At 67.8% G+C, this 48,473-nt stretch carries 48 protein-coding genes and 3 tRNA genes (1 of these 51 only partly in view); 21 read left to right on the top strand and 30 right to left on the bottom strand.

Annotated elements, in window-relative coordinates:
• Positions 1-134: 134 nt before the first annotated feature.
• The 5 genes from ACVOME_RS08170 to efp all read right to left on the bottom strand — a co-directional run bounded on the left by ACVOME_RS08170 (position 135) and on the right by efp (position 4,356).
• Positions 135-839 carry a squalene/phytoene synthase family protein gene (locus ACVOME_RS08170; protein WP_111186434.1) on the bottom strand — a complete coding sequence of 235 codons (705 nt, stop codon included), beginning with the start codon at positions 837-839 and terminating at the stop codon, positions 135-137.
• An 11-nt stretch (positions 840-850) separates the two neighbouring features.
• The gene (locus ACVOME_RS08165; RefSeq protein WP_481504964.1) at positions 851-1,546 is read right to left on the bottom strand and encodes a phosphoglycolate phosphatase; all 696 of its coding nucleotides are present in this window, start codon (positions 1,544-1,546) and stop codon (positions 851-853) included.
• A complete protein-coding gene (gene ubiG / locus ACVOME_RS08160) occupies positions 1,543-2,259 on the bottom strand; it encodes a bifunctional 2-polyprenyl-6-hydroxyphenol methylase/3-demethylubiquinol 3-O-methyltransferase UbiG (protein WP_065175506.1) in 717 nt (238 codons plus the stop codon). The genes ACVOME_RS08165 and ubiG overlap by 4 nt, the downstream gene beginning before the upstream one ends.
• Before the next feature lie 24 nt (positions 2,260-2,283).
• Positions 2,284-3,627, bottom strand: coding sequence for a TRZ/ATZ family hydrolase (locus ACVOME_RS08155; protein ID WP_164150577.1), 1,344 nt, complete (start codon positions 3,625-3,627; stop codon positions 2,284-2,286).
• A gap of 162 nt (positions 3,628-3,789) precedes the next feature.
• The gene (efp, locus tag ACVOME_RS08150; protein WP_053520087.1) at positions 3,790-4,356 is read right to left on the bottom strand and encodes an elongation factor P; all 567 of its coding nucleotides are present in this window, start codon (positions 4,354-4,356) and stop codon (positions 3,790-3,792) included.
• Between the two features lie 121 nt (positions 4,357-4,477).
• Here efp and epmB point away from each other — a divergent pair, with 121 nt between their 5' ends.
• Positions 4,478-5,494: an EF-P beta-lysylation protein EpmB gene (gene epmB, locus ACVOME_RS08145; protein WP_065175508.1), complete on the top strand. Its 1,017-nt coding sequence runs from the start codon at positions 4,478-4,480 to the stop codon at positions 5,492-5,494.
• Positions 5,495-5,554: 60 nt separating this feature from the next.
• Here the strand turns inward: epmB and ACVOME_RS08140 are convergent, their stop codons facing one another.
• The 3 genes from ACVOME_RS08140 to ACVOME_RS08130 are packed head-to-tail and all read right to left on the bottom strand — an operon-like array spanning position 5,555 to position 9,428.
• Positions 5,555-7,681 carry a putative bifunctional diguanylate cyclase/phosphodiesterase gene (locus tag ACVOME_RS08140; RefSeq protein ID WP_053520089.1) on the bottom strand — a complete coding sequence of 709 codons (2,127 nt, stop codon included), beginning with the start codon at positions 7,679-7,681 and terminating at the stop codon, positions 5,555-5,557.
• Complete coding sequence (locus tag ACVOME_RS08135; protein WP_111186437.1) at positions 7,678-8,610, bottom strand: phosphate/phosphite/phosphonate ABC transporter substrate-binding protein; 933 nt, start codon at positions 8,608-8,610, stop codon at positions 7,678-7,680. Before ACVOME_RS08135 ends, ACVOME_RS08140 begins: the two co-directional genes overlap by 4 nt.
• 47 nt (positions 8,611-8,657) lie before the next feature.
• Entirely contained in the window at positions 8,658-9,428 is a 771-nt protein-coding gene (locus ACVOME_RS08130) for an RNA methyltransferase (RefSeq protein ID WP_053520091.1), read from the bottom strand.
• A gap of 120 nt (positions 9,429-9,548) precedes the next feature.
• Between ACVOME_RS08130 and ACVOME_RS08125 the strand changes: the two genes are divergently transcribed.
• The gene (locus tag ACVOME_RS08125) at positions 9,549-10,376 is read left to right on the top strand and encodes an inositol monophosphatase family protein (protein WP_053520092.1); all 828 of its coding nucleotides are present in this window, start codon (positions 9,549-9,551) and stop codon (positions 10,374-10,376) included.
• A 479-nt stretch (positions 10,377-10,855) separates the two neighbouring features.
• On the opposite strand, the gene htpX is transcribed toward ACVOME_RS08125, so the two are convergent.
• The gene (htpX, locus tag ACVOME_RS08120) at positions 10,856-11,722 is read right to left on the bottom strand and encodes a protease HtpX (protein ID WP_053520093.1); all 867 of its coding nucleotides are present in this window, start codon (positions 11,720-11,722) and stop codon (positions 10,856-10,858) included.
• Between the two features lie 93 nt (positions 11,723-11,815).
• Here htpX and gluQRS point away from each other — a divergent pair, with 93 nt between their 5' ends.
• The 3 genes from gluQRS to phaR all read left to right on the top strand — a co-directional run bounded on the left by gluQRS (position 11,816) and on the right by phaR (position 14,211).
• Positions 11,816-12,736 (top strand): tRNA glutamyl-Q(34) synthetase GluQRS, encoded by a 921-nt coding sequence (gene gluQRS / locus ACVOME_RS08115; protein ID WP_461289176.1) that lies wholly within the window; start codon positions 11,816-11,818, stop codon positions 12,734-12,736.
• Positions 12,737-12,753: 17 nt separating this feature from the next.
• Positions 12,754-13,494: an acetoacetyl-CoA reductase gene (gene phbB, locus ACVOME_RS08110; RefSeq protein WP_053520095.1), complete on the top strand. Its 741-nt coding sequence runs from the start codon at positions 12,754-12,756 to the stop codon at positions 13,492-13,494.
• Positions 13,495-13,677: 183 nt separating this feature from the next.
• On the top strand, positions 13,678-14,211 hold the full coding sequence (gene phaR / locus ACVOME_RS08105) for a polyhydroxyalkanoate synthesis repressor PhaR (RefSeq protein WP_065175511.1): 534 nt from the start codon (positions 13,678-13,680) through the stop codon (positions 14,209-14,211).
• 77 nt (positions 14,212-14,288) lie between these two features.
• Here phaR and ACVOME_RS08100 read toward each other — a convergent pair whose 3' ends face one another.
• From ACVOME_RS08100 to ACVOME_RS08075, 6 genes are all read right to left on the bottom strand, one after another.
• Complete coding sequence (locus ACVOME_RS08100) at positions 14,289-15,236, bottom strand: TraB/GumN family protein (RefSeq protein ID WP_193396134.1); 948 nt, start codon at positions 15,234-15,236, stop codon at positions 14,289-14,291.
• Between the two features lies 1 nt (position 15,237).
• The gene (locus ACVOME_RS08095; RefSeq protein ID WP_164150587.1) at positions 15,238-16,167 is read right to left on the bottom strand and encodes a DUF1684 domain-containing protein; all 930 of its coding nucleotides are present in this window, start codon (positions 16,165-16,167) and stop codon (positions 15,238-15,240) included.
• 11 nt (positions 16,168-16,178) lie between these two features.
• The gene (mutL, locus tag ACVOME_RS08090; protein WP_481504963.1) at positions 16,179-18,074 is read right to left on the bottom strand and encodes a DNA mismatch repair endonuclease MutL; all 1,896 of its coding nucleotides are present in this window, start codon (positions 18,072-18,074) and stop codon (positions 16,179-16,181) included.
• Between the two features lie 131 nt (positions 18,075-18,205).
• Positions 18,206-19,756 carry an N-acetylmuramoyl-L-alanine amidase gene (locus tag ACVOME_RS08085; RefSeq protein WP_164150591.1) on the bottom strand — a complete coding sequence of 517 codons (1,551 nt, stop codon included), beginning with the start codon at positions 19,754-19,756 and terminating at the stop codon, positions 18,206-18,208.
• An 82-nt stretch (positions 19,757-19,838) separates the two neighbouring features.
• Positions 19,839-20,321 carry a tRNA (adenosine(37)-N6)-threonylcarbamoyltransferase complex ATPase subunit type 1 TsaE gene (tsaE, locus tag ACVOME_RS08080; protein ID WP_065181918.1) on the bottom strand — a complete coding sequence of 161 codons (483 nt, stop codon included), beginning with the start codon at positions 20,319-20,321 and terminating at the stop codon, positions 19,839-19,841.
• Positions 20,318-21,802, bottom strand: coding sequence for an NAD(P)H-hydrate dehydratase (locus tag ACVOME_RS08075; protein ID WP_481504962.1), 1,485 nt, complete (start codon positions 21,800-21,802; stop codon positions 20,318-20,320). Before ACVOME_RS08075 ends, tsaE begins: the two co-directional genes overlap by 4 nt.
• A 23-nt stretch (positions 21,803-21,825) precedes the next feature.
• On the opposite strand from ACVOME_RS08075, the gene queG reads away from it, so the two are divergent.
• Positions 21,826-22,902 (top strand): tRNA epoxyqueuosine(34) reductase QueG, encoded by a 1,077-nt coding sequence (gene queG / locus ACVOME_RS08070; protein ID WP_111186445.1) that lies wholly within the window; start codon positions 21,826-21,828, stop codon positions 22,900-22,902.
• A 69-nt stretch (positions 22,903-22,971) separates the two neighbouring features.
• The gene (gene xseA, locus ACVOME_RS08065) at positions 22,972-24,312 is read left to right on the top strand and encodes an exodeoxyribonuclease VII large subunit (protein ID WP_053520217.1); all 1,341 of its coding nucleotides are present in this window, start codon (positions 22,972-22,974) and stop codon (positions 24,310-24,312) included.
• A 34-nt stretch (positions 24,313-24,346) separates the two neighbouring features.
• On the opposite strand, the gene ACVOME_RS08060 is transcribed toward xseA, so the two are convergent.
• Positions 24,347-25,243, bottom strand: coding sequence for a M48 family metallopeptidase (locus tag ACVOME_RS08060; protein ID WP_053520218.1), 897 nt, complete (start codon positions 25,241-25,243; stop codon positions 24,347-24,349).
• Between the two features lie 86 nt (positions 25,244-25,329).
• Positions 25,330-27,213: an SUMF1/EgtB/PvdO family nonheme iron enzyme gene (locus tag ACVOME_RS08055; RefSeq protein ID WP_481504961.1), complete on the bottom strand. Its 1,884-nt coding sequence runs from the start codon at positions 27,211-27,213 to the stop codon at positions 25,330-25,332.
• 84 nt (positions 27,214-27,297) lie between these two features.
• Between ACVOME_RS08055 and rnd the strand changes: the two genes are divergently transcribed.
• Positions 27,298-28,377 (top strand): ribonuclease D, encoded by a 1,080-nt coding sequence (rnd, locus tag ACVOME_RS08050; protein ID WP_053520336.1) that lies wholly within the window; start codon positions 27,298-27,300, stop codon positions 28,375-28,377.
• A 67-nt stretch (positions 28,378-28,444) separates the two neighbouring features.
• On the opposite strand, the gene ACVOME_RS08045 is transcribed toward rnd, so the two are convergent.
• Positions 28,445-30,775, bottom strand: coding sequence for a TonB-dependent receptor (locus ACVOME_RS08045; protein ID WP_481504960.1), 2,331 nt, complete (start codon positions 30,773-30,775; stop codon positions 28,445-28,447).
• Between the two features lie 216 nt (positions 30,776-30,991).
• On the opposite strand from ACVOME_RS08045, the gene ACVOME_RS08040 reads away from it, so the two are divergent.
• Positions 30,992-31,067 (top strand) — tRNA-Ala (locus ACVOME_RS08040).
• Between the two features lie 188 nt (positions 31,068-31,255).
• Here the strand turns inward: ACVOME_RS08040 and ACVOME_RS08035 are convergent.
• Together ACVOME_RS08035 and ACVOME_RS08030 are read right to left on the bottom strand one after the other, a co-directional pair.
• Positions 31,256-31,429: a hypothetical protein gene (locus ACVOME_RS08035; RefSeq protein WP_481504959.1), complete on the bottom strand. Its 174-nt coding sequence runs from the start codon at positions 31,427-31,429 to the stop codon at positions 31,256-31,258.
• A 109-nt stretch (positions 31,430-31,538) separates the two neighbouring features.
• The gene (locus tag ACVOME_RS08030; RefSeq protein ID WP_065181912.1) at positions 31,539-32,300 is read right to left on the bottom strand and encodes an SDR family oxidoreductase; all 762 of its coding nucleotides are present in this window, start codon (positions 32,298-32,300) and stop codon (positions 31,539-31,541) included.
• A 132-nt stretch (positions 32,301-32,432) separates the two neighbouring features.
• Between ACVOME_RS08030 and ACVOME_RS08025 the strand changes: the two genes are divergently transcribed.
• On the top strand, positions 32,433-33,272 hold the full coding sequence (locus ACVOME_RS08025; protein ID WP_065175524.1) for a bifunctional transcriptional activator/DNA repair enzyme AdaA: 840 nt from the start codon (positions 32,433-32,435) through the stop codon (positions 33,270-33,272).
• 91 nt (positions 33,273-33,363) lie between these two features.
• Here ACVOME_RS08025 and ACVOME_RS08020 read toward each other — a convergent pair whose 3' ends face one another.
• Entirely contained in the window at positions 33,364-34,389 is a 1,026-nt protein-coding gene (locus tag ACVOME_RS08020; RefSeq protein ID WP_481504958.1) for an NADP-dependent oxidoreductase, read from the bottom strand.
• 371 nt (positions 34,390-34,760) lie between these two features.
• On the opposite strand from ACVOME_RS08020, the gene ACVOME_RS08015 reads away from it, so the two are divergent.
• From ACVOME_RS08015 to dxs, 7 genes are all read left to right on the top strand, one after another.
• A tRNA-Phe gene (locus ACVOME_RS08015) sits at positions 34,761-34,836 on the top strand.
• A 74-nt stretch (positions 34,837-34,910) separates the two neighbouring features.
• A tRNA-Phe gene (locus ACVOME_RS08010) sits at positions 34,911-34,986 on the top strand.
• A gap of 126 nt (positions 34,987-35,112) precedes the next feature.
• Positions 35,113-35,664: a lipocalin family protein gene (locus tag ACVOME_RS08005; protein ID WP_053518705.1), complete on the top strand. Its 552-nt coding sequence runs from the start codon at positions 35,113-35,115 to the stop codon at positions 35,662-35,664.
• Between the two features lie 161 nt (positions 35,665-35,825).
• Positions 35,826-36,302 carry an LEA/WHy family protein gene (locus ACVOME_RS08000; RefSeq protein WP_065181910.1) on the top strand — a complete coding sequence of 159 codons (477 nt, stop codon included), beginning with the start codon at positions 35,826-35,828 and terminating at the stop codon, positions 36,300-36,302.
• A gap of 61 nt (positions 36,303-36,363) precedes the next feature.
• Positions 36,364-38,154, top strand: a complete 1,791-nt coding sequence (locus ACVOME_RS07995; protein WP_053518703.1) for an acyl-CoA dehydrogenase C-terminal domain-containing protein — start codon at positions 36,364-36,366, stop codon at positions 38,152-38,154.
• Positions 38,155-38,400: 246 nt separating this feature from the next.
• Complete coding sequence (locus ACVOME_RS07990; RefSeq protein ID WP_053518701.1) at positions 38,401-39,066, top strand: HNH endonuclease; 666 nt, start codon at positions 38,401-38,403, stop codon at positions 39,064-39,066.
• 105 nt (positions 39,067-39,171) lie between these two features.
• Positions 39,172-41,079: a 1-deoxy-D-xylulose-5-phosphate synthase gene (gene dxs, locus ACVOME_RS07985; RefSeq protein ID WP_065181991.1), complete on the top strand. Its 1,908-nt coding sequence runs from the start codon at positions 39,172-39,174 to the stop codon at positions 41,077-41,079.
• A gap of 69 nt (positions 41,080-41,148) precedes the next feature.
• Here dxs and ACVOME_RS07980 read toward each other — a convergent pair whose 3' ends face one another.
• From ACVOME_RS07980 to ACVOME_RS07970, 3 genes are all read right to left on the bottom strand, one after another.
• The gene (locus ACVOME_RS07980; protein WP_053518700.1) at positions 41,149-41,352 is read right to left on the bottom strand and encodes a hypothetical protein; all 204 of its coding nucleotides are present in this window, start codon (positions 41,350-41,352) and stop codon (positions 41,149-41,151) included.
• 169 nt (positions 41,353-41,521) lie between these two features.
• Positions 41,522-42,061, bottom strand: a complete 540-nt coding sequence (locus ACVOME_RS07975; RefSeq protein ID WP_053518699.1) for a DUF3011 domain-containing protein — start codon at positions 42,059-42,061, stop codon at positions 41,522-41,524.
• A 132-nt stretch (positions 42,062-42,193) separates the two neighbouring features.
• Positions 42,194-42,400 carry a hypothetical protein gene (locus tag ACVOME_RS07970; protein WP_279942246.1) on the bottom strand — a complete coding sequence of 69 codons (207 nt, stop codon included), beginning with the start codon at positions 42,398-42,400 and terminating at the stop codon, positions 42,194-42,196.
• Positions 42,401-42,804: 404 nt separating this feature from the next.
• Between ACVOME_RS07970 and ACVOME_RS07965 the strand changes: the two genes are divergently transcribed.
• Positions 42,805-43,080, top strand: coding sequence for a hypothetical protein (locus tag ACVOME_RS07965; protein ID WP_053518696.1), 276 nt, complete (start codon positions 42,805-42,807; stop codon positions 43,078-43,080).
• A gap of 11 nt (positions 43,081-43,091) precedes the next feature.
• A complete protein-coding gene (locus tag ACVOME_RS07960) occupies positions 43,092-43,325 on the top strand; it encodes a DUF1653 domain-containing protein (protein WP_053518695.1) in 234 nt (77 codons plus the stop codon).
• 57 nt (positions 43,326-43,382) lie between these two features.
• On the opposite strand, the gene ACVOME_RS07955 is transcribed toward ACVOME_RS07960, so the two are convergent.
• From ACVOME_RS07955 to ACVOME_RS07945, 3 genes are all read right to left on the bottom strand, one after another.
• Positions 43,383-43,556 (bottom strand): DUF1328 domain-containing protein, encoded by a 174-nt coding sequence (locus ACVOME_RS07955; protein WP_006380555.1) that lies wholly within the window; start codon positions 43,554-43,556, stop codon positions 43,383-43,385.
• A 106-nt stretch (positions 43,557-43,662) separates the two neighbouring features.
• The gene (locus ACVOME_RS07950; RefSeq protein ID WP_065175529.1) at positions 43,663-44,304 is read right to left on the bottom strand and encodes a LysE family translocator; all 642 of its coding nucleotides are present in this window, start codon (positions 44,302-44,304) and stop codon (positions 43,663-43,665) included.
• Positions 44,305-44,401: 97 nt separating this feature from the next.
• Positions 44,402-45,034 carry a cation efflux transmembrane domain-containing protein gene (locus ACVOME_RS07945; protein WP_080375309.1) on the bottom strand — a complete coding sequence of 211 codons (633 nt, stop codon included), beginning with the start codon at positions 45,032-45,034 and terminating at the stop codon, positions 44,402-44,404.
• A 107-nt stretch (positions 45,035-45,141) separates the two neighbouring features.
• On the opposite strand from ACVOME_RS07945, the gene ACVOME_RS07940 reads away from it, so the two are divergent.
• Positions 45,142-45,837 (top strand): aspartate/glutamate racemase family protein, encoded by a 696-nt coding sequence (locus ACVOME_RS07940; protein WP_262100381.1) that lies wholly within the window; start codon positions 45,142-45,144, stop codon positions 45,835-45,837.
• Positions 45,838-45,856: 19 nt separating this feature from the next.
• Here ACVOME_RS07940 and ACVOME_RS07935 read toward each other — a convergent pair whose 3' ends face one another.
• A complete protein-coding gene (locus tag ACVOME_RS07935) occupies positions 45,857-46,252 on the bottom strand; it encodes a hypothetical protein (protein ID WP_481504957.1) in 396 nt (131 codons plus the stop codon).
• 654 nt (positions 46,253-46,906) lie between these two features.
• Here ACVOME_RS07935 and ACVOME_RS07930 point away from each other — a divergent pair.
• Positions 46,907-47,368: a carboxymuconolactone decarboxylase family protein gene (locus tag ACVOME_RS07930; protein ID WP_019660562.1), complete on the top strand. Its 462-nt coding sequence runs from the start codon at positions 46,907-46,909 to the stop codon at positions 47,366-47,368.
• 115 nt (positions 47,369-47,483) lie between these two features.
• Here ACVOME_RS07930 and ACVOME_RS07925 read toward each other — a convergent pair whose 3' ends face one another.
• The gene (locus ACVOME_RS07925; protein ID WP_322523004.1) at positions 47,484-47,927 is read right to left on the bottom strand and encodes a RidA family protein; all 444 of its coding nucleotides are present in this window, start codon (positions 47,925-47,927) and stop codon (positions 47,484-47,486) included.
• Between the two features lie 70 nt (positions 47,928-47,997).
• On the bottom strand, positions 47,998-48,473 hold the 3' portion of the coding sequence (locus ACVOME_RS07920) for a hypothetical protein (RefSeq protein WP_481504956.1). Its footprint extends 61 nt past the window's final position; the window shows 476 of its 537 coding nt (coding positions 62-537); its start codon lies beyond the right edge, outside the window; its stop codon occupies positions 47,998-48,000.

Below are 48,473 nucleotides of genomic sequence, written 5' to 3'. Positions count from 1 at the left end.
CCCACCGCCACGCTAATCACCCACCCGCACCCCGGTCGCGCCGGGCCACGCCGGGCGAGCGCAGCGGCAACGGAATCAACAACCTGCAACGCGGTAGCGCCGGGCCATGCCCGGCGAGCGCAGCGGCAACGGAATCAGCCGCGTGCGGCCCACCACACCCGCAGCAGGGTGCGCAGCGGGGTCGCCTCGATCGGCTTGCCGGCCGCCTGGGCCGTCAGGCGTGCACGGGCCAGGCTGGACCACACGCGGCGCGGGCGCGGGCCTGGCACGCGCGTGCCCCACCCCTTCAACAGGTGCTGCGCCCAGCGCTGCGCGGCGGAGCGGGTGTCCTCGTCCAGCAGGCTGCGCGGCACGCCGGCCACGCCTGCGTCCTGCAGGCGCTGGGCCAGCGTCTGCAACTGCACGGCCCGGCCCGCACCGGTCCGCGGCCTGTCATCGAACAACACCACTTCCACGGCCGCGACCGCTTCAGCGTAGCGGGCCAGCGCGGCTTCGGCACTGGCCGCATCCGGCGCGACGGTGCGTGCCTCCACCAGATCCGGCAGCGTTTCCGCCAACCGCGCCCACGGCGCACGCACCGGTTCCAGCACACGACCCAACGGATGGCGCGAACGCTGTCCTTCCCAGCTGCGCAGCTCCTCGCCCCACCATGCCAGCTTGGCATCGGCCGGCAACGGATCGCCGCTGGTATTGAGCATGTCGTCGAATTCCTGCAGCAGCGCGAACCACGCTACGGCCAACTCACGGTGCGATTCGGCCACGAACGGCGCGGCCACCGACCATTCCGGCCAACGGCTGCGCCATTTGTCGAGGAAGCTTTCCAGCGCGGTGCTGCTCACTACGATCGTCCTTACGGGTGGGCCGGGCGTGCCGGCTGGGTTGGCCACAGGCTGGCCAGTTGCAGAAGTGCGGCGTTCTCGACCAGTACATCGGCCTGCCAGGCCAACGGGTCGTCGCTGTGCAGGCGGTAGCCCCACAGCGCTGCCACCGATGGCATGGCCGCGGCGCGCGCCGCGATGATGTCGCGCTCGTCGTCGCCGACATACACGCAGTCGCTTGCCGCGACACCGATCGCCTGCGCAGCGTGCAGCAGCGGCAGCGGGTGCGGCTTGCGCTCGGCCAGGCTGTCGCCGCCGACCAGCACGGCGCAGCGCTGCTGCCAACCGTGCTGCGGCAGGATCAACCGCGCCAGGTACTCGGGCTTGTTGGTAACGATGCCCCATATCGTTCCAGCAGCATCGAGCGCGGCGAGCATGCCGGCGACGCCATCGAACAGCACCGCGTGCTGGCCGATCAACGCTTCATAGCGCTGCAGGAACTCCGGGATCAGCGCGTCGCGCGCATGCGCATCCAGGTCCGGGAAGGCCGCCGCGATCATCGCCCGCGAGCCCTTGGACACCACCGGGCGCAGCTGCGCCGGATCGATCGGCGCGCGTCCACGCTCGGCCAGCATGGCGTCGCAGGTGGCAACGAAGTCCGGCGCACTGTCCAGCAGGGTGCCGTCCAGGTCGAACAGCACCGCGCGCGGGAAGTGCGTGGCGGTCATGCCGGCTTGACCGCGTAGGCCAGGTAGTTGATGTCGGTGCGGGTGCTGAGGCGGGCACGGTTGCGCCACGGCTCGTATGCCATGCCGCTGACATCGGCCAGCTGCAGATCAGCCTCGCGCAACCAGCGTGCCAGTTCGGCCGGCCTGATGAATTCCTGGTAGTGGTGGGTGCCCTTCGGCAACAGGCGCGCCACGTATTCGGCACCGACAATGGCCACCGCGAATGCGGCGGCCGTGCGGTTGATGGTCGACAGGAACAGGTGCCCCCCCGGCTTCAGCAGCCGCCTGCAGGCCTCGATGATCGCGCCGGGGTCCGGCACGTGCTCGAGCATCTCCATGCACGTCACCACATCGAAGCTGCCCGGCTGTTCAGCGGCCAGGTCCTCGGCGGCCTGCACCCGGTAGTCGACCTTGGCACCACTTTCCAGTGCGTGCAGCCGCGCGACCTTGACCAGCTCCGGGGCCAGATCGATGGCGGTGACATCGGCGCCGGCCTGGGCCAGTGCTTCGCTCAGCAGGCCGCCACCGCAGCCGATGTCGAGCACGCGTGCGCCGCGCAGCGGCACGCGGTCGGCCACGTACTTCAGGCGCACCGGGTTCAGTGCATGCAGCGGCTTCTGCGGACCATCGGCGTCCCACCAGCGGTTGGCCAGTGCGGCGAACTTGTCCAGCTCGGCCTGATCGAAATTGGAGGAAGCATGGGGGGCAGTCATGGGGAATCCTTGCAGCGCCGGGGTTCAGGCGCGGATATGGCGGATGCGCTCGCGCCACTGGCGCGCGTTGGCGATGATGCCCGGCAGGTCCATGCCGACCAGCTCGCGCTGCACCAGCTTGGGCTTGCCGGCAATCCAGACGTCGCTCACCTGCTGCCGGCCGGTGGCGTACACCAGCTGCGAAAGCACGTTGTGCAGCGGCTGGGTTTCCAGCGCGGACAGGTCCACGCAGACCAGATCGGCCTGCTTGCCCACCTCGATCGAGCCGATCCGCTCGCCGAAGCCCAGCGCACGGGCACCGCCGAGCGTGGAAGCGCGCAACGTGGTGGCCGCGTCCAGCGCAGTGGCGTCGTTGGCGACAGCCTTGGCCAGGATCGCCGCGGTGCGGTTCTCGCTGAACATGTCCAGGTCGTTGTTGCTGGCACAGCCATCGGTACCGATGGCCAGGTTCACGCCTGCGCGCTGCAGGGCGCAGGCGGGGCAGAAGCCGGAGGCCAGTTTCAGGTTCGATTCCGGGCAGTGCACCACGCTGACGCCACGCTCGGCGCACAGGTGGATCTCCGCGTCGGTCAGCTGGGTCATGTGCACCGCGATCAACCGGTCATTGACCAGGCCGAGGCGATCGAGTCGCGCCAGCGGACGCTGGCCATGCAGCCTGATCGAGTCGCTGACTTCCTGCGCGGTCTCATGGGTATGCAGGTGCACCTGCATGTCGAGCTGGTCGGACAGCATCCGCACCCGCTCGAAATTGGCATCGCTGACCGTGTAAGGCGCATGTGGTGCGAACGCGACGCCGATCAGACTGTCGTTGCGCCACTGGTCGTGCAGTTCACCGGCCTTGGCGAAGTACTCGTCGTCGCTCTTCGCCCAGGCAGTCGGGAAATCGATGATGACCGCCGCCACCAGCGCGCGGAAACCATGCTTCTTGTAGACCGCCGCCTGCACGTCGCCGAAGAAGTAGTTCTCGTTGGCGCAGGTGGTGCCGCCGCGCAGCATCTCGGCAATGGCCAGCGTGGTGCCGTCGGCGACGAACTCGGGGCCGATCACCGCCGCTTCCACCGGCCAGATGTGCTCCTGCAGCCAGGTCATCAGCGGCAGGTCATCCGCAACGCCGCGCAGCAGGGTCATCGGGTTGTGCGTGTGCGCGTTGACCAGGCCCGGCATCAGCGCGGCGTCCGGACGGCTGACCACCTGCGCGGCACGGAAGCGCGCCCGCGCTTCGGCACGCGGCAGCACGGCCACGATCTCGCCGCCACGCACGGCTACGGCATGGTCTTCCAGCACCACGGCATGCGGTTCGATCGGAACGACGTAGCCGGCTTCGATGAGCAGGTCGCAGGCTTCGGGGAGGTGCGGGCTGTCGCTCATGCAGGCTCACTTGGCTGGGGGGAGAACCTCACGGGAGGCGGTAGCGCCGGGCCATGCCCGGCGGCTGTCCGTTGCGGCGCCGTGGACGCCGGCAACGGGTTCCGGGCGATGCCCGGAAAGCCGGGCCTGGGCCCGGCTCACAGGTCATCCGGCTGCGCCGGATTACTTCACGCGCGAGGAGTACTCGCCCGAACGGGTGTCGACCCGGATGACTTCATCCTGGTTGACGAACAGCGGCACGCGGACCACGGCACCGGTTTCCAGCGTGGCCGGCTTGCCGCCACCGCCGGAGGTGTCACCGCGGACGCCCGGATCGGTTTCGGTGATCTTCAGCTCGACGAAGTTCGGCGGCTGCACGAAGATCGGCGCACCGTTGAACAGGGTCACGATGCAGGCTTCCTCGCCCTTCAGCCACTTTTCGGCGCCGCCCATGCCGGCCTTGTCGGCCTGGACCTGCTCGAAGGTCTCCGGATCCATGAAGTGCCAGTACTCGCCATCGCTGTACATGTAGTTCATGTCGGTGTCGACCACGTCGGCCACTTCCAGGTCGTCGGTCGCCTTCATGGTCAGTTCGACCACGCGGCCCGAACGGATGAAGCGGTACTTGACGCGGGTGAACGCCTGGCCCTTGCCCGGCTTGACGTATTCGGTATCGGTGATGACCGCCGGTTCATTGTTGACCAGGATCTTCATCCCGTTCTTGACGTCATTCATGCCCACAGTGGCCATGCTCAAGCTCCTCAAATGGCAAAACCGCCGCGGGTGCGGCGAGCCGGTAGAATGGAAAGCCCACCGGATGCCGGTGGGCGACTGTTTTTCTGCCCCCATGATAACCGCAGGCCCCCTCTCCATGCAGCTTTCCGCCTTTCCCCGCCCGTCGTCGCCGGGTGCACCCGCACGCTGGCAGGAACTCTGGCGCCAGGCGCTGCGCGACCCGCACGCACTGCTGGCGCGGCTGGAGCTGGATCCGGTCGCACTGGGCGTGTCCGAGGCGGCCATGGCCCAGTTCGCGCTGCGCGTACCGGACGGGTTCGTGGCCCGCATGCGCAAGGGCGATGCGGCCGACCCGCTGCTGCGCCAGGTGCTGCCGGTCAATGACGAGATGCAGGTCGTTCCCGGGTTCAGCTTCGACGCGGTGGGCGATGGTGCGGCCAGGAAGGCGACCGGGGTCATCCAGAAGTACCGGGGCCGGGCGCTGCTGATCGCCACCGGCAGCTGTGCAATCAATTGCCGCTACTGTTTCCGCCGGCACTTCGACTACGCCGCTGAGAATGCCGCCAAGGGCGGCTGGTGGGAAGCGGTGGACGCCATCGCCGCCGATCCGGATATCGACGAAGTGATCCTGTCCGGGGGGGATCCGCTGTCGCTGGCCACCCACAAGCTGGTCGAACTGACCGACGCGCTGCGGCGGATTCCGCACATCCGTCGCCTGCGCATCCACACCCGGCTGCCGATCGTGCTGCCGGAACGGGTCGACGACGAGCTGCTGGCCTGGCTGGGCAGCCTGCCGTGGCCGCTGGCGATCGTGGTCCATGCCAACCATCGCAATGAGTTCGATGCCAGCGTGGACGCGGCAATGGCGCGCCTGCGTGGCACCGGCGCCCAGCTCCTGAACCAGGCAGTGCTGCTGCGTGGCGTCAACGACAGCGTGCAGGCGCTGCAGGAACTGAGCGAACGCAGCTTTGCCGCCGGCGTGCTGCCCTATTACCTGCACCAGCTGGACCGGGTCGAGGGCGTGGCCCACTTCGAGGTGGATGACACCCGCGCCAGGGAGCTGATCGCCGGCCTGACCGCGCGCCTGTCCGGCTACCTGGTTCCCAAGCTGGTGCGGGAACTCCCCGGCGACCCGAGCAAGCGCCCGCTGTAGCGATCCCGCCGGGGTCAGAGCCGTTTCCTGCAGAAAGGGATCTGACCCCTGAACCAGGATTCAGACGCCGGACTCGATCATCCGCACCACTTCGGTCGCGGTGACCGGGTGGCTCAGCCAGTAGCCCTGGCCAAGATCGCAGCCGCGCTGGGCCAGCAGCTCGAATTGCGCCTGCTGCTCGATGCCCTCGGCAACCACCGTGATGCCCAGCGCGTGGGCCATGGCGATGATCGCCGTGGTCAGCGCCAGGTCGTCCGGATCACGCTGCATGTCGGCAATGAAACTCTTGTCGATCTTCACTCCGTCCACGGGCACCTGGCGCAGGTGGCTCAAGCCCGAGAAGCCGGTGCCGAAGTCGTCCAGCCACACCTTGACGCCGGTGCGATGCAGCTTGTCCAGCAACTGCGCGGCCACCATCTCATCACCGATCACGGCGGTCTCGGTCAGTTCCAGATGCAGGCGCGAAGCCGGCAGCCCCGACTCATGCAGGCACTGTGCGACCAGTGACGGCAGCTCGCCGCCACGCAGCTGCCGGGGCGACACGTTCACCGACACGAACAGATCATCGCCGCCCGCACTGCGCGGCCACTGCGACGCTTCCATGCAGGCCGCGCGCAGCACCTTCGGCCCGATCACCTCGATCAGCCCGCTCTGCTCGGCCACTTCGATGAACACCGACGGCGGGATCGTGCCCAGAGTGGGGTGCTGCCAGCGCAGCAGCACCTCGACGCCGACCATCCGCCGGTCGCGGGTGCGGAAGATCGGCTGGTAGGCCAGGCGCAGCTCGCCGCGCTCCCAGGCGCCGCGCAGTTCCTGTTCCATGTGCACGCGGCGCTCGACAGCATGGTCCATCGCCCGGCTGTAATACCGGTAGCAATTCTTGCCGGCCATCTTCGCCTGGTACATGGCGATGTCGCCGTTCTTCAGCAGTGTGGTCGCGTCTGCGGCATCGTCCGGGAACAGGGTCACGCCGATGGAGGTGCCCAGGAACAGCTCCCTGCCCTGCACCACCAGCGGCTTGCCCAGTTCGCGCACCAGCACCTCGGCCAGCAGCCGCGCATTGGCAGCGACATCGCCGTCGCCGACCAGGATCACGAACTCGTCGCCGCCAAAACGGGCCAGCAGCGCCTCATCGCCCCCGGCCTCGGCGACGGCGCGGCCGATCCGCTGGGCAAACTGCAGCAGTGCTTCGTCGCCCGCTTCATGCCCGAGGGTATCGTTGACCCGCTTGAAATCGTCGATGTCCGCAAACAACAGGCCCAACCGCTGCTTGGACGCACGCGCGGCCATCAGCCGGTGGTCCAGAGCTTCGCGGAACGCCAAGCGGTTGGTCAGGCCGGTCAGTGCGTCGGTGTAGGCCATGTGCCGCACCTCGCGGTCGTGGCGGGCGATGGCATCACGCATGCGGGCGAATCCCCGCACCAGCTCGCCGACCTCGTCGTCGCGGGTATTCTCCAGCAGCGGCGCCTGGTAGTCGCCGGCTTCGATGCGACGGGCCGCCACCGCCAGGTCGCGGATCGGCGCGACCAAGGTGCGCTGCACGTAGAAGATCACCGCCACGCCGATCACCACCAGCAGGCCGAGCATCAGCAGCAGCCAGCCCAGATGACGGCTGCCGACCTGCTGCAGGCGCTCGCCCAGCGTTGCGTTGGCGGCCTGCTCGCGCTGCTGCACTTCGTCCAGCGCCATGCCGACGCGGACGCCGCCGATGCGCTGGTTGCCGACCATGATCGGCATCGTGTTGTCGAGCACCTTTGGCGACTGCTGCACCACCAGCGTCCGCGCGGCGATCGCGCCCGGTGCAAGGGGGTCTCCCATCGGCTGACCGAAGGCGGCGACCTCCACCGAACCGTCGTGCACCAGCCGGCCACGTTCGTCGAACACCAGCACATAGCGCACCACGGGCTGCCGCGACGTGCTGCGCACCAGTGCGCCGACCTGGTCCAGATCGTGGTAGTACAGCGGGTTGGCCAGCGCATCGGAAAGCTCACGGGCGATCGCTTCGCCGCGGCTGCGCACGCTGCGGTCGAACAGTTCATGGATGACGCCGCCGCTGAGGTTGCGCACCTCGCTCTGCATCGCCGCCTGCCGCCCCAGCAGCACCGCCAGGATCGCCACCACCACAAGCATCGCCCCGCCCATCGCGAGCAGGAACCGCGCCTGCATTCCCGAGCCGAGCCACTTCATTCCACTTCCATCCGCACGCGCGTCAATCCTTGTTTCAATTCATCCAGCCGCTGCTGCGCATGCGCGTCGACGCGGTGGAAACCGGAAGTACCAAAAAAACGGTGCAGCGCTGCCTGTGCCTGCGGATCACTGGCCGCCTGCAGCAGGACCTCCTGCAGGCGATCACGGACGCGTGCATCCAGGTCGGCGCGCACCACCTCCACGGCGCGAGGATAGGGCTCCGTGCGCAACAGTTCGCGGAAGTCGCGCCGGAACGCCCGCGGCATGCGCCGCTCATCGTTCCAGTCCACGCTGCTCACCGCGCCCGCATCGGCCACGCCCTTGTGCACGTAGGTGGCGATGTTCAGCTCGCTACGGGCGAACACATAGCCGACGCTGTCCGTGCCCGGAGCGTCCCACGTACCCGCGAGGATCTGTGGGGACAACCCGTGGCCCAGCAACGTCATCACCGGCACCAGGTAGGCGCTGGTGGATGCGGTGTTCTGCAGCGCAAGGCGGTGGCCCCGCAGGTCCTCCAGCCGCTGGAACGGGCTGTCGCGGCGCACGAAGAATACGGTCTGGTACTCACGCACGCCATTGCGCTCGGTCAGCAGCAACGGCCGCGCACCGCTGCGCTGCCCCAACGCCACTGCGGTTCCGGCGGTTTCCGTGACCCAGTCGACCTGCCCCCGCCGCAGATAGCTGGCCATCTGCTGCGGATCACGCGCCATCAGTATCCTCCCCTCCTGGATGCCGACGTCCTGCATGCGTGCCACCACGTAGTCCAGCAGCGGCTGCAGCTGCTGGTAATGGGCCTTGGGATCGTCGCTGATCCGGCCCAGCACCAGCACCGGATCCGGCGCAGCACGCACCGTTCCGGCCAGCAGGACCATGGCCAGGCTCAGCAGCGCCCCCTGCATTGCCGTTCGCAGACCCGACACCGGTTTCATCCCCCCCTGGGTATCCGGACAGACTACCCGAAAAAATGAGAACGTCGTCAGCCGTTGTGACTGCCCGGCTTGGCCAGACGCGCCATGCGCTGGGCATCGGCCAGGATGCCGCGCAGCAACCGCACTTCCTGCTCGCTCGGCTCGCTGCGCAGGAACAGGCGGCGCAGCTTGCGCATCGCCGACTCCGGCGCACGGCCCTTGTGGAAATCGATCTCGTCCAGGGTGTCGCCAAGCTGGGCGAAGAAGCTCTCCATCTGTTCGTGGCTGGCCACCTGCTCACGAAAGCCCGGTTCGGCGCCAACGGCAGGCTGGGCGCCGAGCAGCTGCATGCGCACCTCGTAGGCCAACACCTGCACGGCGGCGGCGAGGTTGAGCGAACTGAACGCCGGATCGGACGGAATGTGCACCGCCGCGTGGCACAGCTGCAGCTCCTCGTTGGTCAGGCCGGTCCGTTCCCGGCCAAACACCAGCGCCACCTCGGCACCCTCACCGGCCTTGGCGACCGCACGGGCCGCTGCGTCGGCGGGCAGGTACTCCTCCAGCTGGACCCGGCGTGCGCGGGCCGTACACCCCAACACCAGACGGCAGTCGGCGACGGCCTCGGCCAGGGTGGCCACCACGGGCGCATCGCCGAGCACGTCCTCGGCGCCGGCCGAGCGGCGGAATGCCTCCTCGTCCAGCGGTTTTTCCGGGGCCACCAGTACCAGGCGGGCCAGGCCCATGGTCTTCAGGGCGCGGGCGGCGGCGCCCATGTTGCCGGGATGCTGGGTTCCGACCAGGACGAATCGGAGGCGGGTGGCGGCGGGGAACTGGGACATGAACAGGGAAAAGGTCGAGCTGGACGATGACCAATGGTAAACTGTGCGGCCGGCCACTGCGCCGGACCCGCTCTTTTCCCCCGCCAGTCCTACCCTTCTGCCTTTCCGGGAGCCCACGCCATGCAGAAACCCGCCGTCACCGTCATGGTCAAGGCCGCCCGCCTCGCCGGCAACGTCCTGTTGCGCAACATCAACAAGCTCGAGGCACTGAACGTGGTGCAGAAGGGGCGGATGGACTACGCCAGCGAAGTCGATGCGGACGCGGAAAAGGTCATCGTCAAGGAGCTCAAGCGCGCGTATCCCGAGTACGGCGTGTTTGGCGAGGAAGGCGGCGTGCAGGGCGAACATCGCCACATGTGGGTCATCGATCCGCTGGACGGCACCAGCAACTACCTGCGCGGCGTGCCCCACTACTGTGTATCGATCGCCCTGGTCGAGAACGGCGAGCCGACCGACGCGGTCATCTTCGATCCGCTGCGCAACGAGCTGTTCACCGCCAGCCGTGGCGCGGGCGCCGTGCTGAACGACCGTCGCATCCGCGTGGCGGATCGCAAGGACCTGGGCGGCACCATGATCCAGACTGGCTTCGCTCCGCGCGAGCGCGCCCGTGCCGGCGCCCAGTTGAAGGCGGTCGATGCCCTGCTGGTGCAGGCCGAGGACATCCGCCGTACCGGTTCCGCTGCGCTGGACCTGGCCTATGTCGCCTGCGGTCGCGCCGACGCCTACTTCGAGGCCGGGGTGAAGGCCTGGGACATCGCGGCCGGCGTGCTGCTGGTGCGTGAGGCCGGTGGCAAGGTGTGCGATTTCAAGGGAGCGCCGCTTGCACGCATGGACAACCGCGGTCCGGAAACCCAGCAGGTGGTGGCGGGCAACCTGAAGGTGGCCGAGTCGCTGCAGAAGGTGCTGGTCAACACGGGCTATGCGGCTGAGTTCGACGCGAAGTTCTGAGCTTCCCTGTAAAGCGGTTCATGGAGACGGCACCTGTGAAGGTGCCGTTTTCGTATCCGCAGTGATCGTGCTTGTCACTTTCTTTGCTCGTGCAAAGAAAGTAACCAAAGAAACACGCCGCCAGGACGCGAGCCGACGTGCTGTGCACGCCGGTTCCCTTCGCTCCTCGGTCCGTCGAGGGACGGTGCGGGAACTCGCTGCGCTCAGACACCCGCACCTCTTCGCCCTCGCCGGACCTGCGGTGCTCGGCTCGCTCAAGGCGGACCCAAGGTCAAGAACCACAGCTGCACGACGATGACGGGTAGCGCCGGGCCATGCCCGGCGAGCGAAGCGGCCGCTTCGCCTTCGACCTTGAAAGTGACACCCCTCCGCAGTCGCGGAAACGATCCTGCGGGCACGCGTCGATGCTGCCGACGCGCAAACAGAAACGCCCGGCACGGGGCCGGGCGTTCCTGTAGCAGTGCGTTGCAACCGGAGGCTTACACCACCGTCGAGGCCCGCAGCGCGGCGATGCGCTCTTCCAGCGGCGGATGGCTCATGAACAGCTTCTTCGCGGTCGAACCGGCGATGCCGAAGGCGGCGATCTGGGTCGGCAGCGTGCTCTGGCCGTGGTTGAGCTGCAGGCGCTCCAGCGCGGCGATCATCTTCTGGCGACCCGCCAGCGAGGCGCCACCGGCATCGGCGCGGAACTCACGATGGCGCGAGAACCACATCGAGATCATGGTCGCGAACAGGCCGAACACCATCTCCAGCACGAACACGATGATGTAGTAGGCGAACCCGCGGCCGCCGCCTTCGCGGTTGCCCGACAGCGCGCTGTCGATGACGCCGCCGACCACGCGCGCCAGCACGATCACGAAGGTATTCAGCACACCCTGCAGCAGCGCCATGGTGATCATGTCACCATTCGCCACGTGGGCGATCTCGTGGCCCAGTACGGCTTCGGCCTCATCTTCGCTCATGTTCTGCAGCAGACCGGTGGACACCGCCACCAGCGCGTTGTTGCGGTTGGCGCCGGTGGCGAATGCGTTGATCTCCGGGCCATCGTAGACCGCCACTTCGGGCATGCCGATGCCGGCCGCCTTGGCCTGGCGCTCGACGGTGGCCAGCAGCCAGCGCTCGGTCTGGTTGCGTGGCTCGGTGATCACCACCGCGCCGGTGGAGCGCTTGGCCATCCACTTGGACAGCAGCAGCGAAATGAAGGAACCGCCGAAGCCGAAAATCGCAGCCATCACCAGCAGGCCGCTCATCTGGTTCGGATTGACCCCCAGCAGCGACATCACGATGCCGGCCAGGATCAGCACTGCAAAGTTGGTGGCTAGAAAGAGTGCGATGCGGGTAAACATGGGAAATTCCGGCTCGGAAGGGGTCGATATCCGTCAATTTGCGGTGCGGTCAGCTTGAATTCAAGCACCAACCTGACCGACGATTCAGCCAGCATGACCTCCCCCCTTTCCTGCGGCCGCTTCGCGCCCTCGCCTACCGGCCTGCTGCACCCCGGCTCCCTGCTGGCTGCATTCGGCAGCTGGCTGCTCGCACGCCATCACCATGGCCTGTGGCGGCTGCGCATCGAGGACATCGATCCCCCACGCACCGTGCCCGGGGCTGCGCACGCGCAGTTGCAGGCACTGGCGGCATTCGGCCTGGCCCACGATGGTCCGGTGCTGTGGCAGAGCGAACGTGGCGATGCTTACCAGCAGGCTCTGGACAGGCTGCTGGCCAGCGGGCTGGCCTTCATCTGCCACTGCAGCCGCAGCGAACTGGCAGCCCGGGGGGGCATCCACCATCGCTGCGTCGCGCGGCAGCCCCGACCGGACCCTGCCGTCCGCTTCCGCGTACCGGCCGGCAGCGTGGTGCAGTTCGAAGATGGCCTGCGCGGCCGTCAGGTGCAGGACGTCCACGCCGAGGTGGGTGATTTCGTGCTGCGCCGCGCCGACGGGTGCTGGGCCTACCAGCTGGCGGTGGTGGTCGACGATGCCGCGCAGGGCGTCACCGACGTGGTGCGCGGCGCCGACCTGCTCGACTCCACCGCGCGGCAGATCCTGCTGCAGCAGGCACTCGGACTGGCAGTGCCGCAGTACTGGCACCTGCCCCTGCTGCTGGACGCGCCCGGGCACAAGCTGTCCAAGTCGCTGGCCGCGCTGCCGGTCGACAGCGCCCGCCCGGTGCCGGTGCTGCGTCAGTTGTGGGGCCTGCTCGGCCAGTCGCCCGCCGCACTCGAGGGTCACGACGATCTGCACGACCTGCTCGCGGCGGCCCGGCAGGCATTCGATCCGGCCCGCCTGCCACGCACGGACATCCTGTTGCCGACGGGCGCACTTTCCGCGCCGATGTTGCAGAATCCCCCTTCCCCCACCTGAAACCCGGACTGCATTCCATGACATCTCGCGTCGCACTGGTCACCGGCGGAACCGGCGGCATCGGTACCGCCATCTGCCAACGCCTGGCCGACCAGGGCCACCGGGTCGCCACCAACTATCGCGATGAAACCAAGGCCCGCGCCTGGCAGCAGGCGATGACCGAACGCGGCTTCAACGTGTCCATCTTCGCCGGCGACGTGTCCGATCCGGACAGTGCCGAAGCGCTGGTGCGCGCCGTCGAAAACGAACTGGGCCCGGTCGAGATCCTGGTCAACAACGCCGGCATCACCCGCGATACGACCTTCCACCGGATGCGTGCGGACCAGTGGCATGACGTGATCAACACCAACCTCAACTCGGTGTTCAACGTCACCCGCCCGGTCATCGAAGGCATGCGTCGCCGCGGCTGGGGCCGGGTCATCCAGATCAGCTCGATCAACGGTCTGAAGGGCCAGTACGGCCAGGCCAACTACGCCGCCGCCAAGGCCGGCATGCACGGTTTCACCATCTCACTGGCGCGCGAGAACGCGGGCTTCGGCATCACCGTCAACACCATTTCGCCGGGCTACGTCGCCACGGACATGGTCATGGCCGTGCCGGAGGAAGTGCGCGCCAAGATCATCGCCGACATTCCGACCGGGCGCCTGGGCAAGCCGGAGGAGATCGCCTACGGCGTGTCCTTCCTGGTGGCCGAGGAGGCCTCGTGGATCACCGGCAGCAACCTGGACATCAACGGCGGCCACCACATGGGCTGGTGATCCGCGCGGGCGCGGCGGGTCACGTGCCGGACCGCACCTGCCTGCGGTCATGCTGCGCAGCACGCAAACCCTTGTTGCGCAACATGATCCGCCGTGAAAGCCAAGCCTGGCGGGGGCTGGGGCGGTTGCAACGGCTGCTGCACTGCGCCATGCTGCGCGTCTACTGTGACGAGTGACCGCTTCATGGCTGCGACCCGCATCATCAAGAAGTATCCGAACCGCCGTCTCTACGACACCGAGATTTCCAGCTACATCACCATCGAGGACGTCCGCCAGCTGATACTGGACGGTGAAGACTTCGAGGTCCGCGACGCCAAGAGCGGTGACGACCTTACCCGTTCGGTCCTGCTGCAGATCATCGCCGACCAGGAGCAGGACGGCGAGCCGATGCTCTCCACCCAGTTGCTGAGCCAGCTGATCCGCTTCTACGGCGACTCCCTGCAGGGATTCATGGGCAACTACCTGGAACGCAGCATGCAGGTGTTCCTGGACCAGCAGCAGCAGTTCCGCCAGCAGATGGGCAACCTGCTGGGCCAGACGCCGTGGGCGATGATGAACCAGCTGACCGAACGCAACCTGGAGCTGTGGCAGGAATTTCAGCGCAGCATGGGCACCGGCTTCGGCGGCCCCCGCCCCGGCGGAACCGGCCCGGGAACCGGAACCGGCAGCAAGCCGAACGAACCGGGCACCGGCACCGGCGGCAAGACCCGCCGCTGAGCCACGGCAGGGACTGACATGAAAACGGCGCGCCACTGGCGCGCCGTTTTCGTCTGCGGGTCATCCGCAGGCAGACGTCAGCGCTTCGCCTTGCACGCCGTGCAGACGCGCTCGACCTTGTAGCCCTTCGCCCTGAGCTTCTCGACCACGCCATCGCTGCCGAGCAGATGCAGCGTGCCAACCACCACCAGCGTGCCACCCTGCCCCGCCTGCAGATAGGGCACCAGCTTCGGCACCCAGGCATCATTGCGGCCGGTATTGATGCGCTGATACAGCTGCGGATACTGCTGGCGCATCTCGGCAGCCATTTTCGTCCACAGCAGGCGCTCGTCACCGCGGCGCCATGCGTCGTGCAGCATGCGCGCCTGTTCATCACCCTTGTCGGCCTGATCGAGGGCTTCGGACAGCATCTGCCGCTGCTCCTGCACCGACATCCCATCAAGCATGCCGATCTGCGTATCGATGTCCTCCAGACCACCGGTGCTGCGCCCGGTCGCCTGTGCGCGCTCCATGAAGTGACGGTCCAGACCGAGGGCCGGGTCCAGGCCCATCTTCTGCATCTGCCCCACTGAAATGCTCAGACCGACAAACCAGGGTTTCATGCCCTGCATCTGCGCCAGCGGCAGCTTGTTCGCGGTGGCGAAGGCCTGCAGCTTCTGCCAGGTCGCTGCATCGAGATCACGCTTCAGTTCGCTGCCGTCGGTGCGCACGGCGGCCTGCACCATGCGGCTGGCCAGCTGCGGCGACTGCATGTCTTCCGGTGAGAGTTCGAACAACACGCGCTGCGAGGCCCCGAAGGCCTGCTCCACGTCGGCCGACAGCGGATAGTCCTGCGGCTTCAACAGATGGAACGAGCCCAGCAGATACAGCCGTGAATCGCCGGGGCCGGTGACCTTCCACAGCAGCGGTACCGGCGGCTTGACCGACGCACCTTCAGCGGCCGGCGCGTTGCGGGCCTGCGCCAGTGGCGCCACCGCGCAGGCCAGCAGCAACAGGGCGGCGTGTAACAGGTGTCTGATCAGCATGTCAGCCTTCTCCTTCAGGCAGGTGGTAGGCCTTTTCGCCCGCGTCCACGCGAAGGTCCAGCCGGTTCTCCGGCGGTGCCAACGGACAGGTCGCGTAGGGCGTGAACGCGCAGGGCGGGTTGTAGGCGTGGTTGAAATCGATGAGCACGCGGCCATCGGCGCCGGGGGCGCCGGTATCCAGATAGCGGCCAGCGGGATAGCTGCCGCGGCCGCTGGTGCGGTCCGCGAAGATCAGGAACAGGGGCTCGCCGGGGGCACCGATCGCCTCCAGCCGCCAGGTCCGGCCATCACGCTCGAACTCGACGGCACCGGCATTGGGCATGTCGGTGGTCAGTCCGGTGATGTCGACGATCGGCAAGGTCTTGCCCGGTGCGTGCGCAACGAAGCGCGCCTGCACCTGCCAGTCAGGACCTCCCGGCCAGTACTGCAGGCCGGCGAAATCCCGGCGTGCAGGCGCGTCGGCATGCTTGACCCTCAGCGCATCGCGCGGACCACGCCGGATCAGGCTGAGCTGGCCCTTGCCACCGTCGAAGGCAAGCAGGGTGGGCTGCGGATCCTTGTCGGTATCCATGCGGATGCGCCCCCTCACCGGCTGGCCATTGTGAGTGAGCTCCGCCCCGGCTTCCGGCGTGAACCACCATTGCCGGCCCTCGCGCCGCAGCAGGCCGAGCTTGCCCGGCCCCACTGCCAGGCGGATGCCATTGGTGGCACCGCTGCCAACGAAGTGCGAGCTGTTCTGCAGCCAGTGCAGCCCGACCAGCGCCGTCCAGCCATCAGGCCGCGTCAGATCCTGATAACGCGCCACGCGCCATTGCTGCTGCGCTGCGGCGTATGCCGGGTCTTCCACCACCGCAGGCGCCGGCGGCGGCACCGGACTGCAGGCTGCCAGCAACAAGACAGCCAGCAGGCCGCCCATTCCCCGATACGCCATCGATGCTCCCCTCAACGTCCGCGCAGGAACCAGCGGTCGATCTCCGCCAGCGAAAAACGGGCCCAGGTCGGCCGGCCGTGGTTGCACTGGCCGGATCGCTCGGTGATCTCCATGTCGCGCAGCAGGGCGTTCATTTCCGGCACCGTCAGCCGGCGATTGGCACGCACAGCGCCATGGCAGGCCATGGTCGACAGCAGTTCATCGCGCGCGCTCGCTACGCGGCGGCTCTGGCCGTGCTCACGCAGGTCGGTCAGCACATCGCGCAGCAGCCCCTCCGGCTCGGCGTGGGCCAGCAGCGCGGGAATGCTGCGCACATGCAGCGAGCCCGGGCCGGCCCGCGTCACCTCGAAACCAAGCGCGGCCAGCGTCGCGGCCTCGCTCTCTGCGGTATCCGCTTCGCGTTCGCCCACCGCCAGCGTGATCGGCACGAGCAACGGCTGCGACTGCAGGCCGATACCATCGTGCGCGTTCTTCAGCCGCTCGTAGCCGATGCGTTCGTGCGCCGCGTGCATGTCGACCACGATCAGGCCTTCGGCATTCTCGGCCAGGATGTAGATGCCATGCAGCTGCGCGATCGCATACCCCAGGGGCGGCACGCCCGCGTCTGCACGGGTGTCCGGCAGGCCGTTTCCGCTCGGCATCGCAGGCTGCGCGGTGCCGCCTTCGCCTGCAGCAGGCGTGGCATAGAGCGCAGCGTAGGCGGCCGGCGCATCGGCAACCTGCAGGCCCAGCGGCTGCTGCGGGCGCCATCCCTGATATCCGCCACCGCCGCCCGCCCCCGGAGCAGGACCACGGACCAGACCGAATCCGGACGCGCCCACGGTCGATGCCGCCGCTGCTGCCCCGGCGTCCGCTGCCTGCCCGCCACCTGCACCGATCTCCTGCGCCGACACGCCGGCTCGGGTATCGGCCAGCGCGTCCTTCAGCGTGCGGTAGACGAAATCATGGACCAGCCGCGCATCACGGAAACGCACTTCGTGCTTGGCCGGATGCACGTTGACGTCGACGCGCGTGGGGTCGAGTTCCAGGAACAGCACGTAGGCCGGTTGCCGGCCATGGAACAGCACATCGCCGTAGGCCATCTTCACCGCGTGGGCAACGCTGCGGTCGCGCACCGAACGGCCGTTGACGTACAGGTACTGCTGGTCGGTACTGGCCCGCGAATAATGCGGCTGCGCGATCCAGCCGTGCAGGCGCAGGCCCGCGCCGCTGTGGTCCACGCGCACCGCCTGCAGCGCGAAATCGTCGCCCAGTGTCTCGGACAGGCGCGCGTCCGAATACAGGTCACCCGGCTTGTAGCGGCGTGATGCCTTGCCATTGTGCGAGACCCGCAGCTCGACGTCCGGCCGCGCCAGCGCCAGCGAGCGCAGCCATTCTTCGATGTGCCCCAGTTCGGTGCGCTCGGCGCGCAGGAACTTGCGTCGCGCGGGCACGTTGTAGAACAGCTCGCGCACTTCCACCGTGGTACCCGGTGCGTGCGCGCGCGGCGTGACCTCGCCGATCTTGCCGCCATCGATCTGCAGCGCGGAACCGTGCTCGTCATCTGCGCGGCGCGACGCCAGGGTGAAGCGACTGACCGACGCGATCGATGGCAGCGCTTCGCCGCGGAACCCGAGCGTGGCCACCGACTCCAGATCGTCCAGGTTGGCGATCTTGCTGGTGGCGTGCCGCGAGACGGCCAATGGCAGCTGCTCCGCTGCGATGCCACTGCCGTTGTCGCGGATGCGGATCAGGCGCACGCCGCCTTCTTCCAGGTCGATGTCGACACGGCTGGCGCCGGCATCGATCGCATTCTCGACCAGCTCCTTGACCACCGACGCGGGGCGCTCGACCACCTCGCCGGCGGCGATCTGGTTGATCAGGATGTCCGGCAAAGGCCGGATCGGGCGCGGGCCGGGCGCGCTCATGGGGCAAGGTAGGCAGCAGACTTCATGCGCCGATGATAGCGGAGGTACCGCGTGGAGAGTCGAGCCGGATCACCTGTGCGATGCCGATGATGCGCCACGCCCCAGGCATGGCCGGTCCAACAGGGTGCGGCCTACTTGCTGCCGCCGGCCATGGTGGCAGCCGCGTCGATCTCGGCCTGTGCGCGGGCCGCGTAGAGCGTCCCCGGCGGCGGCTGCCGGCTGAAGAACGTGTGCACGCCATCGAGCACCGCACCGGCAATCTTGCGCTGGTAGCCCGGGTCGATCAGGCGGCGCTCCTCGTCCGGATTGGAGATGAAGGCGGTTTCCACCAGCATCGCCGGCATGTCCGAGGTGCGCAGCACCGCGAAGTTGGCCCGCTCGATGTTTGGCTTGTGGTTGTTGCCGATCCGCTTCAGTCCACCCAGTACGTGGCCGGCCGCATCTTCGGACGCTTTCATGTAACCGCTCTGCGCCAGATCGAGCAGAACGTTGGCCAGCGTGCCTTCAGTCTGCTGCAGGCGCACACCACCGACCAGATCGGCGGCGTTTTCCTTGTCCGCCAGCCAGCGCGCACGCTGCGACGAGGCACCCTTGGTGGACAGCACGTACACCGATGAACCGGTCGCCGAGCGGTTCTCGGCGGCGTCCGCATGAATCGAGATGAAGATGTCAGCCTTGTTCGCGCGGGCCTTCTGTGCGCGCATCGGCAGCGGGATGAACACGTCGCTGTCGCGGGTCAGATAGGCTTTCAGGCCCGGCGTGGCATTGACCTGACGGGCCAGCTCACGCGCCACCGCCAGGGTAACGTCTTTCTCGCGCTTGCCGGTGGGTCCGATCGCGCCCGGATCCTGTCCGCCGTGGCCGGGATCGATCGCCACCACCAGGTGCCGCATGCCAGGCTGCATACGGATGCGCGAAGCGTCGCTGGGCATCGCCGGACGCGGCGGTTCGGGCGGCGGCGATGCCGGTACCGGTGCCGGGGCTGGCGGATTGCTCACCACCGCAGCGGTGCGCTGGCCGGCCAGGATCGCCGCGGGCGACGATGCCGGCGGGGTGCTGCTGGCGCTGGTGCCCGCAGCGGCCACCTGCACGGGCGCGGTGGACGGCGCCGGCGTGGGCGCGGCCGGGGCGGCAGCCGTGGCACTGGCCTGCTGCTGCACCTGCGCGGTCAACAACGCGGTAGCGCGGGCGGCGTCGCTGCGCGTCTGCATGCTGGGTGCCGTCGTCTGCGTGGTCGTGGCAACCGGAGCCGGAGCCGGCGCCGGCGCCGCAGCGGCCACGCCCGGGCTGTCACCCGGCCATTCGATCACCAGCTTTGACGCCTCTCCTTCGCGCTGCATCTGCGGGCGGAACGGCGCCACGGATTCCGCAAGATCGAAAACAACACGGAAGGTGCCCGGAACCGGTTGTCCGGTGCGCACTGCCGTCACCACGCCCTGCGCAGCCGGCATCTTCAGGTTGCGCACGGCAGTGGAATCCGGGAAATCGACCACCAGCCGGTTCGGGTTGGCCAGTGACAGCGTCTTGTAGCCGCCACTGCCGACCAGCGAGATTTCCGCGCGGGTGCCGGTGGAGCCTGTATTCAGCTGTACCTGACGGACTTCACCCGCCCACGCACTGAGGCTCGCCAGACCCAGTCCGACGGCGGCACAGATGGCGATGAGACGGTTCCCCAGGCGCATGGCTCAGGATTCAATCACCGCGCTGAACGGAATGCAATACCTTTTTCCTTAATAATCCGTAACCTGCCGATCTTTGTTCTCGTCAGGCGACAGAAACAGGCCGCAAGTCTCCACCTTCGGCCAGCCGCTGCAGCCATTCCCGGCCAGCGTCGCTGAGCCCACTGAGACGCGCCCGGCGCCCCTGGCCCTCGATCTCCAGCGCCACGACCAGGTCCGTCGGCGGCAATGCGCCCGCCCCCCGTTCCGGCCACTCGACCAGCCACAGCACCGCACTGCCCTCGTCCAGGCCCAGGAAATCCAGTTCCCCGGCCTGGCCGATGCGGTACAGGTCCAGATGCCACGCCTCGCCGCCACTGGCCAGCGGATAGCGCTCGACCAGGGTGTAGGTCGGGCTGCGGATCGCACCCTGCACGCCCAGCGCACGCAGCAGCGCACGCGCGGTGGTGGATTTGCCGGCGCCGAGGTCGCCGCGCAGCTCGATCAACGCCTGCGGCGGACGCGTGGCCGCCAGCCACTGCCCGAGACGTTCGGTGGCATCGCTGTCGGCAAGGAAGTATTCGTTCATGGGGAGCGTTCCGGATTGGCCAGCCGCCGCAGGGGCGCCAGCAGGTCGGTGGGAAGCAGACCACGCGCGCCGTCGATGGCAGCGGCGTCGCCGGCAAGCGCGTGCAACAGGGCGCCGCCTGCTGCGGCATCGAATGCGTCCAATCCCTGCGCGCGCAGTCCAGCAATGACGCCGGTCAGCAGATCTCCCATGCCGCCGACCGCCATGCCCGGATTGCCGGCCGCGATCAGCCGCGGCAGCCGCGCAGGTGCCGCGACTACACTGCCGGCACCCTTCAGCACCACCGTGGCGTGATAGCGCTCGGCCAGCGCCTGCGCGCTGCCGAAGCGATCGGCCTGTACCTCGGCGGTACTGCAGCCCAGCAGGCGTGCAGCCTCTCCCGGATGCGGCGTCAGGATGGCATCAGGCACCGCGTGCGGGTTCTGCGCCAGCAGATTCAGGGCATCGGCGTCTATCACCAGCGGACGCCCGCAGGCGAGCACGCTGGCATGCAGCGCACGCGCCCAGTCGTCCTGGCCAAGGCCCGGCCCGATCGCAACGACCCGTGCGCGGTCCAGCAGCGCAGGCAACGCCGCGCCATCTTCCAGCGCATGCGCCATCGCCTCGGGCAGGCGCGCAAGCATCGCCCCCACATGCTCACGACGGGTGCCGACACTGAGCAGTCCGGCACCGGCACGCAGTGCGGCCTCGGCCGCCATCACCGCTGCGCCGCCACTGCCGTGGTTGCCGCCCACACACAGCACATGCCCGGACTCGCCCTTGTGGGTATTGGCCCGGCGCGGCGGCAGCAGCGCCCGCAGACGGTCGCCGACCCAGCGTTCCGCGCTGGCCGCGATGCCTTCACGCGCCGCCTGCGGCAGGTCCAACGGCGCCAGCCGACGCTGGCCGACATGATCCAGCGCGTCGCCGGTGTACAGGCCCCGGTGGCAGACAATGAACTGCAGGGTGACCGCCGCGCGCACCGCAACGCCGGGCACGCCGCCCTGATCGGCATCGACACCGCTGGGTACATCCAGTGCCAGCACCGGCGCCGGAGAGGCGTTGAGTGCTTCGATCAGGGCCTGCGCCATGCCGGCCGGGGCCCGATCCAGGCCGAGACCGAACAGCGCATCCACGCCGACGTCGGCGACCGGCAGCTGGCCGTCGAATTCGATGCTGCTGCCGCCGGCGGCAGCGAATGCCGCCGCCGCCTGCTGCGCCAGCGGCGTGGCGGGCAGCCTGCCCGGCAGGGTGATCACCTGCACCTGGCGGCCCGCCTGCAGCGCATGGGTCGCCAGTACGTAGCCATCGCCGCCGTTGTTACCGGCGCCAGCCACCACATACAGACTGCGGGCATCCGGCCATTGCTGCAGCAGGCACTGCCAGCCCGCCAGGCCAGCCTGCGCCATCAGGCTCCAGCCACCATCACCGGCAAGCGCCGACGCGCGGGCGTCCAGCGCGCGCGCAGCAGCGGTGTCGAACAGAAGAGAGAGATCGGGCATGCCGGGATTTTATACTGGTGCGCATGTCCTCCGTCCCCGCCCCTGCCCCAGCCGACCCGGTCCAGGCCGTGCAGCGCATCCGCGAACTGGCCCGTGCACACGGTTTCCAGCGCTGCGGCATTGCCGGCATCGAGCTGGGCGAGGACGAGGCACACCTGGCCGACTGGCTGGGCCAGGGCCTGTACGGGACCATGGACTGGATGGCACGCCACGGCACGCTGCGCGCACGCCCGGCCGAACTGCTGCCGGGCACGGTGCGGGTCATTTCCGTGGGCATGGACTACAGCCACCGCGACGATACCGAAGCCTGGGCGACCCTGGCCGATCCCGGCCGCGCCTACGTAGCGCGCTACGCGCTGGGGCGCGACTACCACAAGCTGATGCGCAACCGCCTGCAGAAGCTCGCTGCGCGGATCAACGATGAAGTCGCGCCACTGGGCTACCGCGTTTTCGTCGATTCGGCACCGGTGCTGGAACGGGCCCTGGCCCGCAACGCCGGGCTCGGCTGGATCGGCAAGCACACCTGCCTGATCGATCGCCAGGGGGGCTCATGGTTCTTCATCGGCGAGATCTACATCGACCTGCCGTTGCCGGTCGACGCGCCCGCCACTGCGCACTGCGGCACCTGCACGCGCTGCATCGACATCTGCCCCACGCGCGCCATCACCGGCCCGCAGCGGCTGGATGCGCGCCGCTGCATTTCCTATCTGACCATCGAGCATGACGGCGCGATCCCCGAGGACATGCGGCCGCTGATCGGCAATCGCATCTACGGCTGCGACGACTGCCAGCTGGTCTGCCCGTGGAACAAGTTTGCCAAGCGCACCGATGAAGCCGATTTCCGCGCACGCAACAACCTGGACACCGCGCGCCTGGATCAGCTGTTCGCCTGGGACGAGGCGGAATTCCTGCGCCGCACCGAGGGCAGCCCGATCCGTCGCAGCGGCCATGAGCGCTGGCTGCGCAACATCGCTGTGGCACTGGGCAACGCGCCGACAGCGCCGCAGACCCTGGCCGCACTGCAGACCCGCATCGATGATCCCTCGCCGCTGGTGCGCGAGCACGTGCAGTGGGCGCTGGCACAGCACCGCACGACCTGAGCCGGGCGTGCCCGGCGCGCGCCAACGTGCGATCCTGAGTGCCCGCTCCACCCGCAGCGCGCCGTACCCATGCAGCCACGCAACAACGACATTCTCACTCCCAGCCAGCTCAACACGCTGGCGCGCGACCTGCTGGAAGGCAGCTTCCCGGCGATCTGGGTCGAAGCCGAACTGGGGAGTGTGGCCCGCCCTGCGTCCGGGCACCTGTACTTCACCCTGAAGGACGCACGGGCACAGCTGCGTGCGGCGATGTTCCGGATGAAGGCGCAGTACCTGAAGTTCGTACCGCGCGAGGGCATGCGCGTGCTGGTGCGTGGCCGGGTGACCCTGTACGACGCACGCGGCGAGTACCAGATGGTGCTCGACCACATGGAGGAAGCCGGTGAAGGCGCGCTGCGGCGGGCGTTCGAGGAGCTGAAGGCGCGCTTGGACGCCGAAGGCCTGTTCGATCCTGCACGCAAGCGGGCGCTGCCCGCGCATGTGCGGCGGCTGGCGGTGATCACCTCGCCGACCGGCGCCGCCGTGCGCGATGTGCTGAGCGTACTGGGCCGTCGTTTCCCGCTGCTGGAGGTGGACCTGCTGCCGACCCTGGTGCAGGGCTCCAGCGCCGCCGCGCAGATCACCCGCCTGCTGCAGGCAGCCGATGCCAGTGGTCGCTACGACGTGATCCTGCTGACCCGCGGCGGCGGTTCACTGGAAGATCTATGGGCGTTCAACGACGAAGCGCTGGCGCGCGCGATCGCCGCCAGCGATACGCCGGTCGTGTCGGCCGTCGGCCACGAGACCGACTTCAGCCTGAGTGATTTTGCCGCCGACCTGCGCGCGCCGACACCGTCGGTGGCGGCCGAGCTGCTGGTCCCCGACCAGCGTGACCTGGCCCTGCGCCTGCGCCGCAATGCCGCGCGGCTGGCACAGCTGCAGCGCCACGCGGTAGGACAGGCCATGCAGCGCGCCGACCGTGCGCTGTTGCGATTGAATGCGCAGAGTCCGCAGGCCCGGCTGGACCTGTTGCGGCGCCGCCAGCTTGAGCTGGGCCGGCGGCTGCACGCGGCCTTCAACCAGCAGCAGGAGCGCCGTGCCGCGCGCCTGCGCCATGCCGCCGCGGTGCTGCGTGGCCATCATCCGCAGCGCCAGCTGGACGCGATGCAGCGTCGCCTGTCGGCCCTGCGCGGACGCCCCCATGCAGCGATGCAGCGGCTGCTGCAACGCGATGCGCTTCGCCTGCGCGGCCTGGCCCGGTCGCTGGAAGCGGTCAGTCCATTGGCCACGGTGGCTCGCGGTTACAGCATCGTGACCCGTGCCGATGATGGTGCACTGGTGCGACAGGTTGAACAGGTCCAGCCCGGCGACGCACTGCAGGCACGCGTGGGCGACGGCGTCATCGACGTGCAGGTCACCTCGGTCAGGTAAGCGGGGGCCAAGGCGCAGCCCGGCGTGCGCCTTCCTACCTGGCCGCCTCGCAGAACTGCTTCCGGTACTCCAGCGCCTTCGGCATCAGGGCCTGCAGATTCTGGATCCGGGTTCCCGGGTTGGGATGGGTGGAGGCAAACTCCGGCGGCGACTGACCACCACTAGCCTGGCCCATCCGCTGCCACAGCGGCACCGCTTCGCGCGGATCGAAACAGGCAGCCGCAGCCAGCATCAGCCCCACCTCATCGGCCTGGGTCTCGTGGCTGCGTGCGTAGGGCAGCAGATAGCCATAACCCATCGCCGACATCACCATCTGCTGCTGCTGCGCATCCATGCCACTGGCAGCCCCGGCCATCTGCCCGATCTGGGTCAGCTTCTGCTGTGCCATGCGCTGCGCTCCATGGCGCAGCAGCGCATGGGCGATCTCATGCCCCATCACCACCGCCATCGCATCCTTGGTCCGCGCCACCGGCACCAGACCGGTATAGACCGCCATCTTCCCGCCCGGCAGGCAGAAGGCGTTGGCCTGCTCGGAGGGGATCACGTTCACCTCCCACTGGAAGCTGCGCGCGAAATGGGCCGGCTCCACGCCATGCTCCCGCGCCAATGCGGTCTCCACCACATCGACCTTGGCGATCAACCGCTCGGCAATCGCACGCACGTCACGCGAGATCTGCGCGTTCGGGTCCAGTGGCCGCTCCTGCGCCAGGATCTGCTGGTAGGCCTGCAGGCCCAGCGCGGTTTCCTGCTGGGCATCCAGGCTGCTGTCGATCATGACCTTCTCGCCGGTATAGGGATCGACCGTCCGGTTCGAAAACCAGTAAAAGGCCGCGTAACCCGCCGCCAGCAGCAGTACCCACCAGCGGATGTTGCCGAACAGGCCACGCCGCTGCGGGCCCTGCGGCGAGCGGGAAAATGGGTCGTTGCGCATGCGGTGGTCTTCCGGCTGGCCCCGCCGGCCGGCGGGCACGGCGCAATCTTAGTGTGCCGGAGCCCGCGCCGGGTGAAGCCGGCCGCTCAGATGCCGCGTACCAGGCGGAACCCGATGCGGGCGTTGGTGGTGTCCGAGTCCTGCGACTGCCGCCAGGCCGCCCGGGTCTGCTCGGGAGAGTTCGCCCAGTTGCCTCCGCGGATCACCCGCGCCCGGCAACCCGGGTTGAACCAGGCCACGCCGTCGGAGGGCGCACGCCGGTAGCTGGAATGCCAGCAGTCGGCCACCCATTCGCTGAGATTGCCGGCCATGTCGTGCAGGCCGAACGCGTTGGCCCGGAAGTTCGCCACCGGCGCCGGGCCCCACCAGCCATCGCCATAGCCGATGAACGCGTTGTGCCAATGCCGGCCAGACGGCGAGACATCCTTGCTGCCGGTGAAGTTGCCGCTGCCCGGCGGGGGCGTGCCTGTATCCCCCCAGGGATAACGGCCGCTGCTGCCGGCGCGCAGCGCATACTCGAACTCGGCCTCGCTGGGCAGCCGGTAGCTGTAGCCGGTCTGCTCGGACAGCCACGCGGCATAGTTTTCCGCGTCGCGCACGCTCACATGCATCACAGGCGCGTTGCCCAGCGCGCGCGCGCCGTCGTAATCCGAGCGCCAGTCGACACCGCTGCGGCGGATGAAGTTGCCGCTGCGCTCGTCATAGACCACCGAATGACCGCGACGGGTCGCGCGTGGGCGGGCATTGGTGGCTTTGACGTAGCGCTCGAAATCGCTGACGGTCACCTCGGTGATGGCCATCGCGAAACCGCGGTCAAACCGCACGTAATGCGAAGGGCGCTCGGCATCGGTGGCGCCGGGCTCGGCATCCCCTGCGCCCATCTGGAAGCCGCCATGCGGCACCACCACCATCTGCGGGCCACGCCCGCCATCGCGCATCGCGTCGCTGAACACCTGGCCGGGACGGAAGCTGCCGTAATGGGTTGCCAGATCGATGCGCTCGCGCAGCTGCGCCACGACCGCGTCGCCGGGCAGCGCGATGCGCAGTGCTTCGGCCAGCTTCTCGCGCGCAGGTTTCAGGCCCTGCGGCGTCGCCAGGTCGCGCAGGCCCTCGTCGCGCAGCTGCGCCAGGGTGTTGGCCCGGATCTGCTCGATGCGCTCGAAGGCGTCGGCGATGGTCGGAGAGGAATCACGGACCTTGCTGGCTTCGGCCAGCCAGGTGCCGGCACTGGCGAAGTCACGGCGGCGGGCGGCCTCCTCGGCACGCCGGATCAGGCCGCTCTCCGCCGCAGCAAGGCCCTGGCGTGCGCGGCGGTTGCCCTCGTCAAGCGCCAACGCCTCGCGGAAACTGCCGATCGCGCCGTCACCGTCCTCGCCGATCCGGTCCGCGCGCAGGTCCTCCTCGCCGGCCCGGTTGTAGGCCACCACGCGTTGCGCGATCTCCACCCGCGCCTGCAGGGCACGCACCTTTTCATCGTCAGGGGCCAGGGTCAGCAACACCAGCGCCTGGCGTCCCGCTTCGGCCAGCGCCTCGCGCTGCTGCAGCGGCCGCACCAGCAAGGCCTCGGTCTGCTGCAGCAGGCGCTGGCGGGCACGCTGCAGGCCAGCACGGGCCTGGCGGTCGTCAGGCACCTCCTCCTGCACCGCCAGCCACAGCGGGATGGCGGCATCGCCATCCTCGTACAGCCGATCCTGGGCAAACGCCTGCTCGGCGGCCCTGCGCAGCTGCGCCAGGCTGCGCCCCTCCCGATCGACACGGGGCGGCGTCCACTGCTGCACGTCTTCGGCGGCATCCTGACCGGCGATGGTCACGCTGCCCTGCACCGCCGGCCGATCCTCCGGCGCCGGCGGCGATGCCGCCTGGCCGGAACCCTCGCCGGCCTTGCCTGCCGGTGTCGGCGGTGACGGGGTGCAGGCGACCAGAGCCAGGGCCAGGCTGGCGCACAGCGCGGACGACAGCGGAAAACGCAAGCAGAGCCTCCTTCGGCACGGACGCGGACCGACGTTAGGCTATTCTCCCCTGCCTGAGCAAACCCGAGTAGCAGGCCCTGACCCGTGGCAATCTGGATCACCACCCCCGCCGAGCTGGATGCGTACTACCAGCAGCGTCCCACCCGCATCGGTCTGGACACCGAATTCATCCGTGAACGCACCTTCTGGCCGCAACTGGCGCTGGTGCAGATGGCGGTCGGCGAGGACATCCTGCTGATCGATCCGCTGATTCCCGGCATGCCCGAAGCACTGGCCCCCTGGCTGACCGATACGTCGATCATCAAGGTGATGCACAGCGCCAGCGAGGATCTGGTGGCCTTCAAATGGACCTGCGGCGTGCTGCCACGACCGCTGTTCGATACCCAGATCGGCGCGGCGCTGGCCGGCATCGGTGCCGGCATGGGCTACCAGAAGCTGGTGCAGGAGATCACCGGCGTGACCCTGGCCAAGGGCGAGACCCGCTCGGACTGGATGCGCCGCCCGCTCTCCGAGTCGCAGCTGCAGTATGCCGCCGATGACGTCGAGCACCTGTTCGCGCTGCATGACGCGATCGACGCGAGACTGCAGGCGATGGGACGCCAGCAGTGGCTGCACGACGACGCTGAACGCCTGTTGGCCAGCGTCGCCAACGATGAGGACCGCTGGCCGCACCTGTCCATGCGCTCGGCCCAGTTCCTCGATGCCGAGGCACAGCGACGCCTGCTGCGCCTGCTGCGCTGGCGCGATGTGCAGGCACGCCAGAGCGACCGGCCGCGCAGCTGGATCCTGGACAACGAACTTGCCGCCCTGCTGGCGCGCTCGCCACCGGCCGATGTCGACGCGCTCGCCAAGCTGTTCGAGCCGTTCCCGAAGGCGCCGCGCAAGCTGACAGCCGCCGTGTGGCAGGCCCTGGACACTCCGCTGGCCGATGAGCAGGACGCGCCGCTGGCAACCCAGCCCACCGACAGCAGCAAGAAGACGCTGAAGAAAATGCAGGACGCCGTGGCCGAATGCAGCCGCGAGCTGGGCCTGGCGGACGGGGTGCTGGCCTCGCGCAAGCACCTGGAAAGCTACCTGGAGCACCGCCAGTGGCCGTCGGCGCTGGCCGGATGGCGCCAGCAGGCGCTGGAATCGCGCCTGCAGCCATTGTTGCCGGTGCGCTGACAACCCGCTGCAGCAACGGAAAGGGGCGGCCAGGATCACCGGGCCGCCCCTTCCCGCAACCGTTCGATTACCAGTTCATGTTCAGCGACACACCCACGGTACGCGGCTCGTTGTACACCGCGGCCATGTAGTTCTCGATCACGCCCTTGAGATTCTTCTCGTTGGTGATGTTGCGTGCGAACAGCGCGACTTCATAGGCACCGTAGTTGCCGGAGTAACCGATCTTCAGGCCGCCCTCGAAGTCCCCCTTGGAGTTGAACTCCTTGCTGTCATACAGCACGAAGCTGGTATAGCCCTGCTTGTTCCAGTCGGTGGACACGAACATCGTGGCCGCGTCGCTGACCGGGAAATCGTAGCGTGCGGCCAGGTTGACGTTGTACTTCGGTGCGTTCGGCAACGGGTTGCCGTCGATCTGCGCGAAGGTGTTCGCACCCACCTTGATGGTCGGATCATCCACCGTGCACACCACCTGGCCATTCAGGCCGCAGACCTGCGCGTACACGCGCTTGTCCTTGATTTCGCTGTGCAGCAGGCTGACACCGGCGCTCAGGGTCAGGTTGGGAACCGGACGCAGTTCCATGTCCGCTTCGAAACCATACGCCTTGGCCTTGTCTGCGTTGAACAGCACGCCGTTGCCGTCCGAATCGTTGCCGTTGAGCTGGATATCGTTGACGGTGTAGGTGAACGCGGTGGCGTTCAGGCGCAGGCGGTTGTCCCACAGGCTGCTCTTCACGCCGGCCTCCCAGGACAGGATGGTCTCCGAGTCGGCGGTGGTGAAGTCGGCATTGAATACCGCCGAACGGCCCTGGATGGTGGGCCCACGGAAGCCGCGCGCCACCTTCGCATAGACGCTGACGTCCGGCGTGATCTGGTACATCGCACTCAGGTCCCAGCTGGGCGTGGTATCGGACATCCTGACGTCGGTGCGGCCCTTGTAGGTCACCACCCCGGCAGCGGTGTCGGCGGTCTTCAGCAGCCGGGTGTGCTTCTCGTCGCGGGTCTGGCGCAGGCCGGCGGTCACCGTGAACCTGTCGGTGAAGGCGTAGCTGAGCTGGCCGAAACCGGCCCAGGAGGTGTTCTTGTTGCGCAGGCGTACCCAGTTGTTCGGATTGCGCGCAGCGCCCTGCAGGAACCAGGCACGCTGGTAGAAGTCGGTGGTGTCGCTGCCGTTGAAATAGAATGCGCCGGCCTGCCACTGCAACGCGCTGTCGTCATGGCTGGCCAGACGGAATTCCTGGGTCCACTGGTCCAGGTCGCGGATCCGGCCCATCGACTGGCCGTAGCCATTGGGCACGCCGTTGACCCGGTAGTTCACCGCAGCACCGCCATCGGTATCGCCACGGCTGTAACCGGAGGTGGTTTCATACGCGGTGATCGAAGTGAAGTCGATCGCGCCGAAGTCGTAGCGCGCCTTCACCGAGCCACCGTAGGTCTTGTAGGCCTGCGGGTTGTTGTCGGCTTCGTCGTAGGCGACCTGGTCGCGCGGCACGTCGGTGCGGTTGGAACCCTTGGTCAGCGCACCGCGCAGGAACAGGGTCGAGGTGCCTTCGTAATCGCGCGCGTGTGCCGAGGCCAGGATCGAGAACTGCTCGCTCGGCGTCAGCAGCAGCTGGGCGCGGACGTTGCGGTCATCGAAACCGCCCATGGCGTTCTTCTTCGGGCTGACGGTGCCATCCGCACTCGGGCCGCTGTAGGTGTTGTCGACATAGTCGTCGCGATGCTGGTACAGGGCCGACACGCGGAACGAGGCGATATCGTTGATCGGACCGCCAAAGCCGCCATCGATCGACACGCTGTTGTAACTGGCGTAGCTGGCGCTGACGCGGCCGGTGTAGTCCTGCGTCGGCTTGAGCGTGTCGAACTTGACGATGCCGGCCGTGGTGTTGCGGCCGAACAGCGAACCCTGCGGGCCGCGCAGTACTTCCACCTGGTCCACGTCGTAGACCGGATTGGACTTGAGCACCACGTGCTCCAGCACCACGTCATCCTGGATGATCGACACCGGCTGGGAAGCACCCAGATAGAAATCGATGTTGCCCAGCCCGCGGATGTAGAAGCGCGGGAAGATACGACCGGTGGTGGTTTCCGCATACAGGCTCGGCACGCGGCCGGACAGCGCCAGCAGGGTGTCGTCGCCGCCGGCGGTGAAGTCGCGCATGCGCTCGCCCTGCACGACGCCCACCGACACCGGCACCTCCTGCAGGTTCTGCTCACGGTGTTCGGCGGTCACGGTGATGGTATCCAGCCCGGTGGGGGTCGGCGCGCTGTCCTGCGCCGCGGCGCCGAAGCTGCCGACCAGCGCCAGGCCTGCGCAGGCCAGCGCGAGCGGATGGCGACGGAAGGAAACGAGGGAAGACGACATGCCCGACAGACGGCGGGAATCGGTATGGGGAGGCATCGAAAGCTCTGAGGAGACGTCCGGGCGGCCTGCGCGGGCCGGGCGGCGAGAAAGGGAACTGCTGCGCAGACTGGGGATTATCCTCCAAATTGTTACGATTTCGTTTCGCGCAACGGAATCGCACGAAAGCCGGCGGACTCGGCACAGTCGCCTATGGCCACGGCCGCGCGTCGCTTGGCAAGGCCGACCGCCAGCGATACAATGACACCGCACTACGGGGCCATAGCTCAGCTGGGAGAGCGCGTCGTTCGCAATGACGAGGTCAGGAGTTCGATCCTCCTTGGCTCCACCATCCACATGCCCGCCAGGGCATGAAAAAGGCCGGAACTCCTGACACTCAGGGTCCGGCCTTTTTCGTTGCGCGCCCAGGGCTAACGGGCCGATGAGACGCGCGACCTGCGCATGACCGAGCCCGGTGGCGACAAACCCAGCATCGGGCAGCCGCTGGCTCGGGCCGAGGGCGCTTGCAGCAATGACGCGTCAGGCAGGCTCCTGCCCACCATCCTTGCGCCGTGGACTGCGCGAGTGGGTGTCACGTACCTGCTGGTCGCGCTGTCCCGAACGCTGCTTGGCGACGTCGTCCTGCTTCCGGTCCTGGCGGCTTTCCTGCACCCCCTGGCGTGGATCGGGCGTGTCCTTTTCGTGTCTGCTCATGCGTGGCTCCGCCGCCGGCGGAGGCCGGCGCTGGTGCCACGCTAGAGGTCGCCGGGTAACGGACGGGTCAGTCCGGCGCGAACGCCATGTGCAGCCGCCGGCCGTCCCCTCAGGTGCGATTGATGGATATCCCGCCGTCCACGCGCATCGCACTACCGGTCACGAAGCTGCCTTCATCGCTGGCCAGGAACAGCGCAGCGTTGGCGATCTCTTCCGGCCCGGCCAGGCGCTTGAGCGCATGCAGCGACCGTACGAAGTCCAGCGCATCCTCGTCTGGCGCAGCCTGCCGGCCCATCTCGGTGTCGGTGCCGCCGGGCAGCAGCACGTTGCAACGCACGCCCCGTACGCCGTACTCGGCGGCGATCACCTGGCTCAGGCCGATCAGCCCGGCCTTGCTCGAGGCGTAGGCGGCCATGCCGGGCAAGCCGACGGTATGGCCGACGATGGTGCCGACGAACACCAGCGAGCCGCCGCCCCGCGCCAGCAGGGCTGGCAACTGCGCACGCGCGGCGTGGAAGGCTGCATCGAGGTTGGTGGCCATCACCTGCCTCCAGGCGTCCACCGGAAACTCCGCAGCGGGCACGCCCGGCCCCAGCATCCCGGCATTGTTGATCGCGATGTCCAGGCCTCCGAAGGCCCGCTTCGCCAGGTCGACCAGCACCTGTGCAGTGTCCGGCCCGGCGACATCGGCGGCATGCACCACCGCCTCGCCGCCGGCAGCACGGATCTGATCGGCCAGCGCCTGCAACGGCTCCGGCTGCCGCGCGTTGAGCACCAGCCTTGCGCCCTCGGCGGCGAAACGCAGCGCGCAGGCGCGGCCGATGCCGGCGCTGGCACCGGTGATGAGGGCGATCTTGTCGTGCAGGCGCATGTTCGGGGTCCAGGCAGTGAAGTGGACCCTACGATGTCGCGCCCCTGCCCCGTTGACACTCCGTTTCCGGGCCCTGCCGGCGCGTGCAGGAAACGGAGTTTCCGCCAGCGGGGCACGTGCCAGAATCGACGCATGGACACTGCCATCGCAACCACCGATGCCCGCGTCGAACGCGTCTGCCGCCACCTGCAGGCCCGTCTCGACGAACCCTCGCTGCAGGAGCTTGCCGAACTGGCGGGCTGCAGCCCCACCCGGCTGCATCGCCTGTTCAAGCAGGCCACCGGATTGACCCCGAAGCAGTATGCGGCGGCCCTGCGTGCCGATCGGCTGCGCACAGGACTGCAACAGCAGGCGCGCATCACCGATGCCTTCCACGACGCCGGCTTCGGCTCCAGCGGCCGCTTCTACGAGAACGCGCCGCGCCTGCTGGGAATGACGCCCCGGCAATGGCGCAGCGGTGGACGCGGTGAGGTGATCCATTTCGCCATCGCCGAAAGCTCGCTGGGCAGCGTACTGGTGGCCAGCAGCAGCATCGGCGTGGTGGCGATCCTGCTCGGCGACGATCCGGAAGCGCTGCTGCAGTCGTTGCAGCAACGCTTCCGCCAGGCTGAGCTGGTCGGCGCCGACAGCGGCTACGAGCAGCTGGTGGCGCAGGTGATCGGCTTGGTCGAGGATCCGGCACGTGGCGCGACACTGCCACTGGACATCCGCGGCACAGCCTTCCAGCAGCGCGTCTGGCAGGCGCTGCAGCAGATTCCCCAAGGGCAGACCGCATCGTATGCCGACATTGCCGCGCGCATCGGCGCACCGCGCTCCAGCCGCGCGGTCGCGCGTGCCTGCGCCAGCAATCCACTGGCGGTGGCAGTGCCATGCCATCGCGTGGTGCGCCGCGATGGCGATCTGTCCGGCTATGCCTGGGGTGTGGCCCGCAAGCGCGAACTGCTGCGCCGGGAGAACGCCGCCAACGGCTGATGCCGCCCCATCAGGACCGGTGGATGCCGACCGTGGCCGGCTCTCGCGCCGTGGCAGCGCCGGGCCATGCCCTGCGGACACCGGCGAGGGCTCAGTCCAGCTTCACCACCAGCTTGCCGAAGTTGCGCCCCTGCAGCAGCCCGAAGAAGGCATCCGGTGCGTTCTGCAGCCCTTCGACCACGTCCTCGCGGTACTGGATGCGCCCTTCCCGAAGCCAGTGCGCCATCTCGCGCTCGAACTGCGGCCACAGGTGGCTGAAGTCGTGCACGATGAAGCCGCGCACCGTCAGCCGCTGCCGCAGGATCTGGCTGAACAATGCCGGCAGGCGATCGGGCCCGGGATGCTCGACGCCGCGCGCGTTGTAGGTGGCGATGGTGCCGCAGACCGGAATGCGGGCGAAATCGTTGAGCAGTGGCAGCACCGCGTCGAGTACGTGGCCGCCGACATTCTCGAAGTAGACGTCGATGCCGTCCGGCACGGCGGCGCGCAGCTGCGCGGCGAAATCAGCCGCGCGATGGTCCAGCGCCACATCCACGCCAAGCGATTGCAGGTAGGCACGCTTGCCATCGCCGCCGGCAATGGCGACCACGCGGGCGCCCTGCAGTTTGGCCAGCTGGGCGACGGTTGCCCCCACCGGGCCGGTCGCAGCGGCGACCACCAGCGTCTCGCCCGGCTGCAGCCGGGCGATTTCATGCAGGCTGGAATACGCGGTGAATCCCGGCATGCCATACACGCCGAGTGCCGTGCTCAGCGGCAGGCCCGCCGGGTCCAGCCGACGCCCCAGCACCTGCGCATCCAGCACCGCATGGGTCTGCCATCCACCCGGCGCCAGGAACAACTCGCCCACCGCGATTCCCGCCGCATTCGACTGCAGCACTTCGGCGACGGTCTGCCCTTCCATCACCGCACCCACGGCAACGGGAGGCGCATAGGAAGGTCCCTCGTCCATGCGCCCGCGCATATACGGATCCAGCGACAGATAGCGGTTGCGCAGCAGCACCTGTCCTACTGCCGGCGCCCGCAGCAGCGACTGCTCCAGGCGGAAATTGGCAGCGATCGGCGCACCCTGCGGCCGCGAGGCGAGGACGATGCGGGTGGTGGTCGGTTGATCAGCCATGGGATGGACTCTGCTGCGGACAGCATTGGACAGGAGGGGCGACAATACGCCGCGACGATCGGCGCGTGCGGCGGCGAAAACAGCGTTCCATCGCCTGCCTGATGCAACCGCGGCCGCATGCCTTGCCCCTGCATGTTTGCCGATGCGGGCGGCCCGCTGATTTCCGCTGCAGGCGACGATCCTCGCCGCCGCCGCGACCACCCGCCTCGTCCGCCATCGACCGGCGCCGCCACCTCGGCACGACGCAGGATCAACCACTTGCGCCCGCGCAGACGGCAATGTGAAGGTTTTTTTCCAAAATGCTTGCCGAAGACAGCCGACCTCCGTAATATGCGCGTCCTTGGCAGCGACGTCGCTGCAACGAAACACGTGGCCGAGTAGCTCAGTTGGTAGAGCAGGGGATTGAAAATCCCCGTGTCGGCGGTTCGATTCCGTCCTCGGCCACCACGTTCGAAGGCCTGCAGAAATGCAGGTCTTTTTTTTCCGGCCACCGCTGTCGATCGCGGTCTGCCGCACAATCTGGCCGAGTAGCTCAGTTGGTAGAGCAGGGGATTGAAAATCCCCGTGTCGGCGGTTCGATTCCGTCCTCGGCCACCATGCTTGAAGACCTGCAGAAATGCGGGTCTTTTTTTGTTTCCGGCGCGCCATGCAGGCGGTTGACGAAACATTCACACCGGCACGCAGCACGCCCCCTACGCTCCAGTGTCCTGCCGGAGTCTGCCGATGCATCTGCGCCCTGCCCTGTTCGCCTGCCTGCTGCTGGCTTCGCTGTCCGCGACCGCCAGCGAACCCGTGCGTGCCGTCGATGCACTGGACATCGACCGCTATGCCGGCCAGTGGCACGAGATCGCCCACCTGCCCGTGTCGTTCCAGAAGCGCTGCGTCGGCGACATCACCGCACACTATGCATTGCGCCGCGATGGCCGCATCAGCGTCACCAATGCCTGCCGCAATGGCGACGGCGAACGCGTGGTGGCTGAAGGCGTGGCCCGGCCCGTGGCCGGACATCCCGGCCAGTTGCAGGTGCGCTTTGTCCCCGACTGGCTGAGCTGGGTGCCGCTGGTCTGGGCCGACTACTGGGTGCTGGCGCTGGATCCGGACTACCAGTGGGCGATGGTCGGCGGCCCTGACCGCAAGTATCTGTGGATCCTGTCGCGCCTGCCGGAGATGGACCGCGCACGGTTCGAACAGCTGAAGGCCAAGGCCGAGGCGATGGGCTACGACCTGGCGCCGCTGCGCCTGATGGCGCCGATACGCGACGCACCGGCCGACTGAGCCGCCCTCCGGCTGCGCGCAACGCGCCCGCTCCGGCGCTGTGCGTGTCCGGCCGCCATCTTCACGCGCTACCCTCTGCGGCGGGTCGCCACAGGCGATCCACTGAACCATACGCCGTAGTATGCTTACGCCAACGCACCCCCTTCAGAGGACTTGCGCCCATGTTGCACCGTTTCCGTACCGTCTTGATCGTCCTGTGCACCCTCGCCCTCGCCGCCTGCAGCGACGGCATCGTCAAGCGCGTCTCGGAACCGGCCGCCAGCCTGCAGCAGCTGACCGTCCGCGCCGACGGCAACTGGACCGTGGCGCTGCGCCTGCAGAACTACAGCTCGATGCCGATGACGTTCGACGATGTGTCCCTGGCGCTGAGCGTCGGCGACAGCGAAGCCGGCACCCTGCAGGCCCGTCCCGGCATCTCCATCGGCGGCACCTCCGCCGACGTCATCACGGTCGACCTGGTGCCCAGCTCGGCCGCACGCCTGGTGGTGGCCGATGCGCTGGCCGGCAACCGCACCCTGGCCTATGGCCTGAAAGGTTCGGTGACAGCCACGCCGCAGGAAAAGAAGCAGCGCAGCTTCGACGTCAGCAGCCGCAGCACGTTGAACCAGGCGCCGGGCCTGCCGGGCGTGCTGCGCTGAACACCGCTTTCCATCGCGGCGCACCGCGCCGCTCTCCCTGTCCCTGATCGAGACGTATCCGATGAGCAGCTACACCGCCCCGCTTTCCGACCTCCGTTTCGCCCTGCACGACGTGCTCAAGGTCGAACCGCTGTTCGCCCGCCTGGGCTTCACCGACGCCACCGCCGACGTGGTCGATGCCGTGCTGGAGGAAGCCGGCCGTTTCAGCGCGAGCGTGCTGGCCCCGCTCAACAGCGTGGGCGATGAAATCGGCTGCGTGCTCGACCAGGCCACCGGCGAAGTCACCACCCCGCCTGGCTTCAAGCAGGCCTATGACCAGTTCGTCGACGGCGGCTGGACCGGCCTGACCGCCGCACCCGAGCTGGGCGGCCAGGGCCTGCCGCACACCCTGGGCGTGCCGCTGAATGAAATGATCAATGCTGCCAATCTGGCGTGGGGCAATTTTCCGCTGCTCTCGCACGGCGCCATTGAAGCGCTCAAGCAGCACGGCGAAGCGTGGCAGCACGACGCCTTCCTGAAGCCCCTGATCGAAGGCCGCTGGACCGGCACCATGTGCCTGACCGAACCGCACTGCGGTACCGACCTGGGCCTGCTCAAGACCAAGGCCGAGCCGAACGCCGATGGCAGCTACGCGATCACCGGCACCAAGATCTTCATCACTGCCGGCGAGCACGACCTGACCGGCAACATCGTGCACCTGGTGCTGGCCAAGCTGCCCGACGCGCCTCCGGGTGCAAAGGGAATCTCGCTGTTCGTCACCCCGAAGTTCAAGGTCGACCGCGAGGGCAACGTCGGCGAGCGCAACGCGCTGCGCTGCGGCTCCATCGAGCACAAGATGGGCATCAAGGGCTCGGTCACCTGCGTGATGAACTTCGACGGCGCGCAGGGCTATCTGGTCGGCCAGCCGCACAAGGGCCTGCAGGCAATGTTCACCATGATGAACACTGCGCGCCTGGGCGTCGGCCTGCAGGGCATCGGCCTGTCCGAACGCGCCTATCAGAACGCGCTCAAGTACAGCCGTGAGCGCCTGCAGTCGCGCGCCCTGAGCGGCGCGAAGTTCCCGGACAGGCCGGCCGACCCGATCCTGGTCCATCCGGACGTGCGCCGCATGCTGCTGACGGTGAAGTCACTGGTGGAAGGCAGCCGCCTGCTGGCCCTGCACGCGGCCACCCTGATCGACATCGCCCACCGCGCCGACGACGCCGCCGAGCGCGAGCGCGCCGACACCCTGGTGAGCTTCCTGACCCCGATCTCCAAGGCCTGCCAGACCGAATGGGGCATCGAGAACACCTACAACGCCCTGCAGTGCTTCGGTGGCCACGGCTACATCCGCGAACACGGCATGGAGCAGCTGGCGCGCGATGCACGCATCACCACGCTGTATGAAGGCACCACCGGCATCCAGGCGCTGGACCTGATCGGCCGCAAGACCGCCTCCAGCCAGGGGGCCGGCCTCAAGCTGATGCTGGCCGAGATCGAGGCCTTCGCCAGGGAACACGAGGGCAACGAAGCGCTGGCCGAGTTCATCGGCCCGCTGCGCGCCAAGGCCGCCGAATGGGGCAAGCTGACCATGGACGTGCTGCAGCGCGCCGCCGGCAACCCGGACGAGCTGGGTGCGGCCAGCTACGACTACCTGTTCTATTCCGGCTACGTGGTGCTGGCGTACTGGTGGGCACGCAGTGTCGCCGCCGCCGACGCCAGTGCGCACGGCGCGGCATTCGCGCAGGGCAAGCGCGAAACCGCGCGCTTCTACTTCGCCCGTGTGCTGCCGCGTACGCTCAGCCATGCTGCCGCGATCCAGGCCGGTGCCGCGCCGCTGATGGCGATGGACGACGAGCGCTTCGGCGCCTGAGCCCATCCCGCCGGTAGATCCACGCCATGCGTGGATGAGGGGTCAGAGTCCTTTCCCTCGGAAAGGGATCCGACCCCGGCCTGACCGCCCTCGATCATCCCTCTGGAGAAAAGCCCCCCTTTGTTAAGGGGGGCGCGCCAACGGCGCGGGAGACAGGAGGAATGCGCGGACCTGAATCTTGCGATTTGCGTATCGCCGACGGGCGATACACAAATCGTCAACATTCAGGTATAAGCTGTTCTCCCGATGGAGACAGACACTACACGCTTGGGTCTGATCGAAGCCGGAGCCCCGCTTTCTGCTCCGGGCGTCGAAGCATCGCCCAACGTCACGACGTTGCACCGCCCCGGTTCGGTCCGGCTGCTCTCGCTCGACGCCCACGGACGCGTACTGGACTGGATCACATGGCAGGATGCCGCCTGCCTCTACGCCCGCGAGGCCGTCGCCTGGACCCTTGGCGACCCCTGCCTGCACATCCACGGCGGAACCAACCGGTTCAGCGGCCTGCAGAGTGGCCTGGACCTGCATCCGATCATCGCCGCGCGCGGCCACGCGCGATCCCGTGCCATCGACCCTACCCCGAACCTGACCAACCCGGCCCTGTTCGCCCGCGATTCGCACCTGTGCCTGTATTGCGGCCAGCAGTTCAACCGTCCCTCGCTGACCCGCGACCACGTCATGCCGCTGTCCAAGGGCGGGCTGGACTGCTGGGAAAACGTAGTCACCGCATGCTTCCACTGCAACTCGCGCAAGAGTGACCGTACCCCCCAGCAGGCCGGCATGCCGCTGCTGGCGGTGCCCTACCGGCCCAGCTGGATCGAGCACCTGATCCTGTCCAACCGCAACATCCTGGCCGACCAGATGGCGTTCCTGAAAGCGCAGTTGCCCAAGCGTTCCAAGCTCAGCACCTGAACCTGCCGGCCGGCAACCCTCACCGTCCTGTCACGGACGGCGGCGTTTGCTTGCCCCACCCCCGTTTGAGGGCGAAAATGGTCGTTCAGAACACGTGCGAACATGATGATCGACTCTGCCCGCTATCCCCGCCTCGCGCACATCCAGACGCCGGATGACCTGCGCACGTTCGACGAATCCGAGCTGAGGGCGGTCGCCGACGAACTGCGCGCCTACCTCATCGAATCGGTGGGCAAGAGCGGCGGACATTTCGCCGCCGGCCTGGGCGTGATCGAACTCACCGTCGCCCTTCACTACCTGTACCAGACCCCGCATGACCAGCTGGTCTGGGATGTGGGCCATCAGACCTACCCGCACAAGATCCTCACCGGCCGCCGTGACGAGATCCACACCGTCAAGCAGAAGGACGGCGTGGCGCCGTTCCCCAAGCGCGAGGAAAGCGAGTTCGACACCTTTGGGGTCGGTCACTCCTCGACCTCGATCTCCGCCGCACTGGGCATGGCCATCGCCCGCCAGTCACAGGGTGACGACCGCAAGATCGTGGCAGTGATCGGTGACGGCGCGATGACCGCCGGCATGGCCTTCGAGGCGCTGATGCACGCGGGCGGCATGGAGCCGGAGCCGAATCTGCTGGTGATCCTCAACGACAACAACATGTCGATCTCCGAGGCCGTCGGCGGGCTGACCAAGATGCTCGGCCGCGCCACCGGCAGCCGCACGCTCAATGCACTGCGCGAAGGCGGCAAGAAGATCCTGGGCGACAAGAAGAACAATCCGGCGCGCTTCGTGAAGCGCTGGGAAGAGCACTGGAAAGGCATGTTCGTGCCCTCCACGATGTTCGAGGAGATGGGCTTCCACTACACCGGCCCGATCGACGGCCATGACCTGCCCGCCCTGCTGTCCACGCTGAAGACGCTGCGCGCCTCCAAGGGCCCCAAGCTGCTGCACGTGATGACCACCAAGGGCAAGGGCTACGAGCCTGCCGAAGGCGACCAGATCGGTTATCACGCAGTGGGCCCGTTCGATCCCGACAAGGGCCTGGTGGCCAAGACCGGCGCCAAGAAGCCGACCTACACCGACGTGTTCGGCGACTGGCTGTGCGACGCTGCCGCCGCGGAGCCACGCCTGTACGGCATCACCCCGGCGATGCGCGAAGGCTCCGGCCTGGTGCGCTTCAGCAAGGAATACCCGCAGCGCTACTTCGACGTGGCGATCGCCGAGCAGCACGCGGTCACCCTGGCCGCCGGCATGGCCACCCAGGGCGGCAAGCCGGTGGTGGCGATCTATTCCACCTTCCTGCAGCGCGCGTACGACCAGCTGGTGCATGACGTGGCCATCCAGGACCTCGACGTGCTGTTCGCGATTGATCGCGCCGGCGTGGTCGGACCGGATGGGGCGACCCATGCCGGCAACCTCGACCTGAGCTTCCTGCGCTGCGTGCCGAACATGGTGGTGATGGCCCCGTCGAACGAGGCAGAGTGCAGGCAGATGCTCAGCACCGGTCTGCAGTACGCTGGTCCGGCTGCGGTGCGTTACCCGCGTGGCAGCGGTACCGGCGTCGCCGCCGGCAGCGACCTGTCCACGCTGCCGATCGGCAAGGGCGAGCTGCGCGTGCAGGGCAGCCACATCGCCCTGCTGGCGTTCGGCAGCACCGTTGCCGCCGCCGAACAGGTGGGCCGCGAGTTGGGCCTGAGCGTGGTCAACATGCGCTTCATCAAGCCGCTGGACCGCGACCTGGTGCTGGCAATGGCCGCCCAGCACGAAGGCCTGGTGACCATCGAAGACAACGTGGTGGCCGGTGGCGCCGGTTCCGGCGTGGCCGAGCTGCTCAACGCCGAAGCGGTGCTGCGACCGATCCTGCATCTCGGCCTGCCCGACGCCTACCAGCATCATGCCAGCCGCGAGGACCTGCTGGCTGAAGCCGGCATCGATGCCGCCGGGATCCGCGCGGCCGTGCTCAAGCGCTGGCCGCAGCTGGCTGCCACCACTCCGCCGCTGAGCGCGGCGGGCTGACCGCCCCGGGTGGAACCGGGCAGGCGCCCGGTTTCCCACGCCTGCTGCGGAACGACGCGCGGTCCCTGTTCAACCGTAGCTGATCGCTTCCACGAACGCGCCGCTGGCTTCCACGCGCACGGCGGCGCGCTGCCCGGTGTCCACGAAGTGCAGCCTGGCCAGGGCCTGGGCGAAATCGAAGGCCCGGGCGCCGTCGCGGAACTCGATCGGCTCCGGTCTATCCGGGTGCAGAACGCGCCATTGGCGCTGTTCGCACTGAAGGCGGATCAACATGCAGCTCACTCCTTGAGGCAGCGTATCGATGATGGCGGAAGGCGTGCATCGGTGCCGGCACGGACTGCCGATGCGATCAGGGCACCCGTGCCCTGATTGCAGACGATACGGCGTTCAAACTGTGAGCAATATCAGATTTTTCTGATTTTGACGCAGATGGCCAGAAGGATCAGTTCACCTGGAACTGGGCGCGGCACCCATCGCTGACCCAGATGCCGCGGCGGTCCCAGCCCCAGGTCCGGCCCTCGATACAGGCACTGCGGGAGTCCTGCCGGATCAGGCGTACGCTGCGGCGGACGCGGGTGTCACAGTATTCCTGTCGATGGCCATTGGAATGACAGGCGATGACTTCGCCACCGCGGCCATTGCCGTTGCCCCATCCACCACCCCAGCCGCCGCCACGACGCGACTCGCCGACGAACTCGGCCCGGCAGCCCCGGGTCACCCACACGCCGGAGCGCGACTGGCCCCAGGTCTCGCCCTCCACGCACGGCGAGCCGGACAGCTGGCGGATCAGCCGGGGCCGTCCTTCCAGGCGGCACTCATTGCTGCGGTTCTTGACCGATTCGCATCGCACGATGCCGCCTCCGTCGCGGCCGCCATGGCGATCGTCGTCATAACCATAGTTCTGCGCCTGCGCGCCCCCGGCGGCGGCCAGCATCGGCAGCAGTGCGCAGGCCAGGGTGCGCCAGGTGAGTGCGTTGCCCATCGAGATCTCCAGATGAATGCGTGGCGGCAAGCATCCGGGATTCGCAGCGCTGCGCACAGAGGGCAACGTACCGTCGGTTCTTTCCCCATTCAAACAGCTCAACCGCGGCTGACTGCGCCGCAGGGTCGGCCGCTAGGTACCGATCCGCAGTACATCTACGGCACCCCCCAGTGCCTCCACACGCACGATGCAGTGCTGGCCCGTGCGGCGGTGATGTTCCTGGGCCAGTTCGGTGGCGACATCGAACGCGTCGGCGCCGCGGGCGAACGAGGCGGTGGTGCGCGCCTCGGGGTCCAGCACGAACCAGTGCTGGGCATTGCAGTGGACGGTAAACACCATGATCGACTCCAACGGAGGGAATGGACGCGGCGCCGGGATGAGGTGAGAGCGCCGATACCTGTTCAGGCTAGCGAGCGCTTCAGGCAGGGCCTATCAGATTTGTCCGAAAAATCCCCGCCGGCGGATCGGAATTCGCGCTTCGTCACATCCCTGAGCCCGTTCACCCCATGACTTTCGTGATTCTTGTCACGAAGTCAGCTTGGCTTCACACTATCGTCACCAACAGGGGCCCCTTCCACATGCGCACCTTCCGACCGCCGCAGCGCTCGACGCTGCTGAAGTTCTACTTCGCAGCCTGCTACCTGGTCCTGATCGAGGAACTGATCCGCGCGTCGATGAGTTGAGTGCTTGCCGCTGCTGCTGGCCCGCCGCACACTGGTGGTTTAGGCCACGGAGTGTCCTCGATGAAAGCCCTCATGCTGGCGCCGATGCTGCTGGCCCTGGCCGCCTGCGCGGCACCGCAACAGACGCCCGTGCGCGAAGCGGCAGCCACTTCCGCACCCGTAGTCGGCGGTGATCGCGATGCCCATGGCTGCATCGGCTCGGCTGGCTACCAGTGGTGCGAGCGCAGCCAGCGCTGCGAGCGCCCCTGGGAACTGGCCCAGGCGCAGGGCCTGGCCAACACCGCCGAGGCGATCGACGCCTACTGCGCGATGCCGGCACAGCCGGCGCGCAGATGAGTGCCGCCTCCATGACGGCGCTCAGTCCCCTGCCCACGCTTGCGCGCGGCCGCTATCGCCATTTCAAGGGCGGCGAGTATGAAGTGATCGACATCGTGCGCAGCAGCGAGACCCTGCAGCCGATGGTGCTGTACCGCGCACTGTATGGCGAAGGCGGATTGTGGGTGCGACCGTACGCCATGTTCGTAGAACAGGTACCGGGCGCACTTGGCCCACAGCCTCGTTTCGCACGTATCGAAGACTGAAGACTGCGCGTCTCGCGTGGCAGCGCACGCCTGCGCGCGCTGCCACGCAGGCAGCCGCTAGCTGACCTTCTTCGCGACGGTCATGCCCAGCAGGAACAGCACCACGGCAATGATGATGCCGGCCCAGAACAGGAACTTGGCGATACCCACCGCGGCACCCGCGATTCCGCCGAAGCCGAGCACGCCGGCGATCACACCGATGATGGCGAAGATGATGGCCCACTTGATCATGTCGATCCTTTCCCCACAGGGACTGAAAACAGTGCGATCAGCCTAGGCCGCAGCCGATGCCAGCCTCGTGAGGGAGCCGCGCGTGCGGCGTGAAGCCGCATACGGATCAACGGGGCCGGAAGCGCAGCAGGGCCACCGCGAACGCCAGGAACACGCTGCCCACCAGCCGCTCGAACCAGCGCCGGGCGAACGGCCGGCCGAGCCAACGGCGCAGGCCATGGCCACCGGCGGCATACATCACGTACCAGAACAGCTCGCAGCTGGCGAAGGTTGCCACCAGGACGCTGTACTGCACGGCCTGACCCCGCGCGGGATCGACGAACTGCGGCAGGAACGCCGTGGCGAACAGCAGCAGCTTGGGATTGCTCAGGCCCACCAGCAGGCCGCCGCGGAATACCGCCCAGGCTCCGTCCGCTGGCAGCACCGTCGCCGGGGCCTCAACGTCCACCGGCGCTGCCGGCCGGCTGCTGTCGCGCCACGCTTTCAGGCCCAGCCAGGCCAGGTAGGCCACGCCCAGATAGCGCAGCACTTCAAACAGCATGGGTGAGGAGTGCAGCAGTGCGCTCAACCCGGCGGCGGAGGCCGCCAGTACCGCCAGCATGGCCAGCAGGCAGCCGGCCATGGCCGGGAGGCTGGCGCGGAATCCCAGGCCGACGCTGCGTCCGAGGATATGCAGCATGTTCGGTCCAGGGGTGCCACACAGCACGAACACCGTAGCCAGGAACCACCACCAGGTCTGCAGGGACATTCGGCCATCCACGAAAGAGAACCGTCCCAGCATAGGCGGTGGCTCACCGCGACGTCACATACAGCGCGATGCCGATGCGACGGTTACAGGCGGCCACTCACGCATGAACCTGCCGTGCCGCGCGCAGCTCCGACCACGCCGTACCCAGCACACGCATCGCCGACCGCAGAAACAGCACCAGCAGTGCGGCCGCCACCAGCAGATCGGGCCAGCCCGCACCGAACAGCGCCACCAGCCCTGCAGCCAGCAGCACCGCCGAGCCCTCGTACAGATCGTTGCGCGAGCACTCCCAGGCGGACGCCAGGTTGACGTCATCGTTGCGATAGGGTGTGAGCAGCCACAGGCACAGTGCATTGGCTGCCAGATTGAGCAGGGCGGCCAAGCCCATGCTGGCGAACAGCGGCACCTCCGGATGCAGCAGGCGCCAACCGATCTGCACCGCCACGGCCACCGCTGCGGCAAGGATCAGCAGCCCCTTGAACAGCGCCACACGTGCCTTGGCGACGATGCCCGCACCCACCACCGCGAGGCTGAGCGCATAGGTGGCCGCGTCGCCCAGATTATCCAGCGCACCGGACAGCAGTGACGAAGAATGGCTGTACCAGGCAGCCAGCACCATCATCGCGAACGTGGCAAGGTTGACCAGCAGCACGATCCGCAGCACGCGGCGGTGACGCGCCTGCATCGCCGCCAGGTCCATCGTCCTGCCGCAGCCACAGCATTCGCCCATCACCCTGCCCTCGATCATCGATGGCCGCATTATCGCGCCTGTCAGCGGTCGCGGCGACATCGCCGCCCGCCTGTGCTGCAATGGCGCCTCCCCATCTGGAGCGGCACATGAAGACCCTGGGCCTGATCGGCGGCATGAGCTGGGAGAGTTCGGCGCAGTACTACCGCCTCATCAACGAAGAGGTGCGCCGTCGCCTGGGGGCCGCGCACTCGGCGCAGCTGCTGATGTGGTCGGTGGATTTCGCTCCGATCAAGCAGTTGCAGCACGACGGCGACTGGGATGCGCTTGCGCGGCACATGGTGGATGCGGCAGAGCGCCTGCAGGCCGGCGGCGCCGATGTACTGCTGATCTGCACCAATACGATGCATGCGCTGACCGCGCAGATCGAAGCAGCCTGCCCGCTGCCGCTGCTGCACATCGCCGACCCGACTGCCACCGCCATCGTGGCGGCCGGTTGGCGCAGGGTGGGCCTGCTCGGTACGGCCTTCACCATGGAGCAGGACTTCTACCGGGGACGCCTTGCCGGTCGCTTCGGGCTGGAAGTGCTGGTACCCGAGGCCGAAGATCGCCAGCAGGTCCACGACATCATCTACCAGGAGCTGATCGCCGGCGTGGTCAGCGAGCGCTCGCGACAGGTCTACGCCGACGTGATCGCGCGGCTGGTGGCGCGTGGTGCCGAAGCGATCATTCTCGGCTGTACCGAAATCATGCTGCTGGTGCGCCCGGAAGATAGTGCGGTGCCGCTGTTCGACACCACCACCCTGCACGCCCTGGCGGCGGTTGACGCCGCGCTGGCGGGATAGACAGCCGGCGCGGACGCGATCAGTCCGCCCCCCGCACTTCCAGCGCCGTGACCAGCCAATCCACCACCGCCTGCGAGTCGCACAGGAAGAAGATCGCATCCCCGGACCGCGCCTCGGTCAACAAGCGATAGACCGTGATCGCCACCGCCGACTGGTTGGCAATAAACACTTCGGGGCTGCGCGGCCCCTCGTTGTGCCGGGAAACGGCCTGCAATGCGCGGCGCGCAGCCACCGTTGCGGCCGGGTCGGCACTGCGGGTCAACTCGGGCCCACGCAGGCCCCAGCTGACAAAGACGTGCTTGCCCTTGAACGTGGTGTCCAGGACCTGCACCTCGGCGGCACCTGCCTCAGCCGAGCGATCAATGACGGTACTGCTGATCAACGCAACCCCCTGTGGTCGTCGTGGTCCGCGCATCCACCTCCACGGACCCGCTGCACGCCCGTGACCGCAGCCACATGCTGCGCCAGCGGACGCGGAAGAGAGGCGGAAGGAGAAGCCGATGCGATCGGATGTGCAGCGATGATACGGGATGTCGGTCACGCATGGGCTGGCGTACACGGCCGCATCGCCCATCGGTTCACCCACAAAAAAGCCCACGCATCGCTGCGCGGGCCTTCTGTTTCATCACAGTGGTCGGGACGGCCGGATTCGAACCGACGACCCTCTGCCCCCCAGGCATCGTTACTGTTCGGCCCATCTCGTTGATTGGCAAGGAATCTTCATAACAATGAAGCTCCCCAAAAGTGTCGATTGCGACACTAGCAATCAATCACTTACGAGTTGATAGGGTGCATATGGCGGCTCTACCCGACGCCATCCGAACGGCGGCGATGCGATCCCCCCTTCAGCCAATTCCCCTTCCCTGTCCCGCCAATCGAGGATCTTCTCCGGGTGCTCCCCGCCGCGCCCCGTATCTAGCGCCCCACGGCCAGCATCCCCTTCTCGGCGAGCGTACATGCAGCGGATCGCGACGAGCCTAGGCAGGTGTCACGAACTGCTGCCCGTCGGCGTCCTTGCTTCGGGTGGGGCGATTCCGGCCCCACAGATACCCGAAAAGGACCCATTAAAATGAATCGAGCGAACTGGTTCGTAGTCTCTCCCGAGGGCGCCAAAGCCGTGGGGCAACTGCATCACTTTGTGACCGCGGGCACCTCTCTGCCGCCGAAACTGGTGCATCTGGTGTTTTTGCGTGTGTCGCAGCTAAACGGCTGCGCCCACTGCATCGACATTCATACCCGTGATCTGCTTAAGGAAGGCATGCCGTTCGACACAATCGCTCTCCTACCTGTTTGGCACGAGGCCGCCTATCTATTCTCGGAACAAGAGCGCGCCGCACTGGCATGGGCAGAGGAAGTGACGCTCGTGAGCGAAACCCATGCATCTGATGAGGCGTACGAAAAAGTAGCCGCAGTATTCGGCGAGAAAGACCTGGTCGACCTCACGCTCACCATTGCGGCCATGAACGCGATCAACCGGATGGGCGTGAGCTTCAGATTGAAGCCCCGCGCCAAGCCCGCTGCGGAGAAGTAGCGTACGGCACGCCGGAGATCGTCCTGGCTTTGTCCGGGCCGAGGCGCTCGTAGGAACCATCGGTGGCCTACTCACCGCAAGGAACGGGCGGAGCAAGCCCCGCCCACATAGTGCCTTAACCCTGGACTTCCGCCCGGAAGGCAATCTCAATCAGCTGCTCGGGGAAGGCCAACGCCGAGACCCCGATCAGGTTGCTGGCCACCTGCGGCACCGGCTGGCCATACACGGCCGGCCGGACTTTGCTACTGGCCGCGAAAGCGGCCGGAACGTCGATGACGAACAGCGTTTCCTCGACCACGTCCGCGATCGACCCACCCAGCTCTGCCAGCAGCACCTGCGCGTTCTCGTAGGTGCGCCTCATCTGGGCTTCCATGGTGTCGAAGTTGGCGGGCTTGCCATTCGCCCCCAACTCTGCTGGGGCGACCAACTGCCCCTCCGGCGTATGGGACAGCTGTCCGGACACGAAGATCGTGTTGTTAACGCGGACGGCTTGGACGTACCCATAGGCCGACTCCCACGGCACTCCGAAGCTGGCGGTCTTGCGATTGCTGGCGCTCATCGTGGCTCTCTCTAGTGAAAGGGCAAGTGTGGCAAGCAATCAGCGGCGACCGCCTCCCCTGAACGGGGGATCAGATTCGAGCGCGGGACAGCTGCTCTCTACCTGCCCTGACCCACGCCTTCATGGGATCCCTCGCCCTGGGCTTGGTCTCCTTCGGCGGTCGACGAGGCTCCAGCGCGTCCTTGATCCGTGTCAGATCCATCGCCCCAGACTCAGCCAGGCGCCGCGCCTGTTGCTGCTGCTCGCGCGTAGGCGGCAGGCCAGGCAGTGGCGGCGGCAGTTGGATCGGGGTGCTGTCCGTCAATCGGGCGACGGCCTCGCGCAGGGGAAGGTTGGGATAGAGCCTGGCCGCGCACCAGCGCTCGGCATACCGCTTCGCCTGCCGGATGCTCGCCGCGCGCACTTCCTTCACCTGCCACATCTTCTGGCCTTCCATCCACAGGCGCACGCCGACACCACCATCGGGGACAACGCTGGCCGTTTCCCGGCCGTTGTACCAGAGCGCCCAGCGCTCACCGGTCTGGACCCAGCCGGACGGGCGTAGGG

The sequence above is a fragment of the Stenotrophomonas sp. STEN008 genome (assembly GCF_056760435.1).
Note: the sequence above shows the minus strand (reverse complement) of the source record. Positions and strands in the feature narration are given on the sequence as shown.

Coding starts and splice junctions, on each gene's coding strand:
- ACVOME_RS08085 (WP_164150591.1), bottom strand. CDS start 19,756: ATGCGCCTGGGGAACCGTCTCATCGCCATCTGTGCCGCCGTCGGACTG.
- phbB (WP_053520095.1), top strand. CDS start 12,754: ATGACATCTCGCGTCGCACTGGTCACCGGCGGAACCGGCGGCATCGGT.
- ACVOME_RS08025 (WP_065175524.1), top strand. CDS start 32,433: ATGGACACTGCCATCGCAACCACCGATGCCCGCGTCGAACGCGTCTGC.
- epmB (WP_065175508.1), top strand. CDS start 4,478: ATGCAGCTTTCCGCCTTTCCCCGCCCGTCGTCGCCGGGTGCACCCGCA.
- gluQRS (WP_461289176.1), top strand. CDS start 11,816: ATGACCTCCCCCCTTTCCTGCGGCCGCTTCGCGCCCTCGCCTACCGGC.
- ACVOME_RS07945 (WP_080375309.1), bottom strand. CDS start 45,034: ATGGGCGAATGCTGTGGCTGCGGCAGGACGATGGACCTGGCGGCGATG.
- ACVOME_RS07965 (WP_053518696.1), top strand. CDS start 42,805: ATGAAAGCCCTCATGCTGGCGCCGATGCTGCTGGCCCTGGCCGCCTGC.
- ACVOME_RS08130 (WP_053520091.1), bottom strand. CDS start 9,428: ATGTCCCAGTTCCCCGCCGCCACCCGCCTCCGATTCGTCCTGGTCGGA.
- ACVOME_RS08030 (WP_065181912.1), bottom strand. CDS start 32,300: ATGCGCCTGCACGACAAGATCGCCCTCATCACCGGTGCCAGCGCCGGC.
- ACVOME_RS07990 (WP_053518701.1), top strand. CDS start 38,401: ATGGAGACAGACACTACACGCTTGGGTCTGATCGAAGCCGGAGCCCCG.
- ACVOME_RS08005 (WP_053518705.1), top strand. CDS start 35,113: ATGCATCTGCGCCCTGCCCTGTTCGCCTGCCTGCTGCTGGCTTCGCTG.
- ACVOME_RS07950 (WP_065175529.1), bottom strand. CDS start 44,304: ATGTCCCTGCAGACCTGGTGGTGGTTCCTGGCTACGGTGTTCGTGCTG.
- ACVOME_RS08035 (WP_481504959.1), bottom strand. CDS start 31,429: ATGAGCAGACACGAAAAGGACACGCCCGATCCACGCCAGGGGGTGCAG.
- ACVOME_RS08135 (WP_111186437.1), bottom strand. CDS start 8,610: ATGAAACCGGTGTCGGGTCTGCGAACGGCAATGCAGGGGGCGCTGCTG.
- mutL (WP_481504963.1), bottom strand. CDS start 18,074: ATGAGCGCGCCCGGCCCGCGCCCGATCCGGCCTTTGCCGGACATCCTG.
- ACVOME_RS08125 (WP_053520092.1), top strand. CDS start 9,549: ATGCAGAAACCCGCCGTCACCGTCATGGTCAAGGCCGCCCGCCTCGCC.
- ACVOME_RS08100 (WP_193396134.1), bottom strand. CDS start 15,236: ATGCTGATCAGACACCTGTTACACGCCGCCCTGTTGCTGCTGGCCTGC.
- phaR (WP_065175511.1), top strand. CDS start 13,678: ATGGCTGCGACCCGCATCATCAAGAAGTATCCGAACCGCCGTCTCTAC.
- ACVOME_RS08020 (WP_481504958.1), bottom strand. CDS start 34,389: ATGGCTGATCAACCGACCACCACCCGCATCGTCCTCGCCTCGCGGCCG.
- efp (WP_053520087.1), bottom strand. CDS start 4,356: ATGGCCACTGTGGGCATGAATGACGTCAAGAACGGGATGAAGATCCTG.
- ACVOME_RS07940 (WP_262100381.1), top strand. CDS start 45,142: ATGAAGACCCTGGGCCTGATCGGCGGCATGAGCTGGGAGAGTTCGGCG.
- ACVOME_RS08045 (WP_481504960.1), bottom strand. CDS start 30,775: ATGCCTCCCCATACCGATTCCCGCCGTCTGTCGGGCATGTCGTCTTCC.
- ACVOME_RS07980 (WP_053518700.1), bottom strand. CDS start 41,352: ATGTTGATCCGCCTTCAGTGCGAACAGCGCCAATGGCGCGTTCTGCAC.
- ACVOME_RS08060 (WP_053520218.1), bottom strand. CDS start 25,243: ATGCGCAACGACCCATTTTCCCGCTCGCCGCAGGGCCCGCAGCGGCGT.
- ACVOME_RS07955 (WP_006380555.1), bottom strand. CDS start 43,556: ATGATCAAGTGGGCCATCATCTTCGCCATCATCGGTGTGATCGCCGGC.
- ubiG (WP_065175506.1), bottom strand. CDS start 2,259: ATGACTGCCCCCCATGCTTCCTCCAATTTCGATCAGGCCGAGCTGGAC.
- tsaE (WP_065181918.1), bottom strand. CDS start 20,321: ATGAACGAATACTTCCTTGCCGACAGCGATGCCACCGAACGTCTCGGG.
- ACVOME_RS07960 (WP_053518695.1), top strand. CDS start 43,092: ATGACGGCGCTCAGTCCCCTGCCCACGCTTGCGCGCGGCCGCTATCGC.
- queG (WP_111186445.1), top strand. CDS start 21,826: ATGTCCTCCGTCCCCGCCCCTGCCCCAGCCGACCCGGTCCAGGCCGTG.
- ACVOME_RS07970 (WP_279942246.1), bottom strand. CDS start 42,400: ATGGTGTTTACCGTCCACTGCAATGCCCAGCACTGGTTCGTGCTGGAC.
- xseA (WP_053520217.1), top strand. CDS start 22,972: ATGCAGCCACGCAACAACGACATTCTCACTCCCAGCCAGCTCAACACG.
- ACVOME_RS08075 (WP_481504962.1), bottom strand. CDS start 21,802: ATGCCCGATCTCTCTCTTCTGTTCGACACCGCTGCTGCGCGCGCGCTG.
- ACVOME_RS07995 (WP_053518703.1), top strand. CDS start 36,364: ATGAGCAGCTACACCGCCCCGCTTTCCGACCTCCGTTTCGCCCTGCAC.
- ACVOME_RS07930 (WP_019660562.1), top strand. CDS start 46,907: ATGAATCGAGCGAACTGGTTCGTAGTCTCTCCCGAGGGCGCCAAAGCC.
- htpX (WP_053520093.1), bottom strand. CDS start 11,722: ATGTTTACCCGCATCGCACTCTTTCTAGCCACCAACTTTGCAGTGCTG.
- dxs (WP_065181991.1), top strand. CDS start 39,172: ATGATCGACTCTGCCCGCTATCCCCGCCTCGCGCACATCCAGACGCCG.
- ACVOME_RS08165 (WP_481504964.1), bottom strand. CDS start 1,546: ATGACCGCCACGCACTTCCCGCGCGCGGTGCTGTTCGACCTGGACGGC.
- ACVOME_RS07935 (WP_481504957.1), bottom strand. CDS start 46,252: ATGCGCGGACCACGACGACCACAGGGGGTTGCGTTGATCAGCAGTACC.
- ACVOME_RS08155 (WP_164150577.1), bottom strand. CDS start 3,627: ATGAGCGACAGCCCGCACCTCCCCGAAGCCTGCGACCTGCTCATCGAA.
- ACVOME_RS08140 (WP_053520089.1), bottom strand. CDS start 7,681: ATGAAGTGGCTCGGCTCGGGAATGCAGGCGCGGTTCCTGCTCGCGATG.
- ACVOME_RS08000 (WP_065181910.1), top strand. CDS start 35,826: ATGTTGCACCGTTTCCGTACCGTCTTGATCGTCCTGTGCACCCTCGCC.
- ACVOME_RS07975 (WP_053518699.1), bottom strand. CDS start 42,061: ATGGGCAACGCACTCACCTGGCGCACCCTGGCCTGCGCACTGCTGCCG.
- ACVOME_RS07925 (WP_322523004.1), bottom strand. CDS start 47,927: ATGAGCGCCAGCAATCGCAAGACCGCCAGCTTCGGAGTGCCGTGGGAG.
- ACVOME_RS08095 (WP_164150587.1), bottom strand. CDS start 16,167: ATGGCGTATCGGGGAATGGGCGGCCTGCTGGCTGTCTTGTTGCTGGCA.